56 protein-coding genes, 2 rRNA genes, 1 pseudogene and 1 riboswitch (2 of these 60 only partly in view) are annotated in these 55,164 nt (G+C 69.5%); of the genes and pseudogenes, 37 read left to right on the plus strand and 22 right to left on the minus strand.

Annotated features, from left to right (window positions below):
* The 12 genes from OG453_RS19105 to OG453_RS19160 all read left to right on the plus strand — a co-directional run.
* Window positions 1–2,344 (plus strand): 23S ribosomal RNA (locus OG453_RS19105); it begins 778 nt to the left of the window's first position.
* A 92-nt stretch (window positions 2,345–2,436) separates the two neighbouring features.
* Window positions 2,437–2,553 (plus strand): 5S ribosomal RNA (gene rrf, locus OG453_RS19110).
* A 149-nt stretch (window positions 2,554–2,702) separates the two neighbouring features.
* The gene (locus OG453_RS19115) at window positions 2,703–3,311 is read left to right on the plus strand and encodes a CDP-alcohol phosphatidyltransferase family protein (protein WP_135335514.1); all 609 of its coding nucleotides are present in this window, start codon (window positions 2,703–2,705) and stop codon (window positions 3,309–3,311) included.
* 113 nt (window positions 3,312–3,424) lie between these two features.
* Window positions 3,425–5,920 carry a mannose-1-phosphate guanyltransferase gene (locus tag OG453_RS19120; protein ID WP_266869133.1) on the plus strand — a complete coding sequence of 832 codons (2,496 nt, stop codon included), beginning with the start codon at window positions 3,425–3,427 and terminating at the stop codon, window positions 5,918–5,920.
* 89 nt (window positions 5,921–6,009) lie between these two features.
* Window positions 6,010–6,906, plus strand: coding sequence for a DUF881 domain-containing protein (locus OG453_RS19125; protein ID WP_266869135.1), 897 nt, complete (start codon window positions 6,010–6,012; stop codon window positions 6,904–6,906).
* Window positions 6,906–7,238, plus strand: a complete 333-nt coding sequence (locus OG453_RS19130) for a small basic family protein (protein WP_030794354.1) — start codon at window positions 6,906–6,908, stop codon at window positions 7,236–7,238. The genes OG453_RS19125 and OG453_RS19130 overlap by 1 nt, the downstream gene beginning before the upstream one ends.
* Before the next feature lie 5 nt (window positions 7,239–7,243).
* Complete coding sequence (locus OG453_RS19135; protein ID WP_266869928.1) at window positions 7,244–8,086, plus strand: DUF881 domain-containing protein; 843 nt, start codon at window positions 7,244–7,246, stop codon at window positions 8,084–8,086.
* 82 nt (window positions 8,087–8,168) lie between these two features.
* Complete coding sequence (locus OG453_RS19140; protein WP_266869929.1) at window positions 8,169–9,140, plus strand: FHA domain-containing protein; 972 nt, start codon at window positions 8,169–8,171, stop codon at window positions 9,138–9,140.
* 42 nt (window positions 9,141–9,182) lie between these two features.
* A complete protein-coding gene (locus OG453_RS19145) occupies window positions 9,183–9,926 on the plus strand; it encodes a MerR family transcriptional regulator (RefSeq protein ID WP_266869138.1) in 744 nt (247 codons plus the stop codon).
* Window positions 9,927–9,979: 53 nt separating this feature from the next.
* On the plus strand, window positions 9,980–10,453 hold the full coding sequence (locus OG453_RS19150) for a bifunctional nuclease family protein (RefSeq protein ID WP_006123076.1): 474 nt from the start codon (window positions 9,980–9,982) through the stop codon (window positions 10,451–10,453).
* Between the two features lie 172 nt (window positions 10,454–10,625).
* Window positions 10,626–11,249 carry a MerR family transcriptional regulator gene (locus OG453_RS19155; RefSeq protein ID WP_266869140.1) on the plus strand — a complete coding sequence of 208 codons (624 nt, stop codon included), beginning with the start codon at window positions 10,626–10,628 and terminating at the stop codon, window positions 11,247–11,249.
* Window positions 11,250–11,332: 83 nt separating this feature from the next.
* The gene (locus OG453_RS19160) at window positions 11,333–12,733 is read left to right on the plus strand and encodes a DNA polymerase IV (RefSeq protein WP_266869142.1); all 1,401 of its coding nucleotides are present in this window, start codon (window positions 11,333–11,335) and stop codon (window positions 12,731–12,733) included.
* 151 nt (window positions 12,734–12,884) lie between these two features.
* On the opposite strand, the gene OG453_RS19165 is transcribed toward OG453_RS19160, so the two are convergent.
* The gene (locus OG453_RS19165) at window positions 12,885–13,253 is read right to left on the minus strand and encodes a PRC-barrel domain-containing protein (RefSeq protein ID WP_266869144.1); all 369 of its coding nucleotides are present in this window, start codon (window positions 13,251–13,253) and stop codon (window positions 12,885–12,887) included.
* A gap of 143 nt (window positions 13,254–13,396) precedes the next feature.
* A riboswitch (glycine riboswitch) is annotated at window positions 13,397–13,496 on the plus strand.
* Window positions 13,497–13,695: 199 nt separating this feature from the next.
* On the opposite strand from OG453_RS19165, the gene gcvP reads away from it, so the two are divergent.
* A complete protein-coding gene (gene gcvP, locus OG453_RS19170) occupies window positions 13,696–16,584 on the plus strand; it encodes an aminomethyl-transferring glycine dehydrogenase (protein ID WP_266869146.1) in 2,889 nt (962 codons plus the stop codon).
* A gap of 106 nt (window positions 16,585–16,690) precedes the next feature.
* On the opposite strand, the gene OG453_RS19175 is transcribed toward gcvP, so the two are convergent.
* Complete coding sequence (locus OG453_RS19175) at window positions 16,691–16,897, minus strand: DUF5999 family protein (RefSeq protein WP_323178639.1); 207 nt, start codon at window positions 16,895–16,897, stop codon at window positions 16,691–16,693.
* A 307-nt stretch (window positions 16,898–17,204) separates the two neighbouring features.
* Window positions 17,205–17,789 carry a hypothetical protein gene (locus OG453_RS19180; protein ID WP_266869150.1) on the minus strand — a complete coding sequence of 195 codons (585 nt, stop codon included), beginning with the start codon at window positions 17,787–17,789 and terminating at the stop codon, window positions 17,205–17,207.
* Window positions 17,790–18,275: 486 nt separating this feature from the next.
* Here OG453_RS19180 and OG453_RS19185 point away from each other — a divergent pair, with 486 nt between their 5' ends.
* The gene (locus OG453_RS19185; protein ID WP_266869152.1) at window positions 18,276–19,793 is read left to right on the plus strand and encodes a glutamate--cysteine ligase; all 1,518 of its coding nucleotides are present in this window, start codon (window positions 18,276–18,278) and stop codon (window positions 19,791–19,793) included.
* A 12-nt stretch (window positions 19,794–19,805) separates the two neighbouring features.
* On the opposite strand, the gene OG453_RS19190 is transcribed toward OG453_RS19185, so the two are convergent.
* Window positions 19,806–21,578 (minus strand): substrate-binding and VWA domain-containing protein, encoded by a 1,773-nt coding sequence (locus tag OG453_RS19190; RefSeq protein ID WP_266869154.1) that lies wholly within the window; start codon window positions 21,576–21,578, stop codon window positions 19,806–19,808.
* Window positions 21,579–21,744: 166 nt separating this feature from the next.
* Here OG453_RS19190 and OG453_RS19195 point away from each other — a divergent pair, with 166 nt between their 5' ends.
* A complete protein-coding gene (locus OG453_RS19195; protein ID WP_266869156.1) occupies window positions 21,745–22,545 on the plus strand; it encodes a CPBP family intramembrane glutamic endopeptidase in 801 nt (266 codons plus the stop codon).
* Between the two features lie 51 nt (window positions 22,546–22,596).
* On the opposite strand, the gene OG453_RS19200 is transcribed toward OG453_RS19195, so the two are convergent.
* On the minus strand, window positions 22,597–23,418 hold the full coding sequence (locus OG453_RS19200) for a PhzF family phenazine biosynthesis protein (RefSeq protein ID WP_266869158.1): 822 nt from the start codon (window positions 23,416–23,418) through the stop codon (window positions 22,597–22,599).
* Between the two features lie 172 nt (window positions 23,419–23,590).
* Between OG453_RS19200 and OG453_RS19205 the strand changes: the two genes are divergently transcribed.
* Complete coding sequence (locus tag OG453_RS19205; RefSeq protein WP_266869160.1) at window positions 23,591–23,956, plus strand: hypothetical protein; 366 nt, start codon at window positions 23,591–23,593, stop codon at window positions 23,954–23,956.
* A gap of 167 nt (window positions 23,957–24,123) precedes the next feature.
* Here OG453_RS19205 and OG453_RS45145 read toward each other — a convergent pair whose 3' ends face one another.
* Window positions 24,124–24,342, minus strand: coding sequence for a hypothetical protein (locus OG453_RS45145; protein WP_323178640.1), 219 nt, complete (start codon window positions 24,340–24,342; stop codon window positions 24,124–24,126).
* Window positions 24,343–24,474: 132 nt separating this feature from the next.
* Between OG453_RS45145 and OG453_RS19215 the strand changes: the two genes are divergently transcribed.
* Both OG453_RS19215 and OG453_RS19220 read left to right on the plus strand, forming a co-directional pair.
* The gene (locus tag OG453_RS19215; protein WP_266869162.1) at window positions 24,475–25,371 is read left to right on the plus strand and encodes an aminoglycoside phosphotransferase family protein; all 897 of its coding nucleotides are present in this window, start codon (window positions 24,475–24,477) and stop codon (window positions 25,369–25,371) included.
* A 182-nt stretch (window positions 25,372–25,553) separates the two neighbouring features.
* Window positions 25,554–26,114 (plus strand): DinB family protein, encoded by a 561-nt coding sequence (locus tag OG453_RS19220; protein ID WP_266869164.1) that lies wholly within the window; start codon window positions 25,554–25,556, stop codon window positions 26,112–26,114.
* 119 nt (window positions 26,115–26,233) lie between these two features.
* Here OG453_RS19220 and OG453_RS19225 read toward each other — a convergent pair whose 3' ends face one another.
* From OG453_RS19225 to OG453_RS19235, 3 genes are all read right to left on the minus strand, one after another.
* Window positions 26,234–26,365 (minus strand): hypothetical protein, encoded by a 132-nt coding sequence (locus OG453_RS19225; protein ID WP_266869166.1) that lies wholly within the window; start codon window positions 26,363–26,365, stop codon window positions 26,234–26,236.
* Window positions 26,366–26,399: 34 nt separating this feature from the next.
* Entirely contained in the window at window positions 26,400–26,639 is a 240-nt protein-coding gene (locus tag OG453_RS19230; RefSeq protein ID WP_266869168.1) for a hypothetical protein, read from the minus strand.
* Between the two features lie 821 nt (window positions 26,640–27,460).
* Window positions 27,461–27,817 (minus strand): TnsA-like heteromeric transposase endonuclease subunit, encoded by a 357-nt coding sequence (locus OG453_RS19235; RefSeq protein ID WP_266869170.1) that lies wholly within the window; start codon window positions 27,815–27,817, stop codon window positions 27,461–27,463.
* A gap of 186 nt (window positions 27,818–28,003) precedes the next feature.
* Here OG453_RS19235 and OG453_RS19240 point away from each other — a divergent pair, with 186 nt between their 5' ends.
* The gene (locus OG453_RS19240; protein ID WP_266869172.1) at window positions 28,004–28,618 is read left to right on the plus strand and encodes a PadR family transcriptional regulator; all 615 of its coding nucleotides are present in this window, start codon (window positions 28,004–28,006) and stop codon (window positions 28,616–28,618) included.
* A gap of 88 nt (window positions 28,619–28,706) precedes the next feature.
* Here OG453_RS19240 and OG453_RS19245 read toward each other — a convergent pair whose 3' ends face one another.
* Complete coding sequence (locus OG453_RS19245) at window positions 28,707–29,135, minus strand: SRPBCC family protein (protein ID WP_266869173.1); 429 nt, start codon at window positions 29,133–29,135, stop codon at window positions 28,707–28,709.
* Between the two features lie 299 nt (window positions 29,136–29,434).
* Here OG453_RS19245 and OG453_RS19250 point away from each other — a divergent pair, with 299 nt between their 5' ends.
* Window positions 29,435–30,250 carry a putative protein N(5)-glutamine methyltransferase gene (locus tag OG453_RS19250; RefSeq protein ID WP_266869174.1) on the plus strand — a complete coding sequence of 272 codons (816 nt, stop codon included), beginning with the start codon at window positions 29,435–29,437 and terminating at the stop codon, window positions 30,248–30,250.
* A 20-nt stretch (window positions 30,251–30,270) separates the two neighbouring features.
* Here OG453_RS19250 and OG453_RS19255 read toward each other — a convergent pair whose 3' ends face one another.
* Complete coding sequence (locus OG453_RS19255; protein ID WP_135331802.1) at window positions 30,271–30,459, minus strand: hypothetical protein; 189 nt, start codon at window positions 30,457–30,459, stop codon at window positions 30,271–30,273.
* Between the two features lie 155 nt (window positions 30,460–30,614).
* Between OG453_RS19255 and OG453_RS19260 the strand changes: the two are divergent.
* From OG453_RS19260 to OG453_RS19270, 3 genes and pseudogenes are all read left to right on the plus strand, one after another.
* Window positions 30,615–31,154: pseudogene (locus OG453_RS19260) on the plus strand (Clp protease N-terminal domain-containing protein); the annotation flags it as partial.
* 202 nt (window positions 31,155–31,356) lie between these two features.
* A complete protein-coding gene (locus tag OG453_RS19265; protein ID WP_266869175.1) occupies window positions 31,357–32,379 on the plus strand; it encodes a DMT family transporter in 1,023 nt (340 codons plus the stop codon).
* A gap of 159 nt (window positions 32,380–32,538) precedes the next feature.
* Window positions 32,539–33,510: a DMT family transporter gene (locus tag OG453_RS19270; RefSeq protein ID WP_266869176.1), complete on the plus strand. Its 972-nt coding sequence runs from the start codon at window positions 32,539–32,541 to the stop codon at window positions 33,508–33,510.
* A gap of 49 nt (window positions 33,511–33,559) precedes the next feature.
* Here the strand turns inward: OG453_RS19270 and OG453_RS19275 are convergent, their stop codons facing one another.
* Both OG453_RS19275 and OG453_RS19280 read right to left on the minus strand, forming a co-directional pair.
* Window positions 33,560–34,195: an FMN-binding negative transcriptional regulator gene (locus OG453_RS19275; RefSeq protein WP_266869177.1), complete on the minus strand. Its 636-nt coding sequence runs from the start codon at window positions 34,193–34,195 to the stop codon at window positions 33,560–33,562.
* Window positions 34,195–34,899, minus strand: a complete 705-nt coding sequence (locus OG453_RS19280) for a pyridoxamine 5'-phosphate oxidase family protein (RefSeq protein ID WP_266869178.1) — start codon at window positions 34,897–34,899, stop codon at window positions 34,195–34,197. Before OG453_RS19280 ends, OG453_RS19275 begins: the two co-directional genes overlap by 1 nt.
* Before the next feature lie 37 nt (window positions 34,900–34,936).
* Here OG453_RS19280 and OG453_RS19285 point away from each other — a divergent pair, with 37 nt between their 5' ends.
* Window positions 34,937–36,268, plus strand: a complete 1,332-nt coding sequence (locus tag OG453_RS19285) for an aminotransferase class I/II-fold pyridoxal phosphate-dependent enzyme (RefSeq protein ID WP_266869179.1) — start codon at window positions 34,937–34,939, stop codon at window positions 36,266–36,268.
* Here the strand turns inward: OG453_RS19285 and OG453_RS19290 are convergent.
* On the minus strand, window positions 36,259–37,281 hold the full coding sequence (locus tag OG453_RS19290; protein ID WP_266869180.1) for a DMT family transporter: 1,023 nt from the start codon (window positions 37,279–37,281) through the stop codon (window positions 36,259–36,261). The two genes, OG453_RS19285 and OG453_RS19290, sit on opposite strands and share 10 nt — an antisense overlap.
* 38 nt (window positions 37,282–37,319) lie before the next feature.
* On the opposite strand from OG453_RS19290, the gene OG453_RS19295 reads away from it, so the two are divergent.
* The gene (locus OG453_RS19295) at window positions 37,320–38,222 is read left to right on the plus strand and encodes a LysR family transcriptional regulator (protein WP_266869181.1); all 903 of its coding nucleotides are present in this window, start codon (window positions 37,320–37,322) and stop codon (window positions 38,220–38,222) included.
* A gap of 94 nt (window positions 38,223–38,316) precedes the next feature.
* On the opposite strand, the gene OG453_RS19300 is transcribed toward OG453_RS19295, so the two are convergent.
* A complete protein-coding gene (locus OG453_RS19300) occupies window positions 38,317–38,784 on the minus strand; it encodes a pyridoxamine 5'-phosphate oxidase family protein (protein ID WP_266869182.1) in 468 nt (155 codons plus the stop codon).
* Between the two features lie 156 nt (window positions 38,785–38,940).
* Between OG453_RS19300 and OG453_RS19305 the strand changes: the two genes are divergently transcribed.
* The gene (locus OG453_RS19305; RefSeq protein ID WP_266869183.1) at window positions 38,941–39,588 is read left to right on the plus strand and encodes a cysteine hydrolase; all 648 of its coding nucleotides are present in this window, start codon (window positions 38,941–38,943) and stop codon (window positions 39,586–39,588) included.
* A gap of 252 nt (window positions 39,589–39,840) precedes the next feature.
* A complete protein-coding gene (locus OG453_RS19310; RefSeq protein WP_266869185.1) occupies window positions 39,841–40,749 on the plus strand; it encodes a nitroreductase/quinone reductase family protein in 909 nt (302 codons plus the stop codon).
* A gap of 13 nt (window positions 40,750–40,762) precedes the next feature.
* Here OG453_RS19310 and OG453_RS19315 read toward each other — a convergent pair whose 3' ends face one another.
* Entirely contained in the window at window positions 40,763–41,245 is a 483-nt protein-coding gene (locus tag OG453_RS19315; RefSeq protein WP_266869186.1) for a Rieske (2Fe-2S) protein, read from the minus strand.
* Between the two features lie 103 nt (window positions 41,246–41,348).
* Between OG453_RS19315 and OG453_RS19320 the strand changes: the two genes are divergently transcribed.
* From OG453_RS19320 to ung, 6 genes are all read left to right on the plus strand, one after another.
* A complete protein-coding gene (locus OG453_RS19320) occupies window positions 41,349–42,140 on the plus strand; it encodes a HipA family kinase (protein ID WP_266869187.1) in 792 nt (263 codons plus the stop codon).
* Window positions 42,137–42,535, plus strand: coding sequence for a DUF3037 domain-containing protein (locus OG453_RS19325; RefSeq protein ID WP_266869188.1), 399 nt, complete (start codon window positions 42,137–42,139; stop codon window positions 42,533–42,535). Before OG453_RS19320 ends, OG453_RS19325 begins: the two co-directional genes overlap by 4 nt.
* A gap of 160 nt (window positions 42,536–42,695) precedes the next feature.
* Entirely contained in the window at window positions 42,696–43,457 is a 762-nt protein-coding gene (fabG, locus tag OG453_RS19330; RefSeq protein ID WP_266869189.1) for a 3-oxoacyl-ACP reductase FabG, read from the plus strand.
* 17 nt (window positions 43,458–43,474) lie between these two features.
* Window positions 43,475–44,230 carry an SDR family oxidoreductase gene (locus OG453_RS19335; RefSeq protein WP_266869190.1) on the plus strand — a complete coding sequence of 252 codons (756 nt, stop codon included), beginning with the start codon at window positions 43,475–43,477 and terminating at the stop codon, window positions 44,228–44,230.
* A gap of 196 nt (window positions 44,231–44,426) precedes the next feature.
* Window positions 44,427–46,001, plus strand: a complete 1,575-nt coding sequence (locus OG453_RS19340; RefSeq protein WP_266869930.1) for an ABC transporter substrate-binding protein — start codon at window positions 44,427–44,429, stop codon at window positions 45,999–46,001.
* Window positions 46,002–46,111: 110 nt separating this feature from the next.
* The gene (gene ung, locus OG453_RS19345; RefSeq protein ID WP_266869192.1) at window positions 46,112–46,795 is read left to right on the plus strand and encodes a uracil-DNA glycosylase; all 684 of its coding nucleotides are present in this window, start codon (window positions 46,112–46,114) and stop codon (window positions 46,793–46,795) included.
* A 2-nt stretch (window positions 46,796–46,797) separates the two neighbouring features.
* Here the strand turns inward: ung and OG453_RS19350 are convergent, their stop codons facing one another.
* A complete protein-coding gene (locus OG453_RS19350; protein ID WP_266869193.1) occupies window positions 46,798–47,229 on the minus strand; it encodes a DUF3224 domain-containing protein in 432 nt (143 codons plus the stop codon).
* A gap of 113 nt (window positions 47,230–47,342) precedes the next feature.
* Here OG453_RS19350 and OG453_RS19355 point away from each other — a divergent pair, with 113 nt between their 5' ends.
* Together OG453_RS19355 and OG453_RS19360 are read left to right on the plus strand one after the other, a co-directional pair.
* Window positions 47,343–48,311: a YafY family protein gene (locus OG453_RS19355; RefSeq protein ID WP_266869194.1), complete on the plus strand. Its 969-nt coding sequence runs from the start codon at window positions 47,343–47,345 to the stop codon at window positions 48,309–48,311.
* A gap of 97 nt (window positions 48,312–48,408) precedes the next feature.
* Window positions 48,409–48,897 carry a hypothetical protein gene (locus OG453_RS19360; RefSeq protein WP_266869195.1) on the plus strand — a complete coding sequence of 163 codons (489 nt, stop codon included), beginning with the start codon at window positions 48,409–48,411 and terminating at the stop codon, window positions 48,895–48,897.
* Window positions 48,898–48,934: 37 nt separating this feature from the next.
* Here the strand turns inward: OG453_RS19360 and OG453_RS19365 are convergent, their stop codons facing one another.
* Both OG453_RS19365 and OG453_RS19370 read right to left on the minus strand, forming a co-directional pair.
* A complete protein-coding gene (locus OG453_RS19365) occupies window positions 48,935–49,405 on the minus strand; it encodes a hypothetical protein (RefSeq protein WP_266869196.1) in 471 nt (156 codons plus the stop codon).
* 167 nt (window positions 49,406–49,572) lie between these two features.
* The gene (locus tag OG453_RS19370) at window positions 49,573–50,187 is read right to left on the minus strand and encodes a TetR/AcrR family transcriptional regulator (RefSeq protein ID WP_266869197.1); all 615 of its coding nucleotides are present in this window, start codon (window positions 50,185–50,187) and stop codon (window positions 49,573–49,575) included.
* Between the two features lie 90 nt (window positions 50,188–50,277).
* Between OG453_RS19370 and OG453_RS19375 the strand changes: the two genes are divergently transcribed.
* On the plus strand, window positions 50,278–51,534 hold the full coding sequence (locus OG453_RS19375; protein ID WP_266869198.1) for an FAD-dependent monooxygenase: 1,257 nt from the start codon (window positions 50,278–50,280) through the stop codon (window positions 51,532–51,534).
* 11 nt (window positions 51,535–51,545) lie between these two features.
* Window positions 51,546–52,451, plus strand: coding sequence for a Gfo/Idh/MocA family protein (locus OG453_RS19380; RefSeq protein ID WP_266869200.1), 906 nt, complete (start codon window positions 51,546–51,548; stop codon window positions 52,449–52,451).
* Here the strand turns inward: OG453_RS19380 and lnt are convergent.
* The 3 genes from lnt to OG453_RS19395 all read right to left on the minus strand — a co-directional run.
* Entirely contained in the window at window positions 52,375–54,009 is a 1,635-nt protein-coding gene (gene lnt / locus OG453_RS19385; RefSeq protein ID WP_266869201.1) for an apolipoprotein N-acyltransferase, read from the minus strand. The genes OG453_RS19380 and lnt overlap by 77 nt on opposite strands.
* Before the next feature lie 132 nt (window positions 54,010–54,141).
* Window positions 54,142–54,633: a nuclear transport factor 2 family protein gene (locus tag OG453_RS19390; protein WP_266869202.1), complete on the minus strand. Its 492-nt coding sequence runs from the start codon at window positions 54,631–54,633 to the stop codon at window positions 54,142–54,144.
* Between the two features lie 399 nt (window positions 54,634–55,032).
* Window positions 55,033–55,164, minus strand: partial view of a hypothetical protein gene (locus OG453_RS19395; RefSeq protein ID WP_266869203.1) — the 3' portion only. The gene runs 48 nt beyond the window's last position; 132 of the gene's 180 nt are visible here — the last part of the coding sequence; its start codon lies beyond the right edge, outside the window; the stop codon is at window positions 55,033–55,035.

Below are 55,164 nucleotides of genomic sequence, written 5' to 3' on the forward strand. Positions count from 1 at the left end.
GAAGCGGAGTGATCTAGCCATGGGCAGGTTGAAGCGGCTGTAAGAGGTCGTGGAGGACCGAACCCACCAGGGTTGAAAACCTGGGGGATGACCTGTGGTTAGGGGTGAAAGGCCAATCAAACTCCGTGATAGCTGGTTCTCCCCGAAATGCATTTAGGTGCAGCGTCGTGTGTTTCTTGCCGGAGGTAGAGCACTGGATAGGCGATGGGCCCTACCGGGTTACTGACCTTAGCCAAACTCCGAATGCCGGTAAGTGAGAGCACGGCAGTGAGACTGTGGGGGATAAGCTCCATGGTCGAGAGGGAAACAGCCCAGAGCATCGACTAAGGCCCCTAAGCGTACGCTAAGTGGGAAAGGATGTGGAGTCGCAGAGACAACCAGGAGGTTGGCTTAGAAGCAGCCACCCTTGAAAGAGTGCGTAATAGCTCACTGGTCAAGTGATTCCGCGCCGACAATGTAGCGGGGCTCAAGCGTACCGCCGAAGTCGTGTCATTCACACAATAGGGCCAACGCCTGTGTGGATGGGTAGGGGAGCGTCGTGTGCCGGGTGAAGCTGCAGCGGAAGCTAGTGGTGGACGGTTCACGAGTGAGAATGCAGGCATGAGTAGCGATACATACGTGAGAAACGTGTGCGCCGATTGACTAAGGGTTCCTGGGTCAAGCTGATCTGCCCAGGGTAAGTCGGGACCTAAGGCGAGGCCGACAGGCGTAGTCGATGGATAACCGGTTGATATTCCGGTACCCGCTGTGAAGCGTCAAACATTGAATCAGGCGATGCTAAGTCCGTGAAGCCGTCCTGGAGCCTTCGGGCAAAGGGAAGTGGTGGAGCCGACGGACCAGACTTGTAGTAGGTGAGTGATGGGGTGACGCAGGAAGGTAGTCCAGCCCGGGCGGTGGTTGTCCCGGGGTAAGGGTGTAGCCCGTCATCTAGGTAAATCCGGATGACATGAGGGTGAGACCTGATGCCGAGCCGATTGTGGTGAAGTGGATGATCCTATGCTGTCGAGAAAAGCCTCTAGCGAGTTTCATGGCGGCCCGTACCCTAAACCGACTCAGGTGGTCAGGTAGAGAATACCGAGGCGTTCGGGTGAACTATGGTTAAGGAACTCGGCAAAATGCCCCCGTAACTTCGGGAGAAGGGGGGCCATCACCGGTGATCGGATTTACTCCGTGAGCTGGGGGTGGCCGCAGAGACCAGCGAGAAGCGACTGTTTACTAAAAACACAGGTCCGTGCGAAGCCGTAAGGCGATGTATACGGACTGACGCCTGCCCGGTGCTGGAACGTTAAGGGGACCGGTTAGTCCGACTTCGGTCGGGCGAAGCTGAGAACTTAAGCGCCAGTAAACGGCGGTGGTAACTATAACCATCCTAAGGTAGCGAAATTCCTTGTCGGGTAAGTTCCGACCTGCACGAATGGCGTAACGACTTCTCGACTGTCTCAACCATAGGCCCGGTGAAATTGCACTACGAGTAAAGATGCTCGTTTCGCGCAGAAGGACGGAAAGACCCCGGGACCTTTACTACAGTTTGATATTGGTGTTCGGTTCGGCTTGTGTAGGATAGGTGGGAGACTTTGAAGCGGGCACGCCAGTGTTCGTGGAGTCGCCGTTGAAATACCACTCTGGTCGTGCTGGATGTCTAACCTCGGTCCGTGATCCGGATCAGGGACAGTGTCTGATGGGTAGTTTAACTGGGGCGGTTGCCTCCCAAAGAGTAACGGAGGCGCCCAAAGGTTCCCTCAGCCTGGTTGGTAATCAGGTGTTGAGTGTAAGTGCACAAGGGAGCTTGACTGTGAGACCGACGGGTCGAGCAGGGACGAAAGTCGGGACTAGTGATCCGGCGGTGGCTTGTGGAAGCGCCGTCGCTCAACGGATAAAAGGTACCCCGGGGATAACAGGCTGATCTTCCCCAAGAGTCCATATCGACGGGATGGTTTGGCACCTCGATGTCGGCTCGTCGCATCCTGGGGCTGGAGTCGGTCCCAAGGGTTGGGCTGTTCGCCCATTAAAGCGGTACGCGAGCTGGGTTTAGAACGTCGTGAGACAGTTCGGTCCCTATCCTCTGTGCGCGTAGGAATATTGAGAAGGGCTGTCCCTAGTACGAGAGGACCGGGACGGACGAACCTCTGGTGTGCCAGTTGTCCTGCCAAGGGCATGGCTGGTTGGCTACGTTCGGAAAGGATAACCGCTGAAAGCATCTAAGCGGGAAGCCTGCTTCGAGATGAGTATTCCCACCCCTTTGAGGGGTTAAGGCTCCCAGTAGACGACTGGGTTGATAGGCCAGATCTGGAAGCCCGGTAACGGGTGGAGGTGACTGGTACTAATAGGCCGAGGGCTTGTCCTCAGTTGCTCGCGTCCACTGTGTTGGTTCTGAAACCACGAACAACCCCATGCCCGGGGCCACCGGGTGTGGTGCGGTTGACAGTTTCATAGTGTTTCGGTGGTCATAGCGTGAGGGAAACGCCCGGTTACATTCCGAACCCGGAAGCTAAGCCTCACAGCGCCGATGGTACTGCAGGGGGGACCCTGTGGGAGAGTAGGACGCCGCCGAACTTCTTTTATAGCCGTGGTCTCTGGATTTAATTCCAGGGGCCACGGCTTTTTTGTGTTTCCGTGGCCGGCTACCCCTCTGCACCGGCGGCTGACAACTGAGGGTAAGGTCAGGGGGCATCATCGGCTCATTTCCCACAGGAGGCCCCCGGGTGGAGGTCCAGGAGACACGTGTCCAGACGGACCGAGTCCTCACCATCCCGAACATCCTCAGCATGGCGCGCCTCGTCGGCGTACCCCTCTTCCTGTGGTTGATCCTCAGGCCGGAGTTCGGTGGCCCCAAGAGTGACCACTGGGCGCTGTTGGTGCTGATGCTGAGCGGCATCAGCGACTATCTCGATGGCAAGTTGGCCCGCCGCTGGAACCAGATCAGCAACCTCGGGCGGCTGCTCGACCCGGCTGCTGACCGGCTCTATATTTTGTCCACATTGGTCGGACTCACGTGGCGGGAGATTCTTCCGCTCTGGCTGACCGCGGTGCTGCTCCTGCGCGAGCTGGTTCTGCTGGTGATGGTCGGGATCCTCAGGCGGCACGGCTATCCGCCGCCGCAGGTGAACTTCCTCGGCAAGGCTGCCACCTTCAACCTGATGTACGCCTTTCCACTACTGCTTCTCAGTGATGGAAGTGGCTGGATCAACACTCTCGCTGCTATTTTCGGATGGGCGTTCGCCGGATGGGGTACAACGCTGTACTGGTGGGCAGGGATCCTCTACGTGGTTCAGGTCCGCAGACTTGTCCGGGCGGACGCCACGGCCGATTGAGCTTGCCGATTCGGCAGCTGTAGAGGCTTGCAGGCCCGTATCTGACATATGCGGGCCAATCTGGGCGGGCTAAGTCGGCTAGATCGTCGTCTATTGAGGAGGACGCTTCCGACATGAAGGCCGTCGTAATGGCCGGAGGCGAAGGCACGCGCCTTCGCCCCATGACCTCGAGCATGCCCAAGCCGCTCCTGCCCGTGGCCAATAGGCCGATCATGGAGCATGTGCTGCGGCTGCTCAAGCGGCATGGGCTCACCGAGACCGTAGTGACAGTCCAGTTCCTGGCCTCTCTGGTCAGGAATTACTTCGGCGATGGTGAAGAGCTCGGGATGGAGCTCACCTATGCCAATGAGGAGAAGCCACTCGGCACTGCTGGGAGTGTGAAGAACGCTGAGGAAGCGCTGAAGGACGATGCATTCCTCGTGATCTCCGGTGATGCTCTCACTGATTTCGACCTCACCGAGCTCATCAACTTCCACAAGGAAAAGGGCGCGCTTGTCACCGTCTGTCTGACGCGTGTTCCCAATCCGCTGGAATTCGGCATCACCATCGTGGACGAAGAAGGAAAGGTCGAGCGCTTTCTCGAGAAGCCGACCTGGGGGCAAGTCTTCTCGGACACGGTGAACACGGGCATCTATGTGATGGAGCCCGAGGTCTTCGACTACGTCGAGGCCGATACGTCCGTGGACTGGTCCGGCGATGTCTTCCCTCAGCTCATGAAGGAGGGCAAGCCCATCTACGGGTATGTCGCCGAGGGGTACTGGGAGGACGTCGGCACGCACGAGAGCTACGTCAAGGCACAGGCCGACGTGCTGGAGCGCAAGGTCGACGTCGAGCTCGACGGCTTCGAGATCTCGCCCGGTGTGTGGGTCGCCGAGGGTGCCGAGGTGCACCCCGACGCCGTGCTGCGCGGGCCGCTGTACATCGGGGACTACGCCAAGGTCGAGGCCGGCGCGGAGATTCGCGAGCACACCGTCATCGGCTCGAACGTCGTGGTCAAGACCGGGGCGTTTCTGCACAAGGCCGTCGTCCACGACAACGTCTACATCGGCGAGCACAGCAATCTGCGGGGCTGTGTGATCGGGAAGAACACCGACATCATGCGGGCCGCCCGTATCGAGGACGGTGCGGTCATCGGTGACGAGTGCCTGGTCGGTGAGGAATCGATCATTCAGGGCAACGTCCGCGTCTACCCGTTCAAGACGATCGAGGCCGGTGCCTTCGTCAACACGTCCGTCATCTGGGAGTCACGGGGCCAGGCCCACCTGTTCGGTGCGCGCGGGGTGTCCGGGATCCTGAATGTGGAGATCACCCCGGAGCTCGCGGTACGGCTCGCCGGCGCGTATGCGACGACGCTGAAGAAGGGCTCGACCGTCACGACCGCGCGTGACCATTCGCGAGGCGCCCGTGCGCTGAAACGAGCGGTGATCTCGGCTCTGCAGGCCAGCGCCATCGACGTACGCGATCTGGAGAATGTGCCGTTGCCGGTGGCGCGGCAGCAGACCGCGCGGGGCAGTGCCGGCGGGATCATGATCCGGACGACCCCGGGGGTGCCGGACTCCGTCGACATCATGTTCTTCGACGGGCGTGGAGCGGATCTGTCGCAGGGGAGTCAGCGGAAGCTGGACCGTGTGTACGCGCGTCAGGAGTACCGGCGTGCTTTCCCCGGCGAGATCGGGGATCTGCATTTCCCGTCGAGTGTCTTCGACTCCTACACCGGCTCTCTGCTGCGCAATATCGACACCACGGGTGTGGCCGAGTCCGAGCTGAAGGTGGTCGTCGACGCGTCCAACGGCAGCGCGGGTCTTGTGCTGCCGAGTCTTCTCGGGCGGCTCGGTGTCGATGCGCTGACCATCAACCCAGGTCTCGACGAGTCACGTCCGACCGAGTCCTACGAGGCGCGCAGGTCGGGGCTTGTGCGGCTCGGCGAGATCGTGGCGTCGGCGCGGGCCGCGTTCGGGGTGCGCTTCGATCCGGTGGGTGAGCGTCTTTCGCTCGTCGACGAGAAGGGGCGGATCGTCGAGGACGACCGGGCGCTGCTCGTCATGCTCGATCTGGTCGCCGCCGAGCGGCGCAGCGGGCGTGTGGCCCTTCCGGTGACGACGACGCGGATCGCCGAGCAGGTGGCCGCGTACCACGGTACGCAGGTCGACTGGACGACCACATCACCGGACGATCTGACACGGGTGGGGCGCGACGAGTCGACGATCTTCGGGGGCGATGGCCGCGGTGGCTTCATCATCCCCGAGTTCAGCAGTGTCTTCGACGGTACGGCGGCGTTCGTGCGGCTCATCGGGCTTGTGGCGCGGACGCAGCTCACGCTCAGCCAGATCGACGCGCGGATTCCGCGGGCCCATGTGCTGCGGCGTGACCTCGCGACTCCGTGGGCGGTCAAGGGTCTGGTGATGCGTCGCGTGGTCGAGGCCGCGGGGGAGCGTTCCGTGGACACGACCGATGGTGTGCGGGTCGTGGAGACCGACGGGCGCTGGGTGTTGGTGCTGCCCGATCCCGCGGAGGCGGTCACTCATTTGTGGGCAGAAGGGCCCGATGACGCGTCCGCGCAGGCACTGCTCGACGAATGGTCCGCAGTGGTGGACAGCGCAGGTCGCTGACCGTGCGCGAGGGCCGGACGGCGCCCGGCAGGGGCGCCGTCCGGCACGCCGGTGGGGCCATTCGGAGGTAACGCCCGCGACGTGCGACGATGTGCGGCATGCCGCAGCAGCCCCCCGTTCGGAGCACCCCCTCGCGCCCCCGGCGCCCGGACGCCTCCATGTCGCTGCTCACCACCGTCATGGACCACAGCCTGGACGAGGGATACGCGGAGGCGGCTGCCCGCAAGAAGGAGAAGGGTGACGGCGGCGTTCCGCGTCCGCTGCGCGCCAAGCTCGGGCTCGCACTCGGGCTCGTACTCGCCGCCCTGGTGGTGACCGTGGGAGCCGCGCAGGCGCGGATAGCGGCTCCGGTCGTCGCCAAGGAGCGCGCGGAGCTCATCGACCGGATCGAGTCGGCGACTTCGGACGCGGACAAGCTCGAAGAGGACGTCGAGACGCTCCGCGACGACGTGAGCGAGCGGCAGCGTGAGGCGCTGAAGAAGCACGGCGGAAGCCAGGGCGAGTTGGTGGCTCTGCTTTCCGGTGCCACAGAGGTGGACGGGCCGGGCGTGAAGCTCGTCGTGGACGACGCCAAGGCAGCAGACCAGGGCGGTGGCGGACCGCGGGAGAGCAGCGGGTTCTCCGACACCGGACGGGTGCGGGACCGCGACATGCAGCGGGTGGTCAACGGCCTGTGGCAGTCGGGCGCGGAGGCGATCGCCATCAACGACCAGCGGCTGACCGCGCTGTCGGCGATCAGGGCCGCGGGTGACGCGATACTGGTCGACAACAAGCCGCTGGTGCCGCCGTATACGGTGCTTGCCGTGGGGGACGGGCAGCGGTTGAGCACGAGATTCCAGAACAGTCGCGACGGTCAGTATCTGCATGCTCTGCAGGAGAACTTCGGGGTCAGGACCAGCATTTCCGTACAGGAAAGCGTCCGACTCCCGGCAGCACCGAGTGTGACCGTACGTACAGCAGAGCCGAAGGCAGGAAAGGGCACATAGTGATCGCCGTACTGGGCCTCGTCGTGGGAGTCGTGGCCGGATTGTTGGTCCGGCCCGAGGTTCCGGCGGTGGTCGAGCCGTACCTTCCGATCGCCGTCGTCGCCGCGCTCGACGCGGTGTTCGGAGGCCTGCGCGCGATGCTCGACGGGATCTTCGACGACAAGGTCTTCGTGGTCTCGTTCCTCTCGAACGTGGTCGTGGCCGCCCTGATCGTGTTCCTGGGCGACAAGTTGGGCGTGGGCGCCCAGCTCTCCACCGGCGTCGTCGTGGTGCTCGGCATCCGGATCTTCTCCAACGCCGCCGCCATCCGCCGACACATCTTCCGGGCGTGACGCCGATGGCCACGGACGAGACGCCCGGGAACGACAACCGGCGCAAGGAACTGCCCGCCGAGGTGCCGAGCGCGCCCGTGGAGCCGGCGGACGACGCCGCGCCCGCGCGGGGCGAGCAGCAGCCGTTGAAGGGCCGTCAGCGGCTGGTGGAGGCGCTGTGGCCGCCGCGTGTCACGCGTCCCCAACTGATCGTCGCCCTGCTGCTGTTCGTTCTGGGGCTCGGCCTGGCCATCCAGGTGCGGTCCAACAACGACAGCAGCGCCCTGCGCGGCGCACGTCAGGAAGATCTCGTACGCATCCTCGATGAACTGGATGACCGTACGCAGCGTCTGGAAGATGAGAAGCAGCGTCTGGAGGATCAGCGCACCGGGCTCGAGAACAGCTCGGACCAGGCCGAGGAGGCCCGCAAGCAGACGGTCGAGAAGGAAAGACAACTCGGCATTCTGGCGGGCACCGTGGCAGCGCAGGGTCCTGGCATCACGCTGACCATCGATGACAAGAAGGGGTCGGTTGAGGCGGACATGCTGCTCGACGCCATTCAGGAGCTGCGCGCTGCGGGGGCCGAGGCCATCCAGATCAATGACGTGCGCGTGGTGGCAAGCACCTACCTGTCGGACACGGACGGTGGTGGCGTACGGGTGGACGGCCGCAAGGTCGGCAAGCCCTATCGCTTCAAGGTGATCGGCAAGCCGCAGGACCTCGAGCCGGCGCTGAACATCCCTGGTGGGGTGGTGCAGACTCTGGAGAAGGAGCAGGCCACGGTCACCGTGGCGCGAGCGGAGAAGATCGTGGTGGACGCCTTGCGACCCGCGAAGCGGCCTGACTACGCTCGGTCGTCCTCCCAGTGAGGCGGGGGCGCATGGGGGCCGTCCGGGGAGGGCATGAGGTTGCGGGGGGTCGGCGCACTGTAAGCGTGGTGCGTGGTGGAAACTGTTTGGCGGGTACGGACGTTGTGAGGATGTCTGGTACGCCGATGTACGCCGGTGTGTGCAATCAGGGTTCGTCCTGCCCCACGGGCGGGTCTGTTTCGGTCAAGGGGAATCGCCCGTGAAGTTGTTTGAGAAGTTGTTCGGCAAGCGTTCGCGCGAGGACAGCGGCAATCCCGCCACTGCCCGGCACCGTGCGCCGCGCCATGGAGACGCCGCCGAGGACCAGGGCGGCGAGCGCCCGATGTTCCGTGATCAGGTCGGTGGTCCTGGCGGTGACATTTCGGGCGGACAGGGCGCGTCGTCTGTTGACCCTGCCGGTGCGGGCCGCATAGGTTTCGGAGAACCGTCAACCTCAAGTACGGGTGGAGGGTTTACCCCCGGTCCGTACGCATCGAATGCCCCCGCGGGGCAGCCGCGGCAGGAGGATCCGTCCATGGCCCTGGTGTGTACGAGGTGCGGGAACCGCAACGCCGACGCGAGCCGGTTCTGCTCCAACTGCGGCGCGCCGCTGCGGGCCGGGGCCGCCCCGGAGCGTCCGTCCGAGACGACCTCGACGATCTCCATCTCGGGCCTCGAGGCCTATGACGCGGAGGTGACGGGGCAGACCGCCTCGCCCGCCCTCTCGCCGGAGGCCCAGGCCGCCGTCGACGCGTTGCCGCTCGGCTCGGCGCTCCTCGTGGTGCGCCGCGGTCCGAACTCGGGCAGCCGCTTCCTCCTGGACGGCGAGCTGACCACGGCAGGGCGTCACCCGCAGAGCGACATCTTCCTGGACGACGTGACCGTGTCGCGCCGCCACGTGGAGTTCCGTCGCGTCCAGGACGGTTCCTTCACCGTCGCGGACGTGGGCAGCCTCAACGGCACATACGTCAACCGGGAGCGCATCGACTCCGTCGCGCTGTCGAACGGCGACGAGGTGCAGATCGGTAAGTACCGGCTGGTCTTCTACGCGAGCCAGCGGAGCGTCGGCATCTGACCCTCCCCCGGACTTCGTCCGGGTGCACCCTCAGGAAGGTCCATGCTTCAAACACCGAGGGGCGGTGCCGGGAACGGCACCGCCGCCGAGGACCGTCGGCTGATGAGCATCGGCGCCGTCCTGAACGCGCTGCGTGACGAATTTCCCGAGGTCACGATCTCCAAGATCCGATTCCTGGAGTCGGAAGGGCTCATCGAGCCCGAACGCACGCCGTCCGGGTACCGGAAGTTCGGCCCGCAGGACGTCGAGCGGCTCGGTCACGTCCTGCGGATGCAGCGGGACCACTATCTGCCGCTCAAGGTCATCCGGGAGCACCTGGACGCCCTGGAGCGCGGAGAAGCGGCCCCGCTGCCCTCCCTGGGGCAGCCGAGAGAGCCCGGCGACGTCTGGGGCCCCGGCGAGGCCGAAGGGCCCACGGCGGCCCGCGTGGGCCGGGCCGAGCTGCTCGCGGCCGCCGAGATCGACGCGGAGCAGCTCGACGAGTGGGAGACGTACGGGCTCATCGCGCCGTTGCCGGAAGGTGGTTACGACGCCGAGGCCGTGACGGTCGCCGCCCTGGTGGTCGAACTCGGCAGGTTCGGCATCGAACCGCGCCATCTGCGGGCCATGAAAACCGCCGCCGAACGCGAGGCCGGCCTCGTCGACCAGGTCGTGGCACCCCTGCGGAGGCACCGTAATCCGCAGACCAGGGCCCATGCGGAAGCCCGTACGAAGGAACTGGCGGGGCTCACCGGAAAGCTGCACTCTGCACTGGTGCAGACCGCTCTCGGGGTGCGGTTGCCCTGACTCAAGAGGTGCCCGACTACCCAAACCTGCCGGGCACGTCCTAGGGTTGCTGTGTGAACGAGCTCGACGTCGTAGGTGTCCGGGTCGAAATGCCCTCTAACCAACCGATCGTGCTCCTGCGTGAAGTGGGAGGCGATCGGTACCTCCCCATCTGGATCGGACCAGGGGAGGCGACCGCGATCGCCTTCGCACAGCAGGGGATGGCGCCCGCACGGCCGCTGACCCACGACCTGTTCAAGGACGTGCTGGAGGCGGTGGGTCAGGAGCTCACCGAGGTGCGCATCACGGACCTGCGCGAAGGGGTCTTCTACGCGGAGCTGGTCTTCGCCAGTGGAGTCGAGGTGAGCGCCCGGCCGTCCGACGCCATAGCGCTTGCGCTGCGCACCGGAACGCCGATCTACGGCAGTGACGGGGTCCTGGACGACGCCGGCATCGCCATTCCGGACGAGCAGGAGGACGAGGTGGAGAAATTCCGCGAGTTCCTCGACCAGATCTCGCCCGAGGACTTCGGCACCAACAGCCAGTGAACCGATGCCTCCGGAGGGTCCCGACGGACCATTCGGCTAGCCTTTCCCGGCGGTGAGGCGCGGCAAACCACTCTTAGGGTGATTATCACTCGGCGTGCCGAGTGTGGCGATCGTTGACGAGCCCCTGGCGACTGCCTACCGTCGGGAAGGCAGGTCAAGGACGGAGGTCGGCGTGAGAAGCAGCGGCGACGGTACGGCGATGGGCGGACCGTATCCGCTTCACGGCAGCACGGCCGATCACTCTCCGAGGCGGCCGATGGCGGTTCAGGGGAGCGGGGACGCTACGTCCGGGCAGACCGAACAGGAACAGATCGGGTACCGAGGGCCGACCGCGTGTGCGGCCGCCGGTATCACGTATCGACAGCTCGACTACTGGGCCCGTACGGGGCTCGTCGAGCCCAGTGTGCGGTCCGCGGGCGGGTCGGGGACCCAGCGGCTCTACAGCTTCCGGGACGTCGTCGTCCTGAAGATCGTGAAGCGGTTCCTGGACACCGGTGTGTCCCTGCAGAACATCCGGACCACGGTCCAGCATCTGCGCGACCGCGGTTTCCGGGATCTGGAGCGGATGACGCTCATGAGCGACGGTGCGACGGTCTACGAGTGCACGTCGCCCGACGAGGTCCACGATCTGCTCCAGGGCGGGCAAGGGGTCTTCGGGATCGCCGTGGGCGTCGTGTGGCGGGACGTGGAAGCGGCGCTCTCGCAGCTGCACGGGGAGCGCATCGACACCGGGGAGACGCTGCTGCGTCAGAACCCCGCCGACGAGCTCGCGCGGCGGCGTAACCGGGCCGTGTGAGGCGGTTGGGGCAGCGCCGTCGGCCTTGGGTTCGGGGTGGCGGTTTCGGGGCGTTGTCAGTGGCGTAGGGCAGCATCAGAAGTGTGAGAACCGCGCCCACGATTCTGCATCTCGACATGGATGCCTTCTACGCGTCTGCCGAGCAGGCCGCGAAGCCGAGTCTGCGCGGGAAGGCCGTGGTGGTGGGCGGGCTCGGGCCGCGGGGTGTGGTGGCCACGGCTTCATACGAGGCGAGGAAGCTCGGTGTGCACTCGGCGATGCCCATGGGGCAGGCGCGGCGCCTCGCGCCGAACGCCGCCTATCTGGTGCCGCGCTTCGGGCTCTACCGGGAGATCAGCGAGCAGGTGATGGCGCTGCTGCGTGAGCTGTCTCCGCTGGTGGAGCCGCTCAGTCTGGACGAGGCCTTTGTCGACTTGGAGGCGGGCGGCGTGGCCGACGACCAGGCGTCGGCGCTGGCCGTGGGGGAGCGGTTGCGCGCCGACATCAAGACGGTGACCGGACTTGCCGGGTCGGTCGGGCTCGCCGCGTCCAAGATGCTGGCGAAGATCGCCTCGGAGGAGGCCAAGCCCGATGGGCTGCGGCTGATAGTTCCGGGGACCGAGCGGGAGCTGCTCGCGCCGATGTCCGTGCGGACGCTGCCCGGGGTCGGTCCTGCCACCGGGGACCATCTGCGGCGGGGTGGGATCACGACGGTGGGGGAGATCGCGGAGGCGGGTGAGGACGAGCTCGTACGGCTGCTCGGGAAGTCGCACGGGAGCGCGCTGTACGCGATGGCGCAGGCGCGGGACGAGCGGCCCGTGGTGGCGGAGCGGGAGTCCAAGTCGGTCAGTGTCGAGGACACGTACGACGTGGACATTCACGACCGGGTGCGGGTCAGGGGCGAGGTGGCGCGGCTCGCCGACCGGTGTGTGGAGCGGTTGCGGGCTGCCGGGCACTCGGGGCGGACCATCGTGCTGAAGGTGCGGCGGTTCGACTTCTCGACGCTGACACGGTCCGAGACGCTGCGGGGGCCCACGGACGACCCTGGGGTGGTGCGGGAGGCTGCCGCGCGGCTGCTGGAGTCCGTGGACACCACGGGGGGCGTGCGGCTCCTTGGCGTGGGGGTCACGGGGCTTGCGGACTACACGCAGGAGGATCTCTTCGCGCAGGCTCGGGCCGACGGGCTTGAGCGAGGGGAGGGCGAGGCTGCCGGGGCCGTGACTGAGGTCGAGGGCGCGGCGGAGGTCGAGGAGGCGTCCGTCGAGGAGGTACCGCTCGGTGCGCGGCGGTGGGCCGCGGGGCACGATGTGCGGCATGCCGTGTACGGGTGCGGGTGGGTGCAGGGGAGCGGGCTTGGGCGGGTGACGGTGCGGTTCGAGACTCCGGGGTCGGTGCCGGGGCGGGTGCGGACGTTTCGGGTCGATGATCCGGAGTTGGTGGAGGCGGAGCCGTTGCCGCTGGTGGCTCCGCCGGAGGGCGGGGCTGGGCAGTGCCCCTCGGGGTAGCGGTGCTCGGCAGTGGGCGTTGTGCCCACCCTTCCCCAAGCTCTCGGCTTCGCTCGAGCAGGGGAGACCCCACTCGCCCTGCGGAACGCCTGCCCACAACGAGGCGGTCGGGCCGGCCGGGGAAGCGCCGCGTACGGGGGAGGGCGCGGCGTCAGGGGTCTTTGTCTGCGGTGTTGCCGAAGTTCTGGTCGGGGGGTGGTGGGGGCGTGATGTCCAGGCCGTAGTGGTGGTAGAGCTGGAGTTCCTGTTCGGGGGAGAGGTGGCGGCCTACGCCGAAGTCGGGGGCGTCCTTGATCAGGGAGCGTTCGAAGGGGATGCGCAGGGTGCCCTCTCCCGTGACCTCGCTGGGTTCCAGGGGGACGAAGGCGTCACGGCTGAACAGGCCCGTGCGTATCGCGGCCCACTCCGGGGCGCCGGTGGCATCGTCGAGGTAGACCTCGTCGATCGTGCCGATCTTGGCCCCGTCCCGGTCGAACGCCTTGCGGCCGATCAGGTTGCGCGGATCGATGTCGGTCTGCACGGGCCCTCCAACTGGTCGCAGTTTGTCGAAATGGCGCGTAACTCATCATTATTCGCTTGTCATCACTACGAAAGAGCACATCGGGGCATGCGGCCACTCGAGGGATCGGGCGCGGTCCTCGCTGGTACGCTGGCGGTGGCTGCTGACCCCGTGCGGGAGAGCTCTCCGGGAGGTGATTCCGGAGGCGCCGAAGGAGCAAATCCTCCCCGGAATCTCTCAGGCACCCTGTACCGCACGGACGAGGTCACTCTGGAAAGCAGGGCGGGCGTCGGGCGGGCACGTTCGAGACCCTTCCTCACCGACGGTGAAAGCAGATCTGTCCATGGGCGGATCTGTGAAGCTCTCAGGTTGAGATGACAGAGGGGGAGGCCGTCCGGGCACCCGCGCCGTGGTGCCCCTCGCAGGTCGCGTCAGACCAGCGTCAGACCAGGAGGCCTCCGCAATGACCGCCACCCCTCGCATCCCGCTCTCACAGCTTGAGCAGGGCATTCCCTTCGAGCAGCGGCACATCGGCCCCGATGCCGAAGCATGCGCCAAGATGCTCGCGCAGGTCGGCTACGGCTCGCTCGACGAGCTGACCGCCGCCGCGGTGCCGGATGTGATCAAGAACGCCGAGGCGCTGAATCTGCCCGGGGCGCGCACCGAGGCCGAGGTCCTGGCCGAGCTGCGCTCGCTGGCCGATCGGAATCAGGTGCTCGATTCCATGATCGGGCTCGGCTACTACGGGACCTTCACGCCGCCCGTCATCCTGCGGAACGTCATGGAGAACCCTGCTTGGTACACGGCTTACACGCCGTACCAGCCCGAGATCTCCCAGGGGCGGCTCGAGGCGCTGCTCAACTTCCAGACCGTCGTCGCCGAGCTGACCGGACTGCCCACCTCCGGTGCCTCCCTGCTCGACGAGGGGACCGCCGCCGCCGAGGCCATGGCCCTTTCGCGGCGCATGAGCAAGGTCAAGGACGGCGTTTTTCTTGTTGATGCCGATGTGCTGCCGCAGACCATCGCCGTCATTCAGACCCGTGCCGAGCCGACCGGCGTCGAGATCGTCGTCGCCGATCTGAGCGACGGCATCCCGGCCGAGGTCGCCGAGCGCGGTGTCGTCGGCGTACTGATCCAGTACCCGGGTGCCTCCGGTGTCGTACGCGACATCAAGGCGGTCATCGAGCAGGCGCACGAGTTGGGGGCCGTGGTCTCCGTCGCGGCCGATCTGCTCGCCCTGACGCTGCTCACCTCGCCCGGTGAGCTCGGTGCGGACATCGCGGTCGGCACGACGCAGCGGTTCGGTGTGCCGATGGGCTTCGGCGGGCCGCACGCCGGATACATGGCGGTGCGCGAGAAGTTCGCCCGCAGCCTGCCGGGCCGGCTCGTCGGTGTCTCCGTCGACGCCGACGGCAACAAGGCCTACCGGCTCGCGCTGCAGACCCGTGAGCAGCACATCCGCCGCGAGAAGGCGACGAGCAACATCTGTACGGCACAGGTGCTGCTCGCCGTCATGGCCGGGATGTACGCGGTCTACCACGGGCCCGAGGGCCTCAAGTCCATCGCGCGGCGCACCCACCGCTACGCGACGCTGCTGGCCGCCGGCCTCACCGCGGGCGGGGTCGAGGTCGTGCACGGCGCGTACTTCGACACGCTGACCGTGCGGGTGCCCGGCAAGGCCGAGGAGCTTGTCTCCGCGGCCCGCGAGGGTGGCGTCAACGTCCACCAGGTCGACGCCGACCACGTCTCGCTGGCCTGCGACGAGACCACCACGCGCAAGCAGCTGACGGCGATCTGGACCGCGTTCGGGGTCGAGGCGGACATCGAGGCGCTCGACGCGGCGACCGAGGACACCCTGCCCGCCGGTCTGCTGCGCTCCGACGCGTACCTGACGCACCCGGTCTTCCACCAGTACCGCTCCGAGACCGCGATGCTGCGCTACCTGCGCAAGCTGGCCGACCGTGACTACGCGCTCGACCGCGGCATGATCCCGCTGGGCTCCTGCACCATGAAGCTCAACGCGACCACCGAGATGGAGCCGGTCACCTGGCCCGAGTTCGGGCAGCTGCACCCCTTCGCGCCCGCCCAGCAGGCGCAGGGCTACCTCACCCTCATCCGTGAGCTGGAGGAGCGGCTCGCCGAGGTCACCGGGTACGACAAGGTCTCGCTGCAGCCCAACGCCGGTTCGCAGGGCGAGCTGGCGGGTCTCCTCGCGGTCCGTGGCTACCACCGGGCCAACGGCGACGAGCAGCGCACCGTCTGCCTCATCCCGTCCTCCGCGCACGGCACCAACGCCGCGAGCGCCGTGATGGCCGGCATGAAGGTCGTCGTCGTGAAGACCGCCGACGACGGCGAGATCGACGTCGACGACCTGCGCGCCAAGATCGAGAAGCACCGCGACGAGCTGTCGGTGCTTATGATCACGTACCCGTCGACGCACGGCGTCTTCGAGGAGCACGTCGCCGACATCTGCGCGGAGGTGCACGAGGCCGGCGGGCAGGTGTACGTCGACGGCGCCAACCTCAACGCGCTGGTGGGCCTTGCCAAGCCGGGGCACTTCGGCGGCGACGTCTCGCACCTGAACCTGCACAAGACCTTCTGCATCCCGCACGGCGGCGGCGGTCCCGGCGTCGGCCCGGTCGGTGTGCGCGAGCACCTCGCGCCGTACCTGCCCAACCACCCGATGCAGCCCGCCGCGGGTCCCGAGACGGGTGTCGGACCGATCTCCGCCGCGCCGTGGGGCTCCGCGGGCATCCTGCCGATCTCCTGGGCGTACGTACGTCTCATGGGCGGCGAGGGGCTCAAGCGCGCCACGCAGGTCGCGGTGCTCTCCGCGAACTACATCGCCAAGCGGCTCGAGCCGCACTTCCCGGTGCTCTACACCGGTCCCGGCGACCTCGTCGCACACGAGTGCATCATCGACCTGCGGCCGCTGAGCAAGGAGACGGGCGTCAGCGTCGACGACATCGCCAAGCGGCTCATCGACTACGGCTTCCACGCGCCGACCATGTCGTTCCCGGTCGCCGGGACGCTGATGATCGAGCCGACGGAGAGCGAGGACCTGGTCGAGATCGACCGGTTCTGCGAGGCGATGATCGCCATTCGCGCGGAGATCGAGAAGGTCGGCGGCGGCGAGTGGTCCGCCGACGACAACCCGCTGCGCAACGCGCCGCACACCGCGGCCGCGCTGAGCGGCGAGTGGGAGCACGACTACAGCCGCGAGGAGGCCGTCTTCCCGGCCGGTGTCGTCGCGGCCGACAAGTACTGGCCGCCGGTGCGCCGTATCGACCAGGCGTACGGCGACCGGAACCTGGTCTGCTCCTGCCCGCCGCTGGATGCGTACGAGGACTGATGCACGAGGACTGATACGCGGTCCAGCACATGCGTCGGGGCCGGTCCGGAGATTGCTTCTCCGGGTCGGCCCCTTCGTTCGTTGTCCGTGCCGTGATGCCGCCGCGTCAGGCGGCCGTCATGATCTCGTCGGTGCCCAGCGGTCGGTGCGGGGCGATGATCTGGCCGTCCGGCAGCAGCTCACCGGTGTCCTCGAAGAGCAGGACGCCGTTGCACAGCAGGCTCCAGCCCTGCTCCGGGTGGCTCGCCGTGAGGAGCGCGGCTTCCCGGTCGGCGGAGTCGGCTGTCGGGCACGGTGGTTGGTGCTGGCACATGGAAGGGTTCTTTCGCTGCGATGTGATGGCTGTGACGTCTGTCCTGCGGCTCGATGCGGTGTTCATGACCGCCCCCCGTGGTTAGTCGGTCCGATCCCAGTGTTGCCCTACGGGCGTCATTCCGCAGGGATTTAGCGGCAGCGCTCCTTACTGCTTAATGACGTATCACCCGCCCGGACGGTTCAGCTCAACTGCACTGTCTCTTCGGGTGGTTCGGGGTGGTCATACCGGGCTAGTCCGTATGGGCAGCGGACAGCGCCGTGCCCCGCGGCCGGTCGGGCGGCGGGGCACGGGAGGTGCGGCGGCGTCAGGCGGGTGAGCCGAGCAGCGGCGCGGGGGTCAGGCGGTGGGTGAGGACCTTGAGCAGTTCGGCGGCGTGGTGCGGGCGGTGGGCCGCGATGCCGGGCGGCGCGGGCGCCAGCGGTACGAGGATGTCGGTGGCCGAGAGATGGCCGCCCGCGCCGTCGGCCGTGCAGTCGCCGTGCAGCCAGAGCGTGAGCATGTAGAGCTCGGGCACGGACAACAGGCGTGGCTGGTACGGCAGGGGCATCTTCTCGGCGTGGCGCAGGGCGCGCTCGGTGGCCGCGATGTACGGGCCCTCGAAGAAGTGCGAGAACGTCCACCCGTCGGGCGTGAGCATCGTGTCGGCCGCGGCGACAGCTCGCTCGCCGCAGCGGATCAGGAAACGCCACCCCGCGAGCCGGGTGGGAGTGCTGCCCGACGGGGTGATCCGGTCCAGGACGTGGACGGGCAGCGGAAGTTCGGGGGTCACCGGTCCCTGGGCGGAACGCAGGGACGGGGTGCGGGCTTCGCGTACGGCGGTGGGTGAACCGAGTGCCGCGAGGACGCTGCGCAGGGCGGGCGCGGGAGCCGGGGGGACTTGCAGCGGCATGGTGGGTCGCCTCTCTCATTCGACAGGCACGGTGGATCGCGGGCAGGTGCGGACGACGCTGTCTGCTCTGGGGCCAGAGGGGCGGGGGCAGGGGGACCGCGAGCGCCAACTCTCTGCCTCGTTCGCGGAGTTTATACGACACGTGTTCAGACGGTGTTTCGTCTAACCGCGCCCAATATTGCTCGCAAGTCGATTGTCGGTCGCCCTTCTGCGGGATTCCTCCCGATTCTGGATGTGGGCGCCCCTTCTGACCTCGGCTCACTTCCGTGACGCGGACGGCCGATTCTCGTCGGTGTTTTTCACCAGACACGGGTGCGGCGATTTTCTGGTGTGTGTCATGCCGCGCGAATGTGCCGTGTGACGACCCTCGTCGAGCGTACTGGGACGGGGGCATGTGCGGGGCGTTATCGATCACATTGCAGGGCATCATCCTCCGAGACGCAGCGGCCGGATCATTGGCTGCCCATCAGAGGAGGGGACGCTTCGATGGGGGAGAAGGTCGTGGCAGGAACGTTTGACCTGTCCGAGCGGAACCGGTACCGAAGCAAGCTCAGGGAGTGTCTCGCGGGACTGCGGAGGCTGTTGGACGAGGAGCGGTTCGACCGGCCCAAGAATCTGATGGGCGTGGAGATCGAGTTGAATATCGCGGGGCCCGACGGGATGCCGAGAATGATGAATGCGCAAGTTCTCGAGCGCATCGCGAGCCGCGACTTCCAGACGGAACTCGGAATGTTCAATCTCGAAGTCAATATCGCCCCGCACCGATTGGGCGGCCGGGTTCTCGACCGCCTCGCCGAGGAGCTGCGCACCGGCCTCGCCTATGCCCACCGTAAAGCGAACGAGGTGAACGCCGGCATCGTCATGATCGGCATTCTGCCGACCCTCGCCCACCACGATCTGGTCTCCGGGAACCTCTCCGACGTCGACCGCTACGCCCTGCTGAACGAGCAGATCGTGGCGGCGCGCGGCGAGGAGTTCGCCCTGGACATCACCGGCGTGGAGCGGCTGACCTGCACGTCCACGTCGATAGCGCCCGAAGCGGCGTGCACCTCCGTGCAGTTGCACCTCCAGGTCACCCCGGGGCGGTTCGCCGATGTGTGGAACGCGGCGCAGTGTGTGGCCGCCGCACAGATCGCCGTGGGCGCCAACGCGCCGTTCCTGTTCGGCCGTGAGCTGTGGCGCGAGTCCCGGCCGCCGCTGTTCCTGCAGTCCACGGACACCCGGCCGCCCGAACTGCAGGCGCAGGGCGTACGGCCGCGTACCTGGTTCGGGGAGCGCTGGATCTCGGACGCATACGAGCTCTTCGAGGAGAACCTGCGGTACTTTCCGGCGCTCCTGCCCCTCATGGACGACGAGGACCCGCTGGAGGCGCTCGACGACGGCCGTGTGCCGAGCCTTGCCGAACTCGTCCTGCACAACGGCACCGTCTACCGCTGGAACCGCCCGGTGTACGGCATCGCCGACGGCGTCCCGCATCTGCGCGTGGAGAACCGCGTCCTGCCCGCCGGCCCCACCGTCACCGACGTCATCGCCAACGCCGCCTTCTACTACGGCCTCGTACGGGCCCTGGCCGAGGAGACGCGGCCGGTGTGGAGCCGGCTGCCCTTCGAGGCCGCGGCCGACAACTTCGACACCGCGTGCCGCCACGGCATCGAGGCCCGTCTGAAGTGGCCGCGGCGCGGCAGATACGGCGGGATCGTCGAGGTGCCCGCGGTCTCGCTGGTCCGCGACGAACTGCTGCCGCTGGCCGCCGCCGGGCTCGACGCGTGGGGTGTGGAACCCGCCGACCGGGACTTCTACCTCGGCGTGATCGAGGAGCGGTGCAGGCGGCGGGTGAACGGGGCGTCCTGGCAGGCGGCGACGTACCACCAGGCACTGGAGACCGGGCTCGAACGCGAGGCCGCGCTCGCCGCCACCACGCGTCGCTACGCCGAGCTGATGCACTCGGGGGACCCGGTGCACACCTGGCCGGTGGGGCTGCCCGAACCCGCCGTCCTCAGCTGAGGAGCCGGGGGTTCAGCCCTGGCTGCCCGCCTCCATGATGGCCTTGAGGATGACCGCGTGGATCTGTGCCGGGTCGTCGACCTGGTGACCCGATCCGCCGGTCGCCTCCGCGATCTGCTTGACCTCTTCCTTGTCCGCGTTCGGGCCGACGGCGATCGCGATGAGCGGAACACGGCGCTTGGGGTCGGTGAGCTCCTGCAGCTGGGAGATGAGGCTGCTGCGCGAGATGGAGCCGGGGTCCTGGTTGGCGCCGTCGGTGAGCACCACCAGCGCGTTGAACTTGCCGTTCGCGTACGTCGACGTCGCCTCCTTGTACGCGGCGAGGGTCGTGTCGTACAGACCGGTCGCACCGCCCGGTATGGGCTCCAGATCGCTGAACGCCTCGGAGATCTTGTCCCGTTGGGTGCCGTCGCCCTTGCGGTCGCCGAGCCGCTCGGTCGGCACGAGCTTGCGGTAGTCGCGCTCGCCGTCGAGCCCGGTGGCGAACTCCCAGAGCCCGATCTCGTCCTCGTCGGTGAACCCCGCGAGCGCCTGCAGGAGCGAGGACTTGGTGACCTCCATGCGGGTCTGCTCGCGGCCCGGCACCCACTCGCTCATGGAGTCCGACACGTCGACGACCGTGCTGAGCCGGGCACTTTGGACCGTGATCGTCCACATGCCGAGTGTCTCCTGGAGCTGCTTGTCCGATGGCTGCTCGGCCGCCTCGTCCGTGTACGGCTGCGGCGTGCGGCCGCCGGCGGCCGTGACGAGCTTCTCCGACACCTGCTCGGGGTCGGTCCTGAAGCCGTTCTTCTCCAGGATCGCGCGCCCGTCGTCGTCGCTGAACAGCGTCATGAAGCGCAGGGCCGCCCGGCTCTGGTCCGTGGAGAGACGGTCCTCCTCGACCAGCGTGTAGGGGTAGTCGAGGCGCGGTGAGCCGTCCTTCGGATAGAACATGTCGAGGCTGTTCTCCTCGCCCGCCGACGCGTTGTGCCGGAAAGCGGCCTGCTCGGAGAGGATCAGCGCCTGGTTGCGGCGCGGGTTGCCCTGCTCGGTGCCCGAGCCGTCGCGGGCCAGCGTGTCCAGGAGCTGGCCGTCGCTGTCGGCGGTCCGTGCGGACAGCGCCTTGGCCATGCCGGCCGCCTGGGTGTCGCCCTCCGCGCCGCCCGACTTCTTTGCCGACGCGCTCAGTTTGGCGAGGGCCAGCAGCCCGGTCGCGCTGCGCGCCGGGTCGGCGGCGCCGAGCCGCAGCTTGTCGCCCTTCATCGCAGCGCCGGCCAACTCCGGCCAGGCGTACGTCTTCTTGGGCCAGCCAAGGGACTCGGCGGCGGACGGCACCATGGCCATGCCGACCGGTGACGACGCGATGTTCCCCGCGGGGGCCACCTTGGTCTGCTTGCCGCCGAGCCCGACGCGCTGCACCCACAGGTCGGAGTCCGGCACCCATACGTCGTACTCCGGATCGCCCTTGCCCGCCCGGAGTTCGTCGGCCACCTTGTACGAATCGCGGGCGGTGACGCGTACGTCGATGCAGTGCCCGTCGGACATGACCTGCTTCTCGCGGGCGTCGTCGGCGGCCGCGCGCAGCGCGGGGGAGATGTCCGGTGCGGCGACGACATTCAGCCGGACCGCGTCCTCGCTGCACGATCCGCCGAAGGAGAGCAGGTCGCTGCGGACGGCGAACGCGGTGCCCGCGGCGACCGCCAGGACGAGCGCCGTCGCGATGGCCACGGTGCGGCCGCGGGTGCGCGGTCGTGGGTCGGGTGCGACCGTTCCGTGCTCATCGGGCAAGCTGTGACGTCCCATGGCGGTGGTGCCTCTCCTTGAGTGATGAAGCAAGGAAAGAGGAGGTGGCATGACCGCAATCGGCGTCCGTCCCCCTCGGCCTGTCGCGCACGATCTTCGTAACTTCTTTCGAGACCCTAGCGGGGCGCGGGTGAGGATGAGGCGGGATTACTCAACTGGAGGCGCAGTGCAAGCGGAGCCCGGGTCGTTGGCTGGTTCTTTTCGACCGGAAGAGCCATCGCGGCGGATCTTCCGGGACGAGACGCTGCTCGTCCTGGCGCTCTCACTCGGCGCGAGCGGTGTGTCCGCGCTGATCAGCTTTGTCGGATCGGTCACCAAACCGGGCGGTCTGAAGGACCAGGCGGCGACGATGAACGCGTCGGCCGCGCCGGGGCGTCCCTGGCTTGATCTCGCGTGGCAATTGTTCGGAATTACGACCGCGTTGGTGCCCGTGGCGCTGGTGGCGCACTTTCTGCTGCGGGAGGGCGCCGGGCTGCGGACGATCGGTTTCGACCGGAGCCGCCCGTGGCCCGATCTGGGGCGCGGGGCGGCGATCGCGGCGGTGATCGGCAGCACCGGGATCGCCTTCTATCTGGCGGCTCGAGGGCTGGGGTTCAACCTCACCGTTGTGCCGGAGGATCTGCCCGACGTGTGGTGGAAGTACCCGGTCCTCGTGCTCTCCGCGGTGCAGAACGCGGTGCTTGAGGAAGTGATCGTCGTCGGCTATCTGCTGCGCAGGTGCGGGCAGTTGGGGTGGACGCCGATGGCCGCACTGGTCGGCAGCTCGGTGCTGCGCGGCTCCTACCACCTCTACCAGGGCATCGGCGGGTTCATCGGCAACATGGCGATGGGCGTGGTCTTCGTGCTGCTCTACCGCAGGTGGGGGCGGGTCGGTCCGCTGGTGGTGGCCCATGCGCTGCTGGATATCGGGGCGTTCGTCGGGTACGCGCTGCTCGCCGGCAAGGTGGGGTGGCTGCCGACGCCGTAGCGCGGCCGGCTGGGGACGTACGACATGGCTCCGTACGTCCCCGTCGTCCCGTCAGGCGTGCAGTTCGCCCTCGATGACCGTGACCGCGCTGCCCGTAAGGAGGGTGCGCTCGCCGCGCAGTTCGGTGCGGACGAGGCCGCTGCGGGCCGAGGCCTGCAGGCCGGTCAGTTCCGTGCGGCCGATGCGCTGGGACCAGAAGGGGGCCAGGGCCGTGTGGGCGCTGCCCGTCACCGGGTCCTCGTCGATGCCGACGCGCGGGAAGAAGCAGCGGGAGACGAAGTCGTAGCCGCGGGTGGGGTCTTCGGCGCGTGCGGTCGCGATGATGCCGCGCTCGGAGTGCTGGACGAGAGCCTTGTGGTCGGGGGTCAGTGCGCGCACCGTCTTCTCGTCGGCGAGCTCGACGAGCAGGTCACCGAGGTGCGCTCCGGTGTCGTACGCGGTGAGGGGCTGGGCGCCCAGGGCTTCGGCGACGCCGTCGGGGATCTCGGCCGGCGTGAGCGGGGCGGTCGGGAAGTCCATGGTGATGGTGCCGTCGTCGTGCGCGGTGGTGATGAGGACGCCGCTGCGGGTGGCGAGGCGCACGGGACCGGTGGCGGCCGCCGTGGTGTGCAGGACATGGGCGGTGGCGAGGGTGGCGTGGCCGCAGAGGTCGACCTCGGTGGTGGGTGTGAACCACCGCAGAGCCCAGTCGGCTTCGCCGTGCGGGGGGAGGCGGTGGGCGAAGGCCGTCTCGGCGTGGTTGATCTCTGCGGCCACGTGCTGGAGCCAGGCGTCGTCCGGGAAGGCGTCGAGGAGCAGGACACCTGCCGGGTTGCCGGCGAAGGGGCGGTCGGTGAAGGCGTCGACGACGCGAATGCGGTGAGAGGTCGGCATATTGACGACGCTAGCGGGCCAATGTGGGGGCAGGCCAAGGCCAATTGCGGGTGGGTGGCCCGATTGGCCCCTTCGTCGATCACGCCACGCCTCGCGTCCCGTGCCCGGCGGGCAGAGGCTGGAAGGGAGAGGGATTCCTTGGGCCCGGAAGCGGGCCCGCAGAGGAGGAACCATGACGGCGACTACGCGGGACGACACTCCTGTCGCGATCGAAGGCGGCGGTGTGGAGCTGCGGATGCGGGACGTCGGGGGTGACATGACCGTCGCGTTCGCCCGGCTTCCGCAGGGCACGAACATGGCTCCGGTGCTCACCGGAATGCCGGACGGCCTGTGCCAGTGTCCGCACTGGGGGTATCTGTTCAAGGGGCGCCTGAAGATGCGGACGGCGTCCGGCGAGGAGATCTACGAGGCAGGCCAGGCCTTCTACTGGGCGGCGGGCCATGCTCCGGAGGCGCTGGAGGACTGTGAGTACGTCGACTTCTCGCCCACGAAGGAGTTCCACGAGGTGATCGACTACGTCAAGGCCCAGATGGGCTGACCTTCGGGTTTCCGGGCCAGGAAGGTGACGATCATCCTCTTGGCCCCGGGGTCGGGCTGCTCCACCAGCCTTGTCGTGACGGTGAGTCCGGCCCGCTCAAGCAGCGCGGCGATGCGTTCCGCGGGCAGCAGATGGGACTCGTAGGACCATCGAAGCCGCCGCGAAGTTCAGGTGCGGATGCCGCTGCCGGGCGAGCTCGACCATCTTCGGGGACAGGTCGATGCCGAACGCCGTGGGCCCCAGGGCCGCCAGATACCCGCCAGATACGCCGTGACCTTGCCGGGGCCGCAGCCAAGGTCCGCCGGGTCCTTGACGACTTCCGCGTAGTCGGCGGCGACGGTGTCGTACGACGCCCGGACCGCCGCGAGGTAGGGGGGCTCGGGCATGCGCCGACTCTAGGGCGGGGCTGTCCCGTCTCAGTTGATCTGGATCCTGGCGTATGCGTACTGGCTGTCGTCTCAGTTGATCTGGTCTGCTTCCTACGGTTCGAGCCGGCCTAGTGGAAGAGCGCCCGAGAGATGACCATGCACGATGACCAAGTGGACCTGACCACCGAAACCGTTTCGGCTTTGATCGAGGAACAGTTCCCTCAGTGGAGCGGCAAGGCGATCCAACTCGTGTCGTCGACCGGGACGGTCAACGCCATCTTCCGCATCGGGAACGACCTTTCTGCGCGTTTCCCACTGCGTCTGGCCGATGCCGCCGAGGCGCTGGCGGTTCTGGAACAGGAAGCCCAGGCGAGCGCGGAGCTGGCGCAGGTGTCTCGGTTCCCCGCCCCGGAACCCGTCGCCTTGGGAGAGCCTGGAGCGGGTTGCCCCATGCCGTGGTCGGTCCAGACATGGCTGCCGGGAACGGTCGCCTTTGATGCCGACCCGAGTGGGTCGGACGCTTTTGCCGAGGACCTTGCGGCATTCATCGCAGCTCTTCGGGAGGCCGAGACGCGGGGGCGGCTCTTCAGTGGCGAGGGTCGTGGCGGCGTTCTCACTCACCACGACGATTGGATGGCGAAGTGTTTCGAGGAGAGCGAGGGGCTGCTCGACGTGCGCCGGCTCCGCCAGGTGTGGAGCCATTTTCGGGAGTTGCCACGCACAGGTGCCGACGTGATGAGCCATGGTGACTTGATTCCCGGCAATGTACTGGTCGCGGGAGGCCGGCTCAGCGGCGTACTCGACACCGGCGGCTTCGGCCCGGCCGATCCCGCGCTGGATCTGGTCAGTGCCTGGCACCTGTTGCAGCCAGGCCCGCGGGAAGTGCTCCGGCGGGCATTGGTCTGTGACGATCTGGAGTGGGAGCGCGGCAAGGCGTGGGCGTTCCAACAGGCGATGGGTGTTGTCTGGTACTACGTCGAGAGCAATCCGCCGATGAGCAGACTGGGGCGCCGGACACTCGACCGCATTCTGGAGTCGATGGAGTGATGCCGCCCCGGTTATGGGCCGTGATAGAGACGATCGCTTGCCGCCCCACCGACAGCTCATGCTGATCTCGGGCGGGGGTCTGCGGTCTTGATCATTCGTCATGTCATCGGTCGAGGCCGGCACATTTGGGTCGTTGAACCCAGCCCAGCCAGCCAGGTCTCCGTCGTATGTAGTGTGCGGACATGACAAGAAGCGAGCGGCTCGCGGAGCAGGTGGACTGGTACTGGCACAAGAACCTGCGGCCGCGGCTGGACGGTCTTACCGATGAGGAGTACTTCTGGGAGCCGGTGCGTGGCTGCTGGAGCATCCGCCCGCGTGGCACGTCGGCCGCACCGATGTCGACAGGTTCGGGGGAGTGGGCGATGGACTTTGCGTCCCCTGGCCCGGTGCCGGCGCCGGTGACCACGATTGCCTGGCGGCTGGCGCACATCATCGTCTCGTGCCTGGGCTATCGGGTCGGATGGTACTTCGGCGGTCAGGACGTCGACTCCGAGACATTCGCCTACGCGGGGACCGCTGACGAGGCTCTCAAGCAGCTCGATGAGATGTATGGGAGATGGAACGCGGGGGTCCGCGAACTCTCGGACGCTGACCTGGAGAATCCGCCCGCGGTGGGTCCCGAGCGGTTTCCCATGGAGAACAGGGTCCTGCACGTCAACAGGGAGCTGATCCATCACGGCGCCGAGATTTCCCTGCTGCGCGACCTCTACCGCTGGCACGACGGAGCCGCGCCGACTCCGTGACGCTCCGTGGCTGCGAGCTTCAGTGAAGCTGCGCCCTCTTGAAGTAGCTGGTCAGGGTGGTGGCGTGAGGGCCGTTCGGGGTGGTCATGCTGGTGTTGGGCGGATGTCTCGGGTGTAGCTCATCTGTCAGCGGGCTCCTTCGAGCGGGTGTGGTAGTCGAGGCGGCCGTCGTCGTGGTCCTCACGCTCGTCCTGTGTTTCGTCCGCTTCCTCGCCGTCGTGAGGCAGCAGGTCTTCTGCCTGGGCCGGCACCGGTTCGGGCTTCGGCGGCCGAGGCCCACTTCCCTCAGCGGCGGCTTTGGTCCGGGCAGCGACCCGCCGGTCGCGCCGGGACGGCCGTGCGGACCCAGATCCAGTTGGCGTCGTAGAGGTCGCGGTGGATCTCCCACAAGTTCTTCTTGCGGGCGACCCCGGAGGGCTGGCGTCGGAAGGGGCCCAGGTCCGCGCAGTCGTAGATCCGGTGGTTGATCTTGATGCCGTAGGGGCCCACGTAGCCGGGGAGGAACTGGCAGAACATCGTGGCCACCGATTTGAGCGTCCGCTCGATATGGGGCTTCTCCGCAGGCGAACGAGGGTGGCAGGGCTGGAAGTTGATCTCCAGGGTCCGGCAGGCGGCTCTGAAGTTCTCCGAGATGAAGGCCTTGCCCCGGTCGCAGACTGGTAGTCGGCCGCACGACCGCGGCGGCGATGGTGCGGGTGGCGACATCGACCAGGCGGCAGAGTTCGACCCTGCTGGGCGCCTCCTCGTCGAGCCGCATCAGAACGTTCAGCGGGGTGGAGTCGATCTGCATCAACTCGCCCGCGGCCGCGACCCGCTCGTAACGGAAAGGCCCTTCCGGCTGGTTGGCCAGGGACTGGCGGGTGCGGGCCGACCCGGTCACGGGGACGCCGCTGGAGAACTTGGTGAACAGGCGGTAGAACGTCGCCCGTGACGGCATCTCCACCACGTCCTCGCCGTGCTCGGCGGCCAGGACGCGGCCGGTCCGCCAGCGCGCGTACTCGATCGTGCGAGTGGAGGCCGGGATGCTCTCGGCGATGGCCTGACGCATCGCCGCCACCGCCCGAGGATCAGCCCGGCCCAGCAGCGAAGCGCGCGGGGCGAGACATCGGTCCACCACCGCGGCGACACCGCCGGCCTCGTAGCGCTGCCGCTTGCGCTTGACGGTCCGCGCACTGACCTCTGCACCCCGCGCGACCGGTTCCGCGGCCTTCGCCCGCTCCCCCTGCGGAGCATCCGGCGGCAGACCGGTCAGGGTCTCGATCAAGTGGTGCTGCCACCACAACGCCCGCTTCGCGGCCTCTTCCGGGAGACGGTCCAGCAGTGCTGCCGCGCCCAGCGCGGTCCGCTCACTGGTGCCCAGGACGGCGAAGTCCACGGCCGCCTGGAGATGAACCTGATCGACCAGCATGCTGCCGGTAGCGCGCCAGCCGGCGCAGATTCGCTTGGAACGGCTGCCCCAAATCCCCGACCAGCCGGAACTGCCACCCCACCGTCGTGCAAACCCGTGCGGTGAACGCGAAGACCTCGGCGGCCTCCTCGTCGACGAGGCTCTCCGGCCGCACATCGACCAGCACGCCGGTGCGGTCGGCCAGCCGTGCGAAATGGTCCGGGGTGTGCTGACGATCCCGTTCGCCATCCCACCAGGCCAGGCTGAAGGGCTGTGAGGCCAGGGAGATCACGGAAGGGTCGAAGTCCAGGGCCATCGCGGCGTCCCGCTCCACCCGCGACTCGTAACCCCCGCGAGGTCGCGGGGCCAGGTCGGCGAAGGCAGGACTAGGGCGCCCACAGAAGAAGGGGCTTGCCGACAGAACAGTTCCGATATATCGTTGACGCATCGCGACTGATCAACGACAAGGCGGTTGATCGATGGCATCAAAGGAGTGATGGCGATGCGTAACCACGGACATGAACACGAGCACGGGCGTGGCCACTGCGGCCCCGGTCGTGAGGGTCGGGGTGGTTTTGAGGGGCGGCGCGCGGCGTTCGGTCCCTTTGGCCCCGGCTTCGGCGGGCCCGGTGGGCCTTGGGGCGGCGGGCGCGGCGGCAGGGGTGGTCCCCGGGGCAGGGCGCGGCGCGGCGATGTGCGTGCGTCGATCCTGGCCCTCCTGAAGGACCGGCCGATGCACGGCTACGAAATGATCCAGGAGATCGCCGAGCGCAGCGGCGGGGCATGGAAGCCCAGCCCTGGTTCGGTCTACCCCACCCTCCAGCTCCTGGAGGACGAGGGCCTGATCAGCAGCGCGAGCGAGGGCGGCAAGAAGCTCTTCTCGCTCACCGACGCCGGACGCGAGGCGGCCGAGGAGGGTCCCGACGCCCCCTGGGAAGAGGCCGGGCGCGGGGTCGACTGGGAGACGCTGAACGAGATCCGGCAGGCCGGCTTCGGTCTGATGGAGGCGTTCGGCCAGGTCTGGAAGACCGGCAGCAAGGAGCAGCGCGAGAAGGCGGTCACGGTCATCAACGACGCCCGTAAGAAGCTGTATCTGATCCTCGCCGATGAGGACTGAGGCGGTGGGGGTCGATGACCCCGGCATACGCATAGAGGCGCCCCGCACATCAAGTGCGGGGCGCCTCTATGCGTATGCCGGGCGGGGTTCAGGTCACCAGGCCGCCCAGTTTGCGCAGCGACTCCGTCAGCGCCGCCGTCGCCGAGTCCTTGAGCTTGCCCGCCATCAGGGAGACCGCCGCGCCCGTGAACTCCCCGTCGATGCGCACCGTCGTCGCGTCCCCGTCGGGCGTGAGGCTGTAGCGGGTGCCGACGTTCACGCCCATCGGGCCCTTGCCCCGGATCGCCAGGGTGCGGGAGCTCTCCAACTCCTCGATCGTCCATGCGACCTCGGCCGGGAAGCCCATCAGTTTCATGTTCTCCGCGAAGGTTCCGCCGACCTCGAGCGTCGTGGGGCCGCCCTTGGGGAAGCTGGTGTGCGTGGCGTTCCATTCGCCGTACGAGGAGAAGTCGGTGAGTTGGGCCCAGACCTTCTCGGCGGGCGCCTCGATCCGTGCTTCCGCGCTGACTTCGGCCATGCGACGACCCCTTCTCGTTGGGCGCTGCGGCGGGCGCAGCTGCGGTGTCGCGGAACGTAGCCGCAGGGCCTCGAACATTCAATACTGATGAACCGTCAGGTCGGTGGCGGGGTGCGCCGATGCCGCCGGGATGCGGGTCGGGTACTGTGGCCGTCTCCTGTGATCGACGCAGGGAGACGGAACGAGGAGGTGAGACCCATTACCGCAGTAGCAGGTCGGGTGCTCTCCTCTCGCGACCGCGCGGTTCACCCGGCATAGGTGACCGAGGGAGCCCCACAGGCATCCCGAAAGGTTCTTTCATGTCGGCTTCACCGTCATCACCCGCGTCACCGTCCCTGTTCTCGCCCACCACGGCCGCTGTCGTCGCCGCGTTGCGCGCCGCCGGCTGTGTCTTCGCCGAGGACGAGGCGGAGTTGCTCATCTCCACGGCCCACGACCCCGCCGAACTCGCCGCCATGGTCGACCGGCGCGTCACCGGACTGCCCCTCGAACACGTCCTGGGCTGGGCGGAGTTCTGCGGTCTGCGGATCGCCGTGGACGCCGGGGTCTTCGTGCCGCGACGGCGTACCGAGTTCCTCGTACGGCAGGCCGCCGAGTCGGCGCGACCCGGAGCGGTCGTCGTCGATCTGTGCTGCGGATCGGGCGCGCTGGGGGCCGCGTTGGGCGCGGCCGTCGAGAGAGTTGAGTTGTACGCCGCCGACATCGACCCTGCCGCGGTGCGGTGCGCCCGGCGCAACGTCGCCGGCACAGGCGCGGAGGTCTACGAGGGCGATCTCTACGCACCGCTGCCCCCGGCACTCCGTGGCCGCGTCGACATCCTGCTGGCCAACGTCCCCTACGTACCCACCGAAGAGGTCGGCCTGCTCCCGCCGGAAGCCCGGATCCACGAGGCGCGGGTGGCGCTCGACGGCGGCGCCGACGGGCTCGACGTGCTGCGCCGGGTGACCGCGGACGCCGCGCGCTGGCTGGCACCCGGCGGCCGGCTGCTGTTCGAGACGAGCGAGCGGCAGGTGCCGTACGCGCTCGAAGCGGTCGCCGACGGCGGTCTCGTGCCGCGGTCGGTGAGCGACGACGAGCTGTACGCGACGGTCATCATCGGAACCCGGCAGGCATAGCCCGGCCGCGCGGCCCGCGCTCAGCCGACCTTGCGGATCACCGCCGCGTCGAACAGGTCGCAGGCCCGGGGGAGCCGGCTCTCGTCGTGGCAGTGCCAGGCTTCCCAGAACAGGTCGGCGGGCAGTGCGTCGTCCGGGGCGTACACCCGGTACACGTACTGCCTGCCGTCGATCGCCGGCAGAGCGACCATCCAGCACCTGCTCTCCATGCCCGAAAGACGATCGACGGGGGCGCGATGGTTGCGGCGCAAATCAAGGCGGCGCGCGCCCCTCGGGGAAGAACGGCCAGATCTCATCCGTAAGGAGGAGGGCCTACCCAGTCGTACCCAACCTGTGTCGGACGCGAAGATGCTTCCCGCCGCCGATGACTCCGCTTCCGGGGACTGATGGGGTGGGAGATGTGCAAAGCCGTACATCGCAGGGCGCCGAGCCCGGCCCGACCCGCGCAGACATCGAATCCCGGCTCAGCGTCGCGCTGTCGTCGGTGGTGTCCGGTGCGCGCCGGCGCGCGGTGCGTGACGGGGACCGGCAGATCGACACCGCGCACCTGCTGCACTCGCTTCTGGAGGCCGACCCCGATGTGCGGGCGGTCATCGGCGACGGCGCCCAGGTGGTGCGGCTCCTCGGCTATCTCGTGCAGCGCAGCATCGGGTACGGACTGCAGTGGCAGGGCACGGTGGAGGACTCCGGGGCCGTGCCGTTGGTGACCTCCGCCAAGGAGACGGTCTTGTCACCGTCGGCGGCGACCGCCATGGAAGCGGCCATCGCGCGGGCGGACCTGCGCGGCGAGCCGCGTGCCGTCGGCGTGGACCTCATGGCGGCGCTCGTCGCCGATCCCGACTGCCGCGCGGTCGAGGTCCTGGGGCGGGCCGGCGCCGACGCGAAGGCGCTGCTGCGGCGGATCGAGGCGGCCGCGTCCAGCGGTGTGCCGGCGGACGGGCTCCTGGATCCGTACGGGGAGAAGTCCGCCGAGATGTCTGCCGAGATGCCCGCGGAGACGTCTGCCGAGATGCCCGCACAGATTTCTGCCGAGATGCGTGCCGAGCCGTCCGCCGATTGAGACAGGGTCTATCGGGGGTGACGCTCATGACACGTCCTGCCATGATGTGCCGGTGCAAGCGTCTCAGGGGAATCAGAAAGGCTCGCGAGCGAGCCAGGGAAGGGGCGTCGGCCTGGGGCTCGCCCTCGGGTCGGCGATCGCCTTCGGCGGATCGGGCGTCGCGGCCAAGCCGCTGATCGAGGCCGGCCTCGACCCGCTCCATGTGGTGTGGCTGCGGGTGGCCGGCGCCACCCTGGTGATGCTGCCCGTCGCCTGGCGCCACCGCGCGCTGGTCCTGCGCAGGCCCGCGCTGCTCCTCGGCTTCGGCCTGCTCGCCGTGGCCGGCGTCCAGGCCTGCTACTTCGCGGCGATCTCCCGCATCCCCGTCGGCGTCGCGCTCCTGGTCGAGTACCTGGCGCCCGCGCTGGTCCTCGGCTGGGTGCGGTTCGTGCAGCGGCGGCCCGTGACGCGCGCGGCCGCGGTCGGCGTGGTGCTCGCGGTCGGCGGGCTCGCCTGTGTCGTCGAGGTGTGGGCCGGGCTGAGCTTCGACGCCGTGGGCCTGCTGCTCGCCCTCGGCGCCGCGTGCTGCCAGGTCGGCTACTTCGTCCTGTCCGACCAGGGCAGCGACGCCGGGGACGAGGCCCCCGATCCGCTCGGCGTCATCGCGTACGGACTGCTCATCGGCGCCGCCGTGCTCACCGTCGTGGCCCGCCCGTGGGGCATGGACTGGTCGGTGCTCGCGGGCAGCGCCGACATGGACGGCTCCGCGGTGCCCGCGTGGGCCCTGATCGGCTGGATCGTGCTCGTCGCGACCGTCATCGCGTACGTCACCGGGGTGCTGTCGGTGCGCCGGCTCTCCCCGCAGGTGGCCGGGGTCGTGGCCTGCCTGGAGGCGGTCATCGCGACCGTCCTCGCCTGGGTCATGCTGGGCGAGCATCTTTCGGCGCCGCAGATCATCGGCGGCGCGGTGGTGCTCGCCGGGGCGTTCATCGCCCAGTCGTCGACGCCCGCCAAGCCCCGGCCGGAGCCTGCCGCGGGCGGGGTTCCGGACTCCGAAACGCAGTTGTCGTCGACCAGCAGCGCCACCTAGCTTGTGATCATGCATTCGAACGCGCTCGTCCTTCCGCCGCCCGCCGCTTAGACGCGGGCACCTCCTGGATCACACCCGGCCGGTCGCCGGGTGGAGCGACGCTGCCCGCAGACGGAGATCAGGACCTTCCTTCTTTCTTCTTTCTGCGGAGAACTCGACGTGTCGAATGCTGTCTCCGGCCTGTCCGTCGGACGTGGCCTGTTCTATCTGATCGTCGCCGGTACGGCGTGGGGCACCGCGGGTGCCGCCGCCGCGCTGGTCTTCGACGCCAGTGACATGGGGCCGGTGAGCCTGTCCTTCTGGCGTTGCGTGGGCGGTTTCGCCCTGATGTTCGCGGCGCGTCTCGTGCGGTCGCGCCGCCGGTCCGCCTCGGCTTCGGGCGGCGTGCCGCTGCGCCGCCGGGCGCCCCGGATCGTGGTGACCGGGGTGGCCCTCGCCGTGTTCCAGACCGCCTACTTCGCGTCCGTCGAGTCGACAGGACTCGCGGTCGGCACGGTCGTCGCCATGGGGTCGGGCCCTGTGCTCATCGCGCTCGGGGCGCGGGTCACCTTGGGCGAGCGGCTCGGGAGCGGTGGGGTCGTCGCCGTGGCCGGGGCGCTGATCGGTCTGCTGGTGCTTGTGTTGGGCGGTGGTGGTGCCAGTGTGCGGATGCCGGGTGTCTTGTGGGGGCTCGCCTCGGCGGCCGCGTACGCCGCGATGACGCTCCTGACGCGGTGGTGGGGGCGGGGCGGCGGCGCCGACTCGTCCGGCACGACCGTCTGGTCGTTCGCCGTGGTGGCCGTCTGCCTGCTGCCGCTCGCCGCGGTGGAGGGTCTTGTGCCGCACACCGCCGAGCCAGCGCGCATGGGCCTCTATCTGATGTACATCGCGGCGATCCCTACGGCCGTCGCCTACGCGCTGTACTTCGCGGGTGCCGCGGTCGTGCGGTCGGCGACCGTCTCTGTGATCACGCTGCTCGAACCGTTGAGTGCCGCAGTGATAGCCGTTGTTCTGCTGGGCGAGGAGCTGACCGTGTCCACCGTCGTCGGGACGCTGCTGATGCTGGGTGCGGTGACCGGGCTCGCGGTTGCGGAGACGCGGGGGGTGGTGGCGGCGCGGCGGGAGACGGGGCTCGCGCCGGACCCGGTCTGAGTGCGGCGAGGGGCGCGGCCGGTGTGGCCGCGCCCCTCGGTGACGGTCTTCAGCGTCGGCGCAGCTGGTGGGCGTGCGCCTCCGTGTCATGGGTCCCGCCGCGCCCGGCGAGGCCCGCGGCGATCCGCTCCTGGACCTCCGCCGGCTTGTGACTGGCGTACTTGAACTTCGCCCGTACGTCGGTGACTTCGAGGCAGATGCCCCGGATGCCGGAGAGCATGCGGCCGTACGGTGCCTCGCCCACGGCCGCGGGGGCCGATCCACCCTCCGGCTGGAAGTGGCCGACCTGGAGGTTGAGCAGATCGGCCTTCTCCTCGGGGTCGTCCACGACGCGGGCGGTGCAGCGGAGCTGGACGGCGGCGTAGAAGCTGGTCGGCACGCCGTGCTCGGGCGGGGTGTCCGGGGGCGCCTGCCACGGGCCGGGCACGTACACGTAGTCGTCCACCACGCTGAGCAGCACTTCGGGGTCGGCTTCGAGCGCGGGCCACAGCGGGTTGGGGCGCGCCAGGTGGAGGAGCACCCGGCCGTGCGGGCCGTGTTCGGGGTCGTACGCGAAGTGAGTCGGCTGGACGTGCGGGGGCTCTCCTGGCAGGCCGTTCACGGCGAGCTGCCCGAAGTCGTGGGCGGCGAGCCACTGTTGCCATTCGGCGTCGGAGCGCGGCGCGTCCCAGGGGTGGATCAGCATCACAGTTCGATCAGATAGTCGGGGACCGTGATGCCGGGGGCCAGGTCGTCCGCGGGGATGAGGGGGTCGTGGCCCTTGCGCAGGGGGACCACGCCCGTCCAGTACGGGAGGTCGAGGTCCTCCGGCTCGTCGTTCGGGCCGCCCGTGCGGACCTTGGCGGACACCTCGGTGAGGTCGAGGCGGAGCACGGCGGTGGCCGCGAGCTCCTTGGCGTTCGCGGGGCGGGAGTCGGCCGAGCGGCCCGGCACGACATGGTCGACGAGCGCGTCGAGCGCGGTGCGCTTCTCCTCGGGGTCCGTGACCTGGTACGCGGTGCCGTGGACCACCACGGAGCGGTAGTTGATCGAGTGGTGGAAGGCCGAGCGGGCCAGCACGAGGCCGTCGACGTGGGTGACCGTCAGGCACACCTGGAGCCCGGGGTCGTCCTGCGGCGCGGCACCGGCCATCCGCAGCGGCCGCGAGCCCGTGGAGCCGTGCACGTACAGGGTCTCGCCCACCCGGCCGTACAGCGTCGGCAGGACCACGGGGGCGCCGTCGCGCACGAAGCCGAGGTGGCAGACGTAGGCCTCGTCGAGTATCGCGTGCACCGAGGCGTGGTCGTACGCGGCACGCTCCCGGGCGCGGGTGGGGACGGTGCGGTCGGTCGGCGCGTACGAGGCGGTGTCGGTGGCGGTCTCGATGCCGGGCTCGGATGCGACGCTCATGTTGCCTACTCCATTGCACTAGTGCATACTTTGGTTTGTGCTAGGAGAGTATCGGATCGAAGGCCGGCGCGCAGCCGAGATCGCGGCCAGCGTGGAGCGTGCGGTGGGTGACGGCGGCCTGGAGCCGGGTCAACTCCTGCCGCCGATGAGGGAGTTGGCCGAGCGGCTCGGGGTGAATCCCAATACGGTGGCGGCCGCCTACCGCACGCTGCGGGAACGGGGCGTCATCGAGACGGCGGGGCGCCGCGGCAGCCGCGTACGGCCCAAGCCCGCGACGACGGTGCGCGAGCTGATCCGCGTGGACGTGCCGCCCGGCGTGCGGGACGTCTCCAACGGCAACCCGGACACGGAGCTGCTGCCCCCGCTCGCCGAGGTGTTCGCGGCCGCCGCGGCGGAGGGTGACCGGCGTCCTGTGCTCTACGGCGAGGCGGCCGTGGACCCGGAAATGGAGCGCCACGCGCGCGTGGCCTTCGCCGAGGACGGGGTTCCCGGCGGTCCCGTCGCCGTCACCTCCGGATCGCTCGACGCCATCGAGCGGGTGCTCGCGGCCCACCTCAAGCCCGGCGACGCGGTGGCGGTCGAGGACCCGGGGTGGGGCAGCCTGCTGGATCTGGTGCCGGTGCTCGGGCTGCGCACGGTCCCCGTGGGGGTGGACGACGAGGGGCCGCTGCCCGTCGATGTGGAGCGGGCGCTGGGTGGCGGTGCCCGTGCGCTCATCGTCACCGACCGCGCCCAGAACCCGACCGGTGCCGCGATCAGTGCCCCACGCGCGCGTGCCCTGCGGAAAGTGCTGGCCGCGCACCAGGACGTGCTGCTCATCGAGGACGACCATGGTCACGGCATCGTCGATCTGCCGTTGCACCCGCTGGCGGGCGTGACACGCAGCTGGGCGTTCGTCCGCTCGGCGGCCAAGGCGTACGGCCCCGACCTGCGCCTCGCCCTGCTCACCGGGGATCCCGTGACCCTCGACCGCGTCCAGGGGCGGCAGCGGCTCGGCCCCGGGTGGGTGAGCCATCTGTCGCAGCGGGCCGTGGTGCGGCTGTGGGAGGGCGGGTCGGTGGACGCCGCCGAGGTGGCGGCGTCGTACGGGAGGCGGCGTGACGCGCTGATCGCCGGGCTCGCGGCGCGGGGTGTCGCGGCGCACGGGCGCAGCGGCATGAACGTATGGGTGCCCGTGCCGGACGAGACCGGTGCGGTCGCCAGGCTGCTGCACGCGGGGTGGGCCGTCGCCCCGGGGGCGCGGTTCCGGATGAACGCGCGGCCCGGGGTGCGGATCACGGTCTCGACGCTCGGCGACGACGACATCGAGGCCGTGGCGGACGCCGTCGCCTCCGCCGTCGGGCCGGCTCCCGCGCGGCGCTATGAGTGATCTTGCCGTCGGTCCCTGGGTCGGGACTGGATTCGGCCCCTCGGCCGGGACTGGGTGAGGGCCGCGCCCGCCAGGACGATCACCGCGCCGACCGGTGTCGACCAGCTCAGTGACTCGCCGAGCACGGCGACGCCCGCGGCGGTGGCGATGACGGGGATGAAGTAGGTGACCATCTGGGCGGTCGTCGGCCCTACTTCGGAGACCAGGCCGTACTGGATCAGGAAGGCGAGCCCGGTGCCCAGCGCGCCCAGGGCCACGATCGCCAGGAGCGGCACGACGGGGAAGTGCGTGGGAAAGGACGTGAACAGCGGGGTCACCACGGCCAGTTCGACGGTCGCGACCAGCAACTGCGCGCCGGACAGGGAGAGGTTGGAGTGGCCCGAACCAGCCAGCGTGCGCCGTACGTAGATCCAGCCGATCGGGTAGCTGAGCGAGGCGAGCAGCGCCATCGCCGTGCCGCCGAAGTCCAGGCCGCTGAAGCCCTGCCAGGCGCCGAGCACCGTCAGTACGCCGATGAAGCCGATGCCGAGGCCCGCGACCCTGCGCCGCGTCGGGCGGTCCTCGGAGAGCGCGACCAGGGAGAGCGCCATGCCCCACAGTGGCGACGTCGCGTTGCAGATCCCGGCCAGCGTGGACGGGATGGTCAGCTCCGCGTACGCGAACAGCGAGAACGGCAGGGCGTTGAGCAGCAATGCCGAGACCGTCAGATGCCCCCACGTCCGGGCCCCGCGCGGCAGCCGCTCACGCTTCACCACGAGCACGGCCGCCACTACGGCGGTGCCGAACACGAGCCGCCCCAGGGTGACTTGGAACGGCGCGTACCCCTCCGTGCCGACCTTGATGAGCAGGAAGCTGAAGCCCCAGATCAGCGAGAGGACGCCGAAGCGCACCTGCCAGCCGAGGGCGCGGCGGCGCCGGGGCGGGGCGGGGGAGTCGGCCGACGGTGCGGCCGGGACGGGAGTGGTGGTGACGCTCATGCACGCCACGATGGAGCAGCCCATCTCGTAGCACAAGCGAAATAAAATGCGGGGTATCGCGTAGCATTGCTTACATGTTGAACCTGGAGCGCCTGCGCACCCTCGACGCTCTCGCCCGGCACGGCTCGGTCAGCGGGGCCGCGGCAGGACTGCACGTCACCACGTCGGCGGTCTCGCAGCAGATGACCAAGCTGGAGCGCGAAGTGGGCCAGCAGCTGCTCGCCAAGAACGGCCGGGGCGTGCGCCTCACCGACGCCGGACGGCTGCTCGCCGAGCACGCCGCGCGCATCCTCTCCCAGGTCGAGCTCGCCAAGGCCGACCTGGAGGAGCAGCGCGGCAAGGCCGTCGGCGAGCTGCGCATCGCCGCGTTCCCCACCGCGATGCGCGGACTGCTGCCCGCCACGCTCTCCGTGCTGCGCACCGATCACCCGGGCCTGCGCGTCAGCTCCCAGGAGCTGGAGCCGCAGCCCGGCGTGGCCGCCGTGGTGCGCGGTGACATCGACATGGCGGTCGTCCTCGACTGGTACAACAAGCCGCTGCCGATGCCCGAAGGCCTGGTCAAGGCGCCCCTCCTCGACGACCCCGCCGATGTCGCGATGCCGGCCGCGCATCCCCTCGCCGACCGCGCCGAAGTGGACCTCGACGAGTTCGCGGACGACGAGTGGATCACCTGGGCGGAGGGGGAGTTCTGTCACGAGTGGCTGATGTTCACCCTGCGCGCCAAGGGCATCGAGCCGCGCATCGCGCACCGCGCGGAGGAGCACCACACCCAGCTCGCCCTGGTGGCAGCGGGCCTCGGCGTCTGTGTGGCACCCCAGTTGGGCCGCGACCCGATGCCGGCCGGCGTCAAGACGGTCCCGGTGCGCCATCGCGTACGGCGTCATGTGTACGTGGTGTGGCGCGCGGACGCGGACCGGCGACCGTCGATCAGGGCGGCGGTGGAGGCGCTTCAGGGGGTGGGAGAGACGCTGCGCTAGCGCTCCGCTGGAAGGCCGGTGACGAAGTCTGCGGGCCGTCCGTGGCTGGTCGCGCAGTTCCCCGCGCCCCTTACGGGGTGCGGATCCGCAGCGTCTACAGTTGCGCCAGCTTCCGGAAGTCCCAAGAGGAGATCGCGTCCGGCGTGAGGCGGACCCACGCATGCTTCCCGTCGTACGGCATCGAGTCCATCGCGAAGTACTTCTGGGCGAACAGCCGCTCGGGGACGTCGAGTTCGGGGCACGGCTCGCCCGTGCGCGGCGCCTCGCCGACGAAGGCCGCCGTGCCGGAAAGCTCCGCGCCCCGCAGCTCCGCGTACTCCACGCCCGTGTCGATCACCACGGCGATCCGCTGATCGCGCCGCAGATCCGCCCAGCGTTTGCTGCGGGTGATCGAGAACAGCCACAGGGACGTGCCGTCCCATGCGAACCACAGGGCGCTGACGTGCGGGGCGCCGCCGCCGGACACGGTCGCGACCCGGCAGGTGCGTTCCGTGGAGAGGAACTCGTCGAGCTCGCCCGGCGACATCATGATCCTGCGGCCCCGGCGCTGTGTGACGGCCATGCGTCCTCCGTACATCCGTAGCTGATGGCATCTCAGAGCTGATGGTGCGTCAGGAATGCAGGATGCGGCCTCTTCCGTCGTGACGCAATGGCCGCTAGCCTCCGCGCATCCCGGACCGTGACAGCGACAGCGACCGTGACAGCGACAGGGGGAGCCATGCCGTCGTACGAACAGCTCAGGGAACTCCTCGACCCCGCCACCACCGTGCTGATGACCGTCGAGTGCCAGCAGGGCGTCGTGGGGACCGAGAGCGCGCTGCCCGAACTCGCCAAGGAAGCAAGGGAGTCGGGCGCCCTCGGCAATGTCGCGCGGCTCGTCTCCGCGGCCCACCAGGCCGGGACCCAGGTCCTGCACGCCGTCGCCGAGCGGCGCCCCGACGGGCGGGGCGCCAACCACAACGCGCGGCTCTTCCGCGCCGCGGACCGACTGCCCGTGCAGCAGCTCTCCGGGACCAGGGCCGTACGCATCGCGCCGCCCATCGAGGTGTCCGAAGAGGACTTCATCGTGCGGCGGCTGCACGGTCTCTCGCCGATCGCGGGCACGGATGTCGACCCGCTGCTGCGCAACCTGGGGTGCCGCACGCTCCTGGTGACCGGAGTCTCGGCGAACGTGGCGATCCCGAACGCCGTCTTCGACGCCGTGAACCTCGGATACACCGCCGTCGTGCCCGCGGACGCCATCGCGGGCGTCCCCGCTGACTACACCCCCGCGGTGATCCGCAACACGCTCGCCCTGGTCGCCACCGTCACCACGACCGATGACGTCCTCGGCGTGTGGAAGCGGCGTTCGCGGCCCGGCGTTTGACAGGTGACGGCCCCGAGTCTGTAATGGGGCGCGTGCCGCGTGGCACCGGCCAAAGAGCAGTGGGCAGGCCGGATGCCGGGCGAGCACCTTCACTCAGGGACGTGTCATGAGTTCGTACTCCGCATCCCGTATCTGACGCACCGTTTCTGACGCGAGCGCGTCGCACATGTCATCCCCATTCCCGTCCTGCGCGGACGCATGTCTTGCTGGCCTGCGCGGACTTCACCTTCTTGCCTGGAGAGTCACCTCAGCATGCCCACGTCGTTCAACCAGTCCGTCATCGAAGAGTTCCGAGCCAACGCGGGGAAGGTCGGCGGCCCCTTCGAAGGCGGCGATCTCCTCCTGCTCACCACCACCGGCGCCAAGTCGGGGGAGCGGACCACCGCCCCCCTCAGCTATGTGCGCGTCGACGACCTGCTGCTGGTCGTCGGGTCCAACCTCGGCTCGCCCCGCCACCCCGCCTGGTACCACAACCTGCTCGCCCACCCCGCGGTCGGCGTGGAGATCGGCGGCGAGGAGTTCGAAGCGATCGCCGTCCCCGCCGAAGGGGCGCGCCGTGACCGGCTGTTCCGGCGCGTCTCCGAAGCCGTGCCCGGGTACGCCGACTACCAGGAGCGGACCACCAGGCTCCTGCCGGTCGTGGCCCTGGAGCGGTCCGAACCCGCCCCGGGCGAAGGGCCCCGCGAGGTCACGAGCCTCGCCGACAAGATCCTGGAGATCCACACCTGGCTGCGCCATCAGCTGCGGCACGTGAGCGCCGAGACCGACGCCCACTTCGCCGCGCGGGCGGCCCACCAGGGGCCCGGCGAGCCGCCCGCGCCCGGTCTCGGGCTGCAGATCCGGCAGCACTGCCTGGCGTTCTGCCAGACCCTGGAGTTCCACCACACCAGCGAGGACGGCCATGTCTTCCCCGTGGTCGCACACCACCATCCGCATCTTCGGGAAGCCATGGACCGCATCCAGGAGGAACACCGCACGGTGGCGCGCATCCAGGACGACCTTGTCGCCCTGCTCGCCGACGTCGGGACGGCCGACCCCGAGCACTTCCGGGCCGAACTGGCCCGGATGTCCAAGGAGTTGCTGGCGCATCTCGACCACGAGGAAGGGATCGTGCTGCCGCTCCTCGCCGACATCCCGTGGCCGCCGGCGCCGCCCGCCTAGACCAGCTTGCCGCCTAGACCAGCTTGATGGCGCCCCCGTCCAAAATGATCTCGGCGGCGGGCAGCGGGGCGGTGGCGGGTGACGCCTTCACGCTGCCGTCGGTGATGTCGAACTTGCTGCCGTGACAAGGGCAGTTGATGGTGCCGCCCTCGACGCTCGTCACCGGGCACTGCTTGTGTGTGCAGCGGTTGGAGAAGGCCTTGAACTGACCCTTCGTCGGCTGGGTCACCACCACCCCCTCGGCCTTGAAGATCTTGCCGCCGCCCACGGGGATCTCCGACGTCTTGGCGAGCACCGCACCGCCGCCACCGCCGGACGACCCCGCACCGTCCGGGGACTCCTTCTCGGCCGGTGCGGAGTCGTCCGCGCCGTACTGGTCGGAACTGTCGTCGCCGTCGCCACAGGCGGTGAGCGCGACGGCCAGGCTGACGACGCCCGCCGCGGCGACGACGGAACGGCGGGACGGTGCGGGCAGGGTTTCCTTGGAAACGTTCATGCCAGGGGGTACGAGGCCGCGCCCCACCGTGTTCAAACGCTCAAGCACTTCTTGCGCGGGGCGTGTTCGCACCGGCCCCGAGCACCGGCATTAACCTGGGGCAATGCTCACCGAAGTCACGGCGGTCCGCTACGCGACGCCCCTGCGCGAGGGCGGTTCGCTCCCCGGCCTCGTCGAGGCGGTCGACGACCAGGGAACGTACGCCGCGTACGTCATGAAGTTCACCGGCGCCGGACAGGGCCGCAAGACACTCGTCGCCGAGGTGATCTGCGGGCAGCTCGCGCGCACCCTCGGCCTGCGGGTGCCGCGCCTGACCGCGATCCGGCTCGACCCAGTGATCGGCCTCGGCGAACCGGACCAGCAGGTGCAGGAACTGCTCAAGGCGAGCGGCGGGCTGAACCTGGGCATGGACTTCCTCTCGGGCGCGCTCGGCTTCGATCCGCTCGCCTACCCCATCGACCCCGCCGAGGCCGGCCGAGTCGTGTGGTTCGACGCGCTGATCAACAACGTCGACCGTTCCTGGCGCAACCCGAACATGCTGGTCAAGCACGGCGATCTCTGGCTCATCGACCACGGCGCGAGCATGATCTGGCACCACAACTGGCGCACCGCAGAGACCGCGGCCGCCAAGCCGTACGACGCCTCCGACCACGCCCTCGCTCCCTTCCGGCCCGAGGTCGCCGCGGCCGCCGCCGAGTTCGCGCCGCTGGTCACCGAGGAAATCCTCGTGTCGGCCGCCGCCGACGTACCCGACGAGTGGCTGGTGGACGAGCCCGGCTTCGAGGACCCCGACGCCGTGCGTCGCGCCTATGTGGCGGCGCTGCTGCCGCGCGCCAAGACCATTCATGAACGGATCCAGCTGCCCGAGCCGCAGCGGAAGGGCGCCACCCAGTGACCGAGCAGCCGCCGATCGAGCGGGACGTCTTCGAGTACGCCCTGGTGCGCGTCGTGCCGCGCGTGGAGCGCGGCGAGCAGTTCAACGCGGGGGTCGTGGTCTACTGCCGCGCCAAGTCCTTCGTGGCCGCCCGTACGCATCTCGACGAGGACAAGCTGCGGGCCCTCGACCCGCAGGCCGACGTGGGCGGCGTACGGGCCGCCCTCGCCGCCGTCGAGCGGATCTGTGCGGGCGGCGAAGGCGCAGGTCAGGCCGAGCGGGACGATGCCGGGCGGCGCTTTCGGTGGCTGATCGCGCCGCGCTCGACCGTCGTCCAGCCGGGCCCGGTGCACACGGGACTCACCGCGGATCCCGCCGCGGAGCTCGACCGACTGCTCGACCTCCTCGTGAGGTGATCCTCAAGTCATCCTCGTGAGGTAAAGAATCACAGGCCCAGGTGTGCCGTTGACACCGGGTGCCAGGGCTTCTAGCGTCTCGTTCAGCTGAAGGTACTAAGCGGTCGCTCACCACTGGGGCGTACCGTAGAGCCGCATCCCAAGGGCGAGGAGAACCAGCATGTCCACCACTGAGCAGCGCGTCGCGGTCGTGACCGGAGCAGCGCGAGGCATCGGCGCGGCCACCGCCGTGCGCCTGGCCGCCGAGGGCCGTGCCGTCGCGGTGATCGACCTCGACGAGGCCGCCTGCAAGGACACCGTCGCGCAGATCACCGACGCCGGTGGCAAGGCCCTCGCCGTCGGCTGCGACGTGTCCGACGAGGCCCAGGTCGAGGCCGCCATCGAGCGCATCGCCCAGGAGCTCGGCGCGCCCACGATCCTCGTGAACAACGCCGGTGTGCTCCGCGACAACCTGCTCTTCAAGATGAGCGCGGGCGACTGGGACACGGTCATGAACGTGCACCTGCGCGGCGCCTTCCTGATGTCCCGCGCGATCCAGAAGCACATGGTGGACGCCAAGTTCGGCCGGATCGTGAACCTCTCCTCGTCCTCCGCCCTCGGCAACCGCGGCCAGGCCAACTACGCGGCGGCCAAGGCCGGTCTGCAGGGCCTGACCAAGACCCTCGCCAAGGAGCTCGGCAAGTTCGGCGTCACCGCCAACTCGGTCGCCCCCGGCTTCATCGTCACCGAGATGACCAAGGCCACCGCCGACCGCGTCGGCATGGGCTTCGAGGACTTCCAGGCCGCGGCCGCCAGTCAGATCCCGGTGCAGCGCGTGGGCCGCCCCGAGGACATCGCCAACGCCATCGCCTTCTTCACCGGCGACGCGGCGGGCTTCGTCTCCGGCCAGGTCATGTACGTGGCCGGCGGCCCGCTCAACTAGCCCGGAGGGATTTCGAGATGGCAGTGCAGGACAGTGGAAAGGCCGCGCTCGTCACGGGCGCGAGCCGCGGCATCGGCTACGGCATCGCCGAGGCGCTCGTCGCCCGCGGCGACCGCGTCTGCATCACCGGACGCAACGAGGACGCCCTCAAGGAGGCCGTCGAGAAGCTCGGCGCCGACCGGGTGATCGGCGTCGCGGGCAAGGCCCACGACGAGGCCCACCAGGCGGTCGCCGTCGAGCGCGCCATGGAGGCCTTCGGGCGGGTCGACTTCCTGGTCAACAACGCCGGTACGAACCCGGTCTTCGGGCCGATCGCGGAGCTCGACCTCAATGTGGCGCGCAAGGTCTTCGAGACCAATGTGATCTCGGCGCTCGGCTTCGCCCAGCAGACCTGGAAGGCCTGGCAGAGCGAGAACGGCGGCGCGATCGTCAACATCGCCTCCGTCGCCGGCGTCTCCGCGTCGCCGTTCATCGGCGCGTACGGGATGAGCAAGGCCGCCATGGTCAACCTCACCCTGCAGCTCGCGCACGAGTTCGCGCCGAAGGTCCGGGTCAATTCGATCGCGCCCGCCGTGGTCAAGACCAAGTTCGCCCAGGCGCTCTACGAGGGCCGTGAGGCGGAGGCCGCCGCGGCGTACCCGCTGGGGCGGCTCGGTGTGCCCGAGGACATCGGCGGCGCCGCCGCGTTCCTCACGTCGAACCAGTCCGACTGGATCACGGGGCAGACACTCGTGGTCGATGGCGGCATCTTCCTCAATGCGGGCGTCGGCTGACAAAGCCCCCGCAAGCGGTGCGTACACCGCTTAAGGGGACGTACATACGCATCAAGTGCCCCGTCGGCGCCGCAAGTTGGCCCGGCGGGGCATTGCGATATTGTCTCCCGACCCATGGCATGGCCGATCGAGGAGCGTGCGCGTGTTCAGTGAAGTTCGCCCGGTGGCGGCGGCCGGTCTCCGAGGCCCGGCCGGACTGTCCCGCCGGGGCCTGCGGCCGGCCGCAGGGCTGCTGTCCATATCCCTGCTCGCCGGGTGCGGGGTCATCTCGTCCGACGGTGAGGACGAGGAGCAGCAGATCACCGTCGGCACCATGAGTGCCCCCAGCACCCTCGACCCCGCGGCCGCCTGGGACAGCTCCTGGGAGCTGTACCGGAACGTCTTCCAGACGCTGCTGAGCTTCCCGACCGGGGCCGCGGAGCCCGAGCCGGACGCGGCCGAGTCCTGCAAGTTCGCCGATGCGACCAACACGGTCTACACCTGCGAACTGCGCGAGGGCCTGAAGTTCTCCGACGGTCACGAGCTCGACGCGAAGGCCGTCAAGTACACCTTCGACCGTATGCGGCGCATCGACGTGAAAGGCGGGCCCGTGGGTCTGCTCGGATCGCTCGACAAGGTCGAGACGAAGGGTGACCGGACGGTCGTATTCCGGCTCAAGAAGTCGGACGCCACCTTCCCGTTCGTGCTCTCGACGCCGGCCATGTCGATCGTCGACCCCAATGAGTACCCGGCCGACAAGGTCCGTGAGGGCAACGAGATCTCCGGGTCGGGACCGTACGCCCTGGAGTCGTACAAGCCCGGCGACCGGGCGGAGCTGGTCAAGAACTCCGAGTACAAGGGCTCGGCGGACCGCAAGAACGACGCCGTCACGATCCGCTACTTCAAGAAGTCGACCGCCATGGTCTCGGCCCTCAAGAACAAGCAGATCGACGTGACCTTCCGTGGCCTCGCCTCCAAGGACATCGTCGAGATGCAGGGCAAGCATCGGCGCGAGGGCATCCAGCTGGTCGAGGGTGCGGGCACCGAGATCCGCTACCTGGTGTTCAACCCCGACGACCCCTGGGCGAGGAAGAAGCCGGTACGCCAGGCCTTCGCCCAGGTCATCGACCGCGGGGCGATCGCCCACAAGATCTACCAGGACACCGTCGAACCGCTGTACTCGATGGTTCCCCAGGGCCTGACCGGGCACGGCACCGGCTTCTTCGACGACTACGGAGACCCCAGTACGGCCAAGGCGAAGCAGATTCTCCAGAAGGCGGGCATCAGCGCGCCGGTGCCGCTCACGCTCTGGTACACGACCGACCGCTACGGCTCGGCCACCGCACCCGAGTTCGCCGAGATCAAGCGGCAGCTCGAGGCGTCGGGCCTGTTCAAGATCACGCTCAAGAGCCGTCCCTGGACGGAGTTCGACGCGGGCACCAAGAAGGGCGAGTACCCGGTCTTCGGCCGTGGCTGGTTCCCCGACTTCCCCGACGCGGAGAACTTCATCGCGCCGTTCATCGGCGAGAAGAACGTGCTCAACACGCCTTATCCGGTGCCGGAGATCACCGACGAGGTCCTGCCGCACTCACGCCGTGAGGCCGACCGGGGCGCCGTGGCCGACGACTTCGAGCGGGCGCAGCAGCTCCTCGTCGACGACGCGCGGCTGCTGCCGCTGTGGCAGGGCAAGCAATTCATCATGGCCAGCGAGGAGATCGCGGGCGGCGAGCGCGCCCTCGACCCGTCGGCGATCATGATGATGTGGGAGCTGCAGCGCAAGACCAGCTGGTAGGCGCAAGACCACTTGGTCATGGCGGCGGGCAGCAGGGTGAACGGATCGATTGTCAGTGGTCGCCGGTAGGTTCTGTGGTGAGAAGTGACCGCACACCGGAGGTTGTTGACGTGACCGACATCGCCATGCTGCCCGCGTCCTGGCGCGGAGTCCTCGGCGAGGAGCTGCAGAAGCCCTACTTCAAGGAGCTCACCGAGTTCGTCGAGGAAGAGCGGGAGAAGGGTCCCGTCTACCCTCCGCGCGACGAGGTCTTCGCCGCCCTCGACGCGACGCCGTACGACGACGTCAAGGTGCTCGTCCTCGGCCAGGACCCGTACCACGGGGAGGGCCAGGGCCACGGCCTCTGCTTCTCCGTGCGGCCCGGCGTGAAGACCCCGCCCTCGCTGCGGAACATCTACAAGGAGATGAAGGAAGAGCTCGGCCACCCGGTGCCGGACAACGGCTATCTGATGCCGTGGGCCCAGCAGGGCGTCCTGCTCCTGAACGCGGTGCTCACGGTCCGCGCCGGGGAGGCCAACTCCCACAAGGGCAAGGGCTGGGAGAAGTTCACGGACGCGGTCATCCGCGCGGTCGCCGACCGCCCCGACCCTGCCGTCTTCGTCCTGTGGGGCAACTACGCCCAGAAGAAGCTCCCGCTCATCGACGAGGAGCGGCACGTCGTGGTGAAGGGCGCGCACCCCTCGCCGCTCTCCGCGAAGAAGTTCTTCGGCTCGCACCCCTTCACCCAGATCGACAAGGCGGTGGCGGCGCAGGGGCACGAGCCGATCGACTGGCGCATCCCGGACATCGGCTGAGCTCAGTCGATGTCGTAGGTGAAGGTGTACGGCACGGTGGAGTCGCCGTGCCGTGCGGTGAACGAGCCGGTGCCGGCCAGGCCCGCCAACTCGCCCGAGCCCGAACCGGGGTGGACGGTCAGAGTGCAGCTGATGGTGCCGTCGGCGCCGAAGGAACCCCGCTGCTCCAGGACGAACGAGCCGCTTCGGCCGTCGATGTTCCCCTCGATGAACTCGTGGCCGGTAAAGGCGCCGGTGGTCTCGTCGGTGTAGACGAGCGTGTACTGGCACGAGGTGCCGGTGGCCTGGATGCCGCCGGTGAAGTCGTTGGTGACGGCGGCGTGCGCGATGCGTGCGCCGCCGTCCGCACCCGCGACGGGCTTCTCGTCCCACTGGGTGAAGGTGAAGTTGCCGGTGGCGGTGGCGGTGGCCGTGTTCGTGGTCGTCGTACTCATATGGGGTTCTCCCGGTCTTCTGGGGCTGTTCTCCGGCTCCGTGCCGGCCGATGAGAAGAGCCTGTCACCGGTACCTGACACCTTCTGTCAGGTACCGGTGCAGACTTGATCGCATGCGCGCCGACCGGCTTCTCGCCCTGCTCCTGCTGCTCCAGAACCGTGGGCGGATGACCGCGCCCGAACTCGCCGACGAGCTGGAGGTGTCGGTGCGGACCGTCTACCGGGACGTGGATGCGCTGGCCGCGTCCGGAGTGCCCGTGTACGCCGAGCGCGGCCCGGCGGGCGGCTTCCGGCTGATGGACGGCTATCGCACCCGGCTGACCGGCCTGACCGACGACGAGGCGGACTCGCTGGCCCTCGCGGGCATGCCGGCGGCCGCCGCCGATCTCGGTCTTGGGGCCGAACTGGTCACCGCCCAGCTCAAGTTGGGCGCCGCACTGCCCGCTGGGCTCGGTGAGCGGTCCCGGCGGATCCAGGAGCGCTTCCTGCTCGACGCCGAGGGCTGGTTCCGGGCGGCCGACCCCGCGCCGCTGCTGCCCGTCGTCGCCGACGCCGTGTGGCGACGGCGGGTCCTGCGGGCGCACTACCGACGCTGGGGCGGCGAGGTGCACCGCGAACTGCACCCCCTGGGTCTCGTCCTCAAGGCGGGCAACTGGTACCTGGTGGCGACCGCCGACGGCGCCGTCCGCACGTACCGCGTCTCGCGCTTCCTGGACGTGACGGCGGAGGACGGGGACGAGCCGTCCGAGCGCCCCGCGGGGTTCGACCTGGCCGCGTACTGGCAGGCGGCCTCCCAGGACCTGCAGGCCCGGGTGCTGCGGGGCACGGCTCGGGTGCGGGTCTCCCTGGCGGGCCTTCGGCTGCTGCCCGCGCTGTTCGGGGCGGCCGGGGCGCGGGCCGTGGAGGCGGCGGGCGGGCCGGACGCGGACGGCCGGCGGGTGGTCGACCTCGACGTCGAGACGCTGCCCGTCGCCGTCAGCGACCTGCTCAGGCTCGGCCTCGAAGCCGAGGTGCTCGGACCGCCCGAACTCCGCGCCGAACTGGCGAGAACCGTCACCGGGCTGGCCCAGCGGTACGCGTGAGCACCTCGCTTCCGATCGCGCCTGACCGTGATTGTCAGTGGGTGCGGTTAGCGTCGGGATCGGTTTGGGCGATGGGCGTACGAGTGTGGAGGATCCGGTGGCGGAGCAGCAGGAGCAGGCGGCGGAAGACGCCATGATGACGCGGATCGGGCAGGCGGTCATGCTGCACCACGGGGGCGACCGGGAGGAGGCGCGGGGCCGCTTCCTCGACCTGTGGTCGGAGATCGGCGAGGAGGGCGACCCGCTGCACCGTTGCACGCTCGCGCACTACATGGCGGACACGCAGGAGGACCCCACGGACGAACTGGCCTGGGACCTGCGGGCGTTGTCGGCGGCCGACGAGCTGACGGACGAGCGGCTGCACCAGCACCACGAGTCGATCGCGGTCCGCGGCTTCTATCCCTCCCTGCACCTCAACCTGGCGGCCGACTACGTGAAGCTGGAGCGCCCCGAGGCGGCCCGCAGCCACATCCGCCGGGCGCGGGCGGCCGTGGGCACATTGGGCGACGACGGGTACGGGGACGGGATCCGGGCGGCCATCGGCAGGCTGGAGCTGCGGTTGGGGGAGGGCAGCGAGGTGGAGTGAGCCGGGGCGGGCACGGCGGGGGCCGGGCGGCTGCGGGTCAACGTCCGTAGGCGCTCTCGCAGATGACGGCTTCGGGGCTGCCCGGCTGCCAGCTGCCGTACTCCTCGCCCAGGGCACAGACGTCCAGGACGGTGGGCGCGGCGGAGGGAAGCACGGGCGGGGCAGGGGTTCCGGCGCGGTCGCTGCGGCGGTGCGGGGAACTGCCGGAGTGTTCGGGCTGCTCGGGCTGCTCGGCGCGGGGTGTGCGGGACGGTGCGGCGGGGGCCGTCGCCGCGGTGCCGGTGGTGCTTGGGGCCGGCCGGCGGGGCGGCCCGATGAGCTCGAGCGCCTCCCGTGCGGGGGCCTCCACGATCCGGGGGCGGGCGCTGCCGTCCGGGCGCGGCGCCGGGGGTGGGGCGGACACGGGGGCCGGTCCTTGCGCGGGCTTCCGCTCGACGCTCACACACCCGGAGACGGCGGTGACCGCCACGGATACCAGGAGCGTCGCGGTGGTCGTGGTGCGGTGCATTCGGGCAACTCTGCTGTGTGGTCCCGCCCTGCGGGAAGGGTGGCGGGCCAGAATGCCCCGCATGGGTGAAGGGGCGCTGCCGCTGGGAGTGCCGTATTTGTCTGCGGGTTGACTCCGTATTGCACGCCGCTTCGCGGCGGATTTTTCCCGCCCGCCCACCCACCCGATTACCCCGCGGCGCCGGGCTCCTCTTCGCCCAGCATTCCCCGCAGCAGTTCCCGGAAGCCGGCGCGCAGTTCGTCCTCGCTCGGCACCATGGCGTGGTACGTGCCCGCCACGCACGAGAACAGCAGGCCGTCGGTCCACGCCACGAGGGCCAGCGTGTGCCGCTCGGGGTCCGGTGATCCCGCGGCCCGCAGCATGGCCGTCAGCGGCTCCCTGAACTGCGCCCCCGCCGAGTCGTAATAGGCGCGCAGCTCCGGTCGGCGGGTCGCCTCCAGGGCCAGCTCGTAGCGGGAGACGAGGAGTTGGCGGAAGCCGCCGGAGAGATAGCGGTGCAGTGCCAGGGCGAGCGAGGCGATCAGCGCCTCGCGGCCGCCTGCGGGGTCCGGCAGCTCGTCGGGATCGAGCACCTCCGCCTCGCGCTCCGCCTGCCGGCGCACCACCTTCTCCAGGAGCGCGAGGCGGGTGCGTGCGTGGTTCGACGTAGAGCCCTGCGGCAGCCCCGCCGCCTCGTCCACGGCCCGGTGTGTCAGCCCGCGCATGCCGCGCTCGGCGAGCAGGGCGAGCGCCGTGTCGGCGATCAGTTCGGCGCGCGGCGTCCCCGCGCTGCGTACGGACATGGGGGCAACCCTACCGCCGGCTACTACAGGTGTAGTACGGTCGGGTCATCGCCCACTACAGGTGTAGTGGGTCGGGGTGGAGGAGGAGCCATGGCACAGGGACAGCGAGCGCGCAGGACCGAGCGGGGCGAGCGGCCGTACGCGGTCGTCATCGGCGGCGGCATCGGCGGCCTCACCGCCGCCATCGGCCTGCACCTGTCGGGCTGGCGGGTCACCGTCCTGGAGCGCGCTGCCACGCTGGAGCCCGTCGGCGCCGGCATCGCGCTCGCCTCCAACGCCCAGCGGGCCCTGGACGTCCTCGGCCTCGGGGAGCGGGTCCGCGAGCTCGCGGCCTGGGAGGGCGGCGGCGGGATGCGCGCGCAGAACGGACGCTGGCTCGTGCGGGCCGATGCCACGGGGGCCTCGCGGGAGTTCGGCGGCTCGCTCGTGATGCTGCACCGCGCGACCCTCGTCGACCTGCTCGTCTCCGCCCTGCCCGCGGACGCCCTGCGCACCGGGGTCCGCGCGGAGCTGGCCGACCCCGGCACGGCCGACCGCAGGGCCGTCGTCACCACCGGCGAAGGCGACATCGAGGCCGACCTCGTGATCGGCGCCGACGGCATCAACTCGGCCGTGCGCACCGCCCTCTTCCCCGCGCATCCGCAGCCGGCGTACGCCGGATTCACCGCATGGCGCCTCGTCGTCCCCGCCCCCGACCGCCCCTTCGAGCCGCACGAGACCTGGGGGCGCGGCGGAGTCTGGGGCACGCACCCGCTCAAGGACGGCAGGATCTACGCGTACGGCACCGCCACCGTGCCCGAGGGCGGCCACAGCCCCGACGGCGAGAAGGCCGAGCTGGCCCGCCGCTTCGCCGACTGGCACGACCCGATCCCCGCGATCATCGACGCCGCACGCCCCGAGGACATCCTGCGCAACGACGTACGCCACCTGACCACACCGCTCGCCGCCTACCACCGCGGCCGCACCGCCCTCATCGGCGACGCCGCGCACGCCATGACGCCCAGCCTCGGCCAGGGCGGCAACCAGGCCATCGAGGATGCCGTGGTCCTCGCCCACCACGCGGCCCCCGGCGGCGACCTGTCCGCCGGGCTCGCCGCCTACAGCGCGGTGCGGGTGCCGCGCACCACCGCGATCGTCCGGCAGGCGGCACGCACCGCCCGGCTGACCCATCTGACGGGCGCCCCGCTCATCGCCGTACGCAACATTCTCGTCGGCGCGGTGGCCGGCCTCGGCCCCGGCCTGCTCCTGCGCGGCTTCGCCTCGATCGCCGACTGGCGCCCGCCGCAGCCGCCGTATGCTGCGGGAACGGAACGCGCACAGCAGGAGCAGCGCGTCGTACAGCGGTAGAGGAGACAGTGGTGAAGGTCGGCTGCATCGGACTCGGTGACATCGCGCAGAAGGCGTATCTGCCCGTGCTCACCACGCTGCCGGGGGTCGAACTGCACCTGCAGACGCGCACGCCCGCGACCCTCGCCCGGATCGCGGGCGTCCACCACATCCCCGACGAGCGCTGCCACACCGACCTGGACGCGCTGCTCGCCCAGGACCTGGATGCCGCGTTCGTGCACGCGTCGACCGCCGCGCACCCCGAGATCGTGACGCGGCTGCTCGAAGCGGGCGTGCCCGTCTACGTCGACAAGCCCCTCGCGTACGAACTCGCCGACTCCGAGCGGCTCGTGCGCCTCGCCGAAGAGCGCGGGACCAGCCTCGCCGTCGGCTTCAACCGGCGCCTGGCACCCGGCTACGCGCAGTGCCTGGATCACCCGCGCGAGCTGATCCTGATGCAGAAGAACCGCATCGGGCTGCCCGAGGACGTGCGCACCCTCGTCCTCGACGACTTCATCCACGTCGTCGACACCCTGCGCTTCCTGGCGCCGGGACCGATCGACCACGTCGGGGTGCGGGCCCGGATCGCGGACGGGCTCCTCGAGCACATCGTGCTGCAGCTCGCGGGCGACGGGTTCACGGCGATCGGCGTGATGAACCGGATGAGCGGCTCCACCGAGGAGATCCTCGAGGTCTCGGGGCAGGACACCAAGCGGCAGGTGCTCAATCTCGCCGAGGTCGTCGACCACAAGGGCCAGCCCACCGTGCGGCGGCGCGGCGACTGGGTGCCGGTGGCCAGGCAGCGCGGCATCGAGCAGGTGGTGCTCGCCTTCCTCGACGCCGTGCGCGCCGGCAAGGTGCTCAGTGCCCGGGATGCGCTGGCGACCCATGAGCTGTGTGAGCGCGTGGTCCGCGCGGCTCAGGAGCAGGCCGCCTGAGCGACCGCACGCCCTCCGTCGCGCACAGGGCGGCGAGCACCGCGAGGGCCGCGTGCACGGGCCAGTCGCCGAACCTCACGTACGGCGTGACGCCCTTGGCCAGCGGTATCTCGTACGTCGCCGTGGCGCTCGCCGAGGTGCCGAGCGGGGTCCCCAGGCGCTCGCCGTCCGCGCCGTACACCGCCGAGACGCCGGTCAGTGTGGCGTGCACCATGGGGCGTCCCGTCTCGGCGGCCCGCACCGCCGCGAGCGAGGCGTGCTGCTCGGGGGCCCAGCTGGACTGGAACGTCGAGGTCGACGACTGCGCGAGCAGCAACTGGGCGCCCTCGCGCGTCAGATGACGGCTCATGTCGGGGAACGCCGATTCGAAGCAGACCAGCGGCCCGACCTTGAGGCCGTCCCCGACGTTCATCACGACCGGACGTTCGCCGCGCATCCGGTCCTCGCCCGCCGCCTTGCCCACGGACGTCGCCCAGCCGAGGAGCGAGCGGGCGGGGACGTACTCGCCGAAGGGGACGAGCCGCATCTTGTCGTAGCGGTCGCCGGTCGGTCCCTGCGGGCCCACCAGGACGGAGCTCTTGAAGATGCCGGCTTGGTCGGAGCGGCGGGCGTCCACGTTCACCAGGATGTCGGCGCCCGTCTCGCGGGACAGCGCCGCTATCCGGCGCGCGACGTCGGGGCGCTGCGCCAGGTCGTGGCCGACACTGCTCTCGCCCCAGACGACGAGGTCCAGGTCCCGGTCCGCCAGGGAGCGGGTCAGCGCCTCCTCGCGCGCGAGCCGCTTGTCCGCGCTGCCCGCCCCGTCGATCACGCCGGGCTGGACTACGGCGACCCGGATCCGTCCCGCGGGCTCGGGGCGCGGCGCCCAGGCCCAGGCGGACGTGGTGACCGTGGCGACGGTCACGAGCCCGGCGACGGCCGGAATGCGGGTCGTCCCGGGAGCCCGTCCGGCCTGCGCCACGACGAGTACGGCGACACCGACGTTGACGGCCACGATGAAGGCGCTGACCAGCCACACCCCGCCCACCGACGCGATGCGCAGCGCGGGGTCGACCTGCCACTGGCTGGAGCCGAGCAGCCCCCAGGGGCCGCCCAAGCCCTCCCAGGACCTGACCAGTTCGACCATCAGCCAGCCGGACGGCAGGACGAGCAGCGCGGCCGCCGTCCGCCCGGGCGACATGGCCCCGCCCAGGAAGTGCCGCACAAGACAGGCCCAGGGCACCCACAGCAGGCCGAGCAGCGCGGCGATGACGAGGGTGAACACATGCAGGCTCGGCAGCAGCCAGTGGTGCACGGCCACCATGAACCCGATGCCGCCGAGCCAGCCGTCGAGCGCGGCCCGGCGGCCCGTGCCCGCCGAGCGGGCGAGCAGGATCCACGGCACGAGTGCGACGTAGGCGAACCACCACAGAGAGGGAGCGGGGAAGGCGAGGGCCGGCAGTGCGCCGACGAGCACGGCTACGGCGCCGCGCCACCGGGCCGAAGCGAGCAGCTCCCTGCCCGCGGGGGGCGTCAGCCGGGCCCGCCACCCGTTCCGGTCGTCGCCGACTGCCTCCATGCAGCGCCTCCTCGGTCCTCGACGCCCGGTCGTGCTCCCAGTGTGCGCGCCCGGGACGATCTAGGACAGGGGGCCGGTGCGGGCGGCGCCGCCGTGTCTGCCGGCCCGCCTCTGTAGGCCCGTTTCGTCGACTCAGCCGGCGGCGGAGCTCTGGTCGTGCCGTACGGGGCTCTGCCGCCACTTCTCCTCGACGACCACCTGCCGCAGCCGCCAGCCGGTGTGCGTCCGCAGTGCCGCGAACGCGTACCGCCCGCCGCACACGAAGTCGGGCGCCGTGGACGCCGCCCCGTCGTCCCGCGCGAACCGCATGGGGTTCACATAGTCGGCCTGTACGTGGGCCGTGTCGCCGGTGTCCTGGTCCAGGGTCTCGAACCGGAGTCTGCGGTTCACGATCAGATGCTGGCGCATCGGGAAGAGCCGCATCGTGTCGGAAAGCCATCCGGCGATGTCGTCGGCGCCTCCCTCGATGCCGCCCGCCGAGCGGTAGTCCGCACGGCCGTCCGGAGCGAAGAGATTCCGGTAGGCGTCCCAGTCGCCGTCGTCGACGGTGACCGCGTACTCGGTGATCAGGGTATCGATGGCCAACCGGTCGAGCACGGCCGCGAGTTCCACACGCTGCGTCATCGGCTCAGTGTTGGGCACCGGGGGTGCGCAGCCAAGGGGCATGCAGGGACGAACCCTGGGGTTCACGGTGTCACCCGTCGTACGATGCACGGCAGTCGACCGCGCGGAGTACTGCGCAGGGGCGCGCGGAGGATCCGGGCAGGGGAGGTTCGGTGAACAACGAGAAGCGCATCGCGGCATACGAACGGCAGAGCGGCCGCAAGGAATTGACGGGCCGCCAGAAGCGCCGCATCGCGAAGAAGGAACGACAGGGCAAGGGCTAGGCGGTACCGCGCCCCGTAAGGGGCGCGGGGCTGTGCCATGTGCGGCTCCGCCGCGTGGGCACGACCAGCCCCCACCGGCCCGCAGATTCATCACCTTGGTGCCAACTCGGCCGCCGGATCACGCCCGGCGTGGCGGCTACGCCGCTTTCACGACCTCTTCGCGCACCGCTGTCGCCCACTCGGTCACCAACTGCTCGTACTCCCGCCGCTGTTCGGGCGACAGACGGCCGTCGGCGCGCAGCCACAGGCCGCGGATCCGCTCGTTCAG

Source organism: Streptomyces sp. NBC_01381, assembly GCF_026340305.1.
Classification (GTDB): domain Bacteria; phylum Actinomycetota; class Actinomycetes; order Streptomycetales; family Streptomycetaceae; genus Streptomyces.

What these genes read in the sequence shown, in the direction of transcription:
- OG453_RS19120 (WP_266869133.1), top strand. Translation starts at nt 3,425, where the DNA reads ATGAAGGCCGTCGTAATGGCCGGAGGCGAAGGCACGCGCCTTCGCCCC.
- OG453_RS19125 (WP_266869135.1), top strand. Translation starts at nt 6,010, where the DNA reads ATGTGCGGCATGCCGCAGCAGCCCCCCGTTCGGAGCACCCCCTCGCGC.
- OG453_RS19135 (WP_266869928.1), top strand. Translation starts at nt 7,244, where the DNA reads ATGGCCACGGACGAGACGCCCGGGAACGACAACCGGCGCAAGGAACTG.
- OG453_RS19145 (WP_266869138.1), top strand. Translation starts at nt 9,183, where the DNA reads ATGCTTCAAACACCGAGGGGCGGTGCCGGGAACGGCACCGCCGCCGAG.
- gcvP (WP_266869146.1), top strand. Translation starts at nt 13,696, where the DNA reads ATGACCGCCACCCCTCGCATCCCGCTCTCACAGCTTGAGCAGGGCATT.
- OG453_RS19175 (WP_323178639.1), bottom strand. Translation starts at nt 16,897, where the DNA reads ATGTGCCAGCACCAACCACCGTGCCCGACAGCCGACTCCGCCGACCGG.
- OG453_RS19180 (WP_266869150.1), bottom strand. Translation starts at nt 17,789, where the DNA reads ATGCCGCTGCAAGTCCCCCCGGCTCCCGCGCCCGCCCTGCGCAGCGTC.
- OG453_RS19185 (WP_266869152.1), top strand. Translation starts at nt 18,276, where the DNA reads ATGGGGGAGAAGGTCGTGGCAGGAACGTTTGACCTGTCCGAGCGGAAC.
- OG453_RS19190 (WP_266869154.1), bottom strand. Translation starts at nt 21,578, where the DNA reads ATGGGACGTCACAGCTTGCCCGATGAGCACGGAACGGTCGCACCCGAC.
- OG453_RS19200 (WP_266869158.1), bottom strand. Translation starts at nt 23,418, where the DNA reads ATGCCGACCTCTCACCGCATTCGCGTCGTCGACGCCTTCACCGACCGC.
- OG453_RS19205 (WP_266869160.1), top strand. Translation starts at nt 23,591, where the DNA reads ATGACGGCGACTACGCGGGACGACACTCCTGTCGCGATCGAAGGCGGC.
- OG453_RS45145 (WP_323178640.1), bottom strand. Translation starts at nt 24,342, where the DNA reads ATGCCCGAGCCCCCCTACCTCGCGGCGGTCCGGGCGTCGTACGACACC.
- OG453_RS19215 (WP_266869162.1), top strand. Translation starts at nt 24,475, where the DNA reads ATGACCATGCACGATGACCAAGTGGACCTGACCACCGAAACCGTTTCG.
- OG453_RS19220 (WP_266869164.1), top strand. Translation starts at nt 25,554, where the DNA reads ATGACAAGAAGCGAGCGGCTCGCGGAGCAGGTGGACTGGTACTGGCAC.
- OG453_RS19235 (WP_266869170.1), bottom strand. Translation starts at nt 27,817, where the DNA reads ATGGCCCTGGACTTCGACCCTTCCGTGATCTCCCTGGCCTCACAGCCC.
- OG453_RS19240 (WP_266869172.1), top strand. Translation starts at nt 28,004, where the DNA reads ATGCGTAACCACGGACATGAACACGAGCACGGGCGTGGCCACTGCGGC.
- OG453_RS19245 (WP_266869173.1), bottom strand. Translation starts at nt 29,135, where the DNA reads ATGGCCGAAGTCAGCGCGGAAGCACGGATCGAGGCGCCCGCCGAGAAG.
- OG453_RS19250 (WP_266869174.1), top strand. Translation starts at nt 29,435, where the DNA reads ATGTCGGCTTCACCGTCATCACCCGCGTCACCGTCCCTGTTCTCGCCC.
- OG453_RS19255 (WP_135331802.1), bottom strand. Translation starts at nt 30,459, where the DNA reads ATGGAGAGCAGGTGCTGGATGGTCGCTCTGCCGGCGATCGACGGCAGG.
- OG453_RS19275 (WP_266869177.1), bottom strand. Translation starts at nt 34,195, where the DNA reads ATGCTGATCCACCCCTGGGACGCGCCGCGCTCCGACGCCGAATGGCAA.
- OG453_RS19280 (WP_266869178.1), bottom strand. Translation starts at nt 34,899, where the DNA reads ATGAGCGTCGCATCCGAGCCCGGCATCGAGACCGCCACCGACACCGCC.
- OG453_RS19295 (WP_266869181.1), top strand. Translation starts at nt 37,320, where the DNA reads ATGTTGAACCTGGAGCGCCTGCGCACCCTCGACGCTCTCGCCCGGCAC.
- OG453_RS19300 (WP_266869182.1), bottom strand. Translation starts at nt 38,784, where the DNA reads ATGGCCGTCACACAGCGCCGGGGCCGCAGGATCATGATGTCGCCGGGC.
- OG453_RS19305 (WP_266869183.1), top strand. Translation starts at nt 38,941, where the DNA reads ATGCCGTCGTACGAACAGCTCAGGGAACTCCTCGACCCCGCCACCACC.
- OG453_RS19310 (WP_266869185.1), top strand. Translation starts at nt 39,841, where the DNA reads ATGCCCACGTCGTTCAACCAGTCCGTCATCGAAGAGTTCCGAGCCAAC.
- OG453_RS19315 (WP_266869186.1), bottom strand. Translation starts at nt 41,245, where the DNA reads ATGAACGTTTCCAAGGAAACCCTGCCCGCACCGTCCCGCCGTTCCGTC.
- OG453_RS19320 (WP_266869187.1), top strand. Translation starts at nt 41,349, where the DNA reads ATGCTCACCGAAGTCACGGCGGTCCGCTACGCGACGCCCCTGCGCGAG.
- fabG (WP_266869189.1), top strand. Translation starts at nt 42,696, where the DNA reads ATGTCCACCACTGAGCAGCGCGTCGCGGTCGTGACCGGAGCAGCGCGA.
- OG453_RS19335 (WP_266869190.1), top strand. Translation starts at nt 43,475, where the DNA reads ATGGCAGTGCAGGACAGTGGAAAGGCCGCGCTCGTCACGGGCGCGAGC.
- OG453_RS19350 (WP_266869193.1), bottom strand. Translation starts at nt 47,229, where the DNA reads ATGAGTACGACGACCACGAACACGGCCACCGCCACCGCCACCGGCAAC.
- OG453_RS19355 (WP_266869194.1), top strand. Translation starts at nt 47,343, where the DNA reads ATGCGCGCCGACCGGCTTCTCGCCCTGCTCCTGCTGCTCCAGAACCGT.
- OG453_RS19365 (WP_266869196.1), bottom strand. Translation starts at nt 49,405, where the DNA reads ATGCACCGCACCACGACCACCGCGACGCTCCTGGTATCCGTGGCGGTC.
- OG453_RS19370 (WP_266869197.1), bottom strand. Translation starts at nt 50,187, where the DNA reads ATGTCCGTACGCAGCGCGGGGACGCCGCGCGCCGAACTGATCGCCGAC.
- OG453_RS19375 (WP_266869198.1), top strand. Translation starts at nt 50,278, where the DNA reads ATGGCACAGGGACAGCGAGCGCGCAGGACCGAGCGGGGCGAGCGGCCG.
- lnt (WP_266869201.1), bottom strand. Translation starts at nt 54,009, where the DNA reads ATGGAGGCAGTCGGCGACGACCGGAACGGGTGGCGGGCCCGGCTGACG.
- OG453_RS19390 (WP_266869202.1), bottom strand. Translation starts at nt 54,633, where the DNA reads ATGACGCAGCGTGTGGAACTCGCGGCCGTGCTCGACCGGTTGGCCATC.